Source organism: Flavobacterium sp. UBA5153, assembly GCA_002413745.1.
Taxonomy (GTDB): Bacteria; Bacteroidota; Bacteroidia; order Flavobacteriales; family Flavobacteriaceae; genus Flavobacterium.
In genome coordinates, this window is sequence record DHXP01000009.1 from 66,613 (window position 1) to 115,088 (window position 48,476).

Annotated in this window: 48 protein-coding genes; 9 read left to right on the forward strand and 39 right to left on the reverse strand. The window is 36.8% G+C overall.

Annotated elements, in window-relative coordinates:
- A partial coding sequence (locus B2145_RS01890) for an AraC family transcriptional regulator (protein WP_291097546.1) occupies positions 1–926 on the reverse strand: 926 nt, incomplete at its 3' end.
- 292 nt (positions 927–1,218) lie between these two features.
- Between B2145_RS01890 and B2145_RS01895 the strand changes: the two genes are divergently transcribed.
- The 3 genes from B2145_RS01895 (at position 1,219) to B2145_RS01905 (ending at position 5,110) form a co-directional block, all read left to right on the forward strand.
- Complete coding sequence (locus tag B2145_RS01895) at positions 1,219–2,649, forward strand: hypothetical protein (RefSeq protein ID WP_291097548.1); 1,431 nt, start codon at positions 1,219–1,221, stop codon at positions 2,647–2,649.
- A gap of 179 nt (positions 2,650–2,828) precedes the next feature.
- Complete coding sequence (locus tag B2145_RS01900; protein WP_291097550.1) at positions 2,829–4,025, forward strand: DUF4861 family protein; 1,197 nt, start codon at positions 2,829–2,831, stop codon at positions 4,023–4,025.
- A gap of 272 nt (positions 4,026–4,297) precedes the next feature.
- Positions 4,298–5,110 carry a purine-nucleoside phosphorylase gene (locus tag B2145_RS01905; protein ID WP_291097552.1) on the forward strand — a complete coding sequence of 271 codons (813 nt, stop codon included), beginning with the start codon at positions 4,298–4,300 and terminating at the stop codon, positions 5,108–5,110.
- Positions 5,111–5,116: 6 nt separating this feature from the next.
- Here the strand turns inward: B2145_RS01905 and B2145_RS01910 are convergent, their stop codons facing one another.
- The 12 genes from B2145_RS01910 to recF all read right to left on the reverse strand — a co-directional run bounded on the left by B2145_RS01910 (position 5,117) and on the right by recF (position 18,866).
- Complete coding sequence (locus B2145_RS01910) at positions 5,117–7,291, reverse strand: tetratricopeptide repeat-containing hybrid sensor histidine kinase/response regulator (protein ID WP_291097554.1); 2,175 nt, start codon at positions 7,289–7,291, stop codon at positions 5,117–5,119.
- 47 nt (positions 7,292–7,338) lie between these two features.
- Complete coding sequence (gene gap / locus B2145_RS01915; RefSeq protein ID WP_291097556.1) at positions 7,339–8,340, reverse strand: type I glyceraldehyde-3-phosphate dehydrogenase; 1,002 nt, start codon at positions 8,338–8,340, stop codon at positions 7,339–7,341.
- Positions 8,341–8,370: 30 nt separating this feature from the next.
- Positions 8,371–9,240 (reverse strand): lipoyl synthase, encoded by an 870-nt coding sequence (lipA, locus tag B2145_RS01920; protein WP_291097558.1) that lies wholly within the window; start codon positions 9,238–9,240, stop codon positions 8,371–8,373.
- 100 nt (positions 9,241–9,340) lie between these two features.
- Positions 9,341–9,892, reverse strand: coding sequence for an RNA polymerase sigma factor (locus B2145_RS01925; RefSeq protein WP_291097561.1), 552 nt, complete (start codon positions 9,890–9,892; stop codon positions 9,341–9,343).
- Entirely contained in the window at positions 9,883–10,989 is a 1,107-nt protein-coding gene (locus B2145_RS01930; protein ID WP_291097563.1) for a glycosyltransferase, read from the reverse strand. Before B2145_RS01930 ends, B2145_RS01925 begins: the two co-directional genes overlap by 10 nt.
- Positions 10,990–11,117: 128 nt before the next feature.
- Positions 11,118–12,131 carry a UDP-N-acetylmuramate dehydrogenase gene (gene murB / locus B2145_RS01935; RefSeq protein WP_291097565.1) on the reverse strand — a complete coding sequence of 338 codons (1,014 nt, stop codon included), beginning with the start codon at positions 12,129–12,131 and terminating at the stop codon, positions 11,118–11,120.
- Positions 12,132–12,172: 41 nt separating this feature from the next.
- Complete coding sequence (gene asnB, locus B2145_RS01940; protein ID WP_291097567.1) at positions 12,173–14,020, reverse strand: asparagine synthase (glutamine-hydrolyzing); 1,848 nt, start codon at positions 14,018–14,020, stop codon at positions 12,173–12,175.
- A 2-nt stretch (positions 14,021–14,022) separates the two neighbouring features.
- The gene (locus tag B2145_RS01945) at positions 14,023–15,090 is read right to left on the reverse strand and encodes a glycosyltransferase family 4 protein (protein WP_291097569.1); all 1,068 of its coding nucleotides are present in this window, start codon (positions 15,088–15,090) and stop codon (positions 14,023–14,025) included.
- A gap of 8 nt (positions 15,091–15,098) precedes the next feature.
- Positions 15,099–15,773, reverse strand: coding sequence for a DUF2461 domain-containing protein (locus B2145_RS01950; protein ID WP_291097571.1), 675 nt, complete (start codon positions 15,771–15,773; stop codon positions 15,099–15,101).
- Between the two features lie 10 nt (positions 15,774–15,783).
- Positions 15,784–16,482 (reverse strand): thioredoxin domain-containing protein, encoded by a 699-nt coding sequence (locus B2145_RS01955; protein ID WP_291097573.1) that lies wholly within the window; start codon positions 16,480–16,482, stop codon positions 15,784–15,786.
- A gap of 182 nt (positions 16,483–16,664) precedes the next feature.
- On the reverse strand, positions 16,665–17,741 hold the full coding sequence (locus B2145_RS01960) for a DUF3089 domain-containing protein (RefSeq protein WP_291097575.1): 1,077 nt from the start codon (positions 17,739–17,741) through the stop codon (positions 16,665–16,667).
- Positions 17,742–17,786: 45 nt separating this feature from the next.
- Complete coding sequence (gene recF, locus B2145_RS01965; protein ID WP_291097577.1) at positions 17,787–18,866, reverse strand: DNA replication/repair protein RecF; 1,080 nt, start codon at positions 18,864–18,866, stop codon at positions 17,787–17,789.
- 241 nt (positions 18,867–19,107) lie between these two features.
- Between recF and B2145_RS01970 the strand changes: the two genes are divergently transcribed.
- The 6 genes from B2145_RS01970 (at position 19,108) to B2145_RS01995 (ending at position 25,389) form a co-directional block, all read left to right on the forward strand.
- Complete coding sequence (locus B2145_RS01970) at positions 19,108–19,881, forward strand: tetratricopeptide repeat protein (protein ID WP_291097579.1); 774 nt, start codon at positions 19,108–19,110, stop codon at positions 19,879–19,881.
- A 51-nt stretch (positions 19,882–19,932) separates the two neighbouring features.
- Positions 19,933–20,502, forward strand: a complete 570-nt coding sequence (ribH, locus tag B2145_RS01975) for a 6,7-dimethyl-8-ribityllumazine synthase (protein ID WP_291097581.1) — start codon at positions 19,933–19,935, stop codon at positions 20,500–20,502.
- Between the two features lie 189 nt (positions 20,503–20,691).
- Positions 20,692–22,536, forward strand: a complete 1,845-nt coding sequence (gene mutL, locus B2145_RS01980; RefSeq protein ID WP_291097583.1) for a DNA mismatch repair endonuclease MutL — start codon at positions 20,692–20,694, stop codon at positions 22,534–22,536.
- Entirely contained in the window at positions 22,533–23,279 is a 747-nt protein-coding gene (locus B2145_RS01985) for a rhomboid family intramembrane serine protease (protein WP_291097585.1), read from the forward strand. Before mutL ends, B2145_RS01985 begins: the two co-directional genes overlap by 4 nt.
- A 121-nt stretch (positions 23,280–23,400) precedes the next feature.
- Positions 23,401–24,267, forward strand: a complete 867-nt coding sequence (locus B2145_RS01990; RefSeq protein ID WP_291097587.1) for a rhomboid family intramembrane serine protease — start codon at positions 23,401–23,403, stop codon at positions 24,265–24,267.
- A 75-nt stretch (positions 24,268–24,342) separates the two neighbouring features.
- Positions 24,343–25,389: an endonuclease/exonuclease/phosphatase family protein gene (locus B2145_RS01995; RefSeq protein ID WP_291097589.1), complete on the forward strand. Its 1,047-nt coding sequence runs from the start codon at positions 24,343–24,345 to the stop codon at positions 25,387–25,389.
- Positions 25,390–25,403: 14 nt separating this feature from the next.
- On the opposite strand, the gene B2145_RS02000 is transcribed toward B2145_RS01995, so the two are convergent.
- The 26 genes from B2145_RS02000 to B2145_RS02125 all read right to left on the reverse strand — a co-directional run bounded on the left by B2145_RS02000 (position 25,404) and on the right by B2145_RS02125 (position 48,470).
- Positions 25,404–26,030 carry a WbqC family protein gene (locus tag B2145_RS02000; RefSeq protein ID WP_291097591.1) on the reverse strand — a complete coding sequence of 209 codons (627 nt, stop codon included), beginning with the start codon at positions 26,028–26,030 and terminating at the stop codon, positions 25,404–25,406.
- Positions 26,031–26,120: 90 nt separating this feature from the next.
- Positions 26,121–27,671 carry a signal peptidase I gene (gene lepB, locus B2145_RS02005; protein ID WP_291097593.1) on the reverse strand — a complete coding sequence of 517 codons (1,551 nt, stop codon included), beginning with the start codon at positions 27,669–27,671 and terminating at the stop codon, positions 26,121–26,123.
- 71 nt (positions 27,672–27,742) lie between these two features.
- Entirely contained in the window at positions 27,743–28,444 is a 702-nt protein-coding gene (dapB, locus tag B2145_RS02010) for a 4-hydroxy-tetrahydrodipicolinate reductase (protein ID WP_291097595.1), read from the reverse strand.
- A gap of 91 nt (positions 28,445–28,535) precedes the next feature.
- Positions 28,536–29,096, reverse strand: coding sequence for a DUF5683 domain-containing protein (locus B2145_RS02015; RefSeq protein WP_291097597.1), 561 nt, complete (start codon positions 29,094–29,096; stop codon positions 28,536–28,538).
- The gene (locus B2145_RS02020) at positions 29,096–29,995 is read right to left on the reverse strand and encodes a ParB/RepB/Spo0J family partition protein (protein WP_291097599.1); all 900 of its coding nucleotides are present in this window, start codon (positions 29,993–29,995) and stop codon (positions 29,096–29,098) included. The genes B2145_RS02015 and B2145_RS02020 overlap by 1 nt, the downstream gene beginning before the upstream one ends.
- A gap of 4 nt (positions 29,996–29,999) precedes the next feature.
- Positions 30,000–30,767 carry a ParA family protein gene (locus tag B2145_RS02025; protein ID WP_291097601.1) on the reverse strand — a complete coding sequence of 256 codons (768 nt, stop codon included), beginning with the start codon at positions 30,765–30,767 and terminating at the stop codon, positions 30,000–30,002.
- A gap of 364 nt (positions 30,768–31,131) precedes the next feature.
- The gene (locus B2145_RS02030) at positions 31,132–32,013 is read right to left on the reverse strand and encodes an SDR family oxidoreductase (RefSeq protein ID WP_291097603.1); all 882 of its coding nucleotides are present in this window, start codon (positions 32,011–32,013) and stop codon (positions 31,132–31,134) included.
- Positions 32,014–32,240: 227 nt separating this feature from the next.
- A complete protein-coding gene (locus tag B2145_RS02035) occupies positions 32,241–32,504 on the reverse strand; it encodes a hypothetical protein (RefSeq protein WP_291097605.1) in 264 nt (87 codons plus the stop codon).
- A 450-nt stretch (positions 32,505–32,954) separates the two neighbouring features.
- Positions 32,955–33,272 carry a GIY-YIG nuclease family protein gene (locus B2145_RS02040; protein WP_291097607.1) on the reverse strand — a complete coding sequence of 106 codons (318 nt, stop codon included), beginning with the start codon at positions 33,270–33,272 and terminating at the stop codon, positions 32,955–32,957.
- A gap of 126 nt (positions 33,273–33,398) precedes the next feature.
- On the reverse strand, positions 33,399–34,541 hold the full coding sequence (locus B2145_RS02045) for a methionine aminotransferase (RefSeq protein ID WP_291097609.1): 1,143 nt from the start codon (positions 34,539–34,541) through the stop codon (positions 33,399–33,401).
- A 90-nt stretch (positions 34,542–34,631) separates the two neighbouring features.
- Positions 34,632–35,213: a transposase gene (locus tag B2145_RS02050; RefSeq protein WP_291097611.1), complete on the reverse strand. Its 582-nt coding sequence runs from the start codon at positions 35,211–35,213 to the stop codon at positions 34,632–34,634.
- A gap of 57 nt (positions 35,214–35,270) precedes the next feature.
- Complete coding sequence (gene scpA / locus B2145_RS02055) at positions 35,271–37,397, reverse strand: methylmalonyl-CoA mutase (protein ID WP_291097613.1); 2,127 nt, start codon at positions 37,395–37,397, stop codon at positions 35,271–35,273.
- Positions 37,398–37,410: 13 nt separating this feature from the next.
- Complete coding sequence (locus B2145_RS02060; protein WP_291097615.1) at positions 37,411–37,701, reverse strand: type II toxin-antitoxin system RelE/ParE family toxin; 291 nt, start codon at positions 37,699–37,701, stop codon at positions 37,411–37,413.
- On the reverse strand, positions 37,691–37,924 hold the full coding sequence (locus B2145_RS02065) for a hypothetical protein (RefSeq protein ID WP_291097617.1): 234 nt from the start codon (positions 37,922–37,924) through the stop codon (positions 37,691–37,693). The genes B2145_RS02060 and B2145_RS02065 overlap by 11 nt, the downstream gene beginning before the upstream one ends.
- Positions 37,925–38,030: 106 nt before the next feature.
- Positions 38,031–38,486 carry a hypothetical protein gene (locus B2145_RS02070; protein WP_291097619.1) on the reverse strand — a complete coding sequence of 152 codons (456 nt, stop codon included), beginning with the start codon at positions 38,484–38,486 and terminating at the stop codon, positions 38,031–38,033.
- A gap of 14 nt (positions 38,487–38,500) precedes the next feature.
- Positions 38,501–39,880: a methylmalonyl-CoA mutase subunit beta gene (locus B2145_RS02075; protein WP_291097621.1), complete on the reverse strand. Its 1,380-nt coding sequence runs from the start codon at positions 39,878–39,880 to the stop codon at positions 38,501–38,503.
- Between the two features lie 57 nt (positions 39,881–39,937).
- Positions 39,938–40,270, reverse strand: coding sequence for an FtsB family cell division protein (locus B2145_RS02080; RefSeq protein ID WP_291097623.1), 333 nt, complete (start codon positions 40,268–40,270; stop codon positions 39,938–39,940).
- A gap of 119 nt (positions 40,271–40,389) precedes the next feature.
- The gene (gene udk, locus B2145_RS02085) at positions 40,390–40,998 is read right to left on the reverse strand and encodes a uridine kinase (protein ID WP_291097625.1); all 609 of its coding nucleotides are present in this window, start codon (positions 40,996–40,998) and stop codon (positions 40,390–40,392) included.
- Positions 40,999–41,231: 233 nt separating this feature from the next.
- The gene (locus tag B2145_RS02090) at positions 41,232–41,666 is read right to left on the reverse strand and encodes a hypothetical protein (protein WP_349677738.1); all 435 of its coding nucleotides are present in this window, start codon (positions 41,664–41,666) and stop codon (positions 41,232–41,234) included.
- A gap of 243 nt (positions 41,667–41,909) precedes the next feature.
- Complete coding sequence (locus B2145_RS02095) at positions 41,910–42,083, reverse strand: hypothetical protein (protein WP_291097629.1); 174 nt, start codon at positions 42,081–42,083, stop codon at positions 41,910–41,912.
- Between the two features lie 276 nt (positions 42,084–42,359).
- The gene (locus B2145_RS02100; RefSeq protein WP_291097631.1) at positions 42,360–44,384 is read right to left on the reverse strand and encodes an outer membrane beta-barrel protein; all 2,025 of its coding nucleotides are present in this window, start codon (positions 44,382–44,384) and stop codon (positions 42,360–42,362) included.
- Positions 44,385–44,477: 93 nt separating this feature from the next.
- On the reverse strand, positions 44,478–46,805 hold the full coding sequence (locus tag B2145_RS02105) for an Ig-like domain-containing protein (RefSeq protein WP_291097633.1): 2,328 nt from the start codon (positions 46,803–46,805) through the stop codon (positions 44,478–44,480).
- 371 nt (positions 46,806–47,176) lie between these two features.
- Entirely contained in the window at positions 47,177–47,725 is a 549-nt protein-coding gene (locus tag B2145_RS02110) for a histidine kinase dimerization/phospho-acceptor domain-containing protein (protein ID WP_291097635.1), read from the reverse strand.
- A 44-nt stretch (positions 47,726–47,769) separates the two neighbouring features.
- Positions 47,770–48,012, reverse strand: a complete 243-nt coding sequence (locus B2145_RS02115) for a hypothetical protein (RefSeq protein WP_291097637.1) — start codon at positions 48,010–48,012, stop codon at positions 47,770–47,772.
- Positions 48,013–48,061: 49 nt separating this feature from the next.
- Positions 48,062–48,340, reverse strand: a complete 279-nt coding sequence (locus tag B2145_RS02120) for a YtxH domain-containing protein (protein ID WP_291097639.1) — start codon at positions 48,338–48,340, stop codon at positions 48,062–48,064.
- A 28-nt stretch (positions 48,341–48,368) separates the two neighbouring features.
- Positions 48,369–48,470 (reverse strand): lmo0937 family membrane protein, encoded by a 102-nt coding sequence (locus B2145_RS02125; RefSeq protein WP_414654988.1) that lies wholly within the window; start codon positions 48,468–48,470, stop codon positions 48,369–48,371.
- Positions 48,471–48,476 lie beyond the last annotated feature (6 nt).

Below are 48,476 nucleotides of genomic sequence, written 5' to 3' on the forward strand. Positions count from 1 at the left end.
TATTGGACTAATTTGAAATAACTAGCAGTATAACGCGGTAATTCTGCCTTCATTCTGATGATACGATACATTACTGGCGTACTGCCGGTTTTCTGTTTGAATTGTTTGGAAAAAAAACTGGCGGATTCAAAATTGAGATCGAAAGCAATTTCCTTAATCGGTTTTGAGTTGTCAGACAACATAATTTTTGCCTTTTCAATCCGGAGCTGGAGCAAATACTGTTTGGGTGAAATACCGGTGTAATTTTTAAAAGCTTTCCGAAACCACGCATAACTGACATTCAGTTCTTCTGCAACATTTTCCATCCTGACATTTTGATCCACAATTTTGCGCAGCATAACCTGCGACTTGGTAATGATATTTTCGGTGTTGTCACTCGGTTTCTGACTCATCTGTTTTACTTTGTACTGAATTAAGCCCAGCAGATGCAGCACCATACCGGAAGTATAAAATTGGTAACCCGTTTTTTCAGCCTTTGTTTTTTCAATGATTTCAGAAAATAGGTATACAATTCTTTCGCTTATACCTACCTGCAATACCGGCACAAGTCGGTCAATAAATTTCTTGTTTTCCAAATTTTCAATGATTGTACCTTTACATCCAACCCAGAATTCATCCCATCCGATGTGGGGTTCAGGCTTAAAGCGGTGCCATTCGCCCGGAAAAAGCAAAATGATATTTCCTTCGCTGACCTGCGTTTTTTTACATGAACCCGATTCGAAATAGCCGCTTCCCCTTGAAATATAAATAAGTTGGTACTCCTCGAGGACACGCCCGTTATTCCAGTTGAAATAATGGTGCAACGGGTGATTGCCAGACGGATAAGGTTCGTCTTTTTTGACACTGCTTCTTCCGGCATTCAGTACAGAAAGTCCCCAGCTAAGATCATCGGGGCTCAGCGGTAAATACTTTTGATAATTTTCCATAGGTAAATATAAACAAATATCAAAAAATACAACTAAAATATCAAATTGCCTTATAAATAGGGGTTTTATAATAGATATATTTGGTACAATTAATCAAACATTCATTGTAAAATGAATAAAAAACACCAACGATATTTGAATTACCACAGAAATATGTTCAAGGGAGAGATGATGGACGAAACGGTACAATAGCTTCCGGGCAGCAGCTGGTAAATGCAAACCCAGCCAAAAACAACGCGTTGGTTATGGTAATCTCAAACTGCTTTCTTATTAATTTAAAAAAAATAAAATCATGAAAAAAAACGAAATGAAAATAGGCCTTTTCGGAATTGGCCTCGATACTTACTGGCCGCAATTTCCGGGTTTGGAAGAAAGACTGAACGGTTATCTCGAAACAATAGAAAATAAAATAAGCGCCATCCATCCTCATGTGATCAATGCGGGTCTGGTGGATAATACGGATAAAGCCTTTGCTGCCGGAAAGCTGTTCAGCACCGAAGATGTAGATGTTATCTTTTTGTATGTTTCCACGTATGCCTTGTCGTCAACAGTTTTGCCGGTGGTGCAAAGAGCGAAAGTTCCGGTGATTATCCTCAATCTTTCTCCCGAAGCGGCTATTGATTACAAAAATTTTAATGCCCTTGGAGACCGTACCAAAATGACCGGTGAGTGGCTGGCCCATTGTTCCGCATGTCCGGTGCCTGAGATTGCCAATGTGTTTAACCGTACCGGAATAGCCTTTTACCAGATTACAGGAATGCTCGAAAACGACCCAGAAGCCTGGCAAGAAATTCAGGAATGGACGGAGGCTGTGCGTGTTGCCCATACCATGTTTTACAACCGAATGGGTTGTATGGGGCATTATTACAGTGGCATGCTCGATATTTATACTGATTTAACAATGCAGTCCAAATATTTTGGTGGCCATTTTGAACTGATAGAAGTGGACGAACTGAGTGCCATTAGAAATGAAGTCAGCCAGTCAGAAATTGAGGATCGTGTGCAATTATTTCATGAGACCTTTGAAGTGATGGACGATTGTTCTGAATCCGAATTGCTGCGTGCCGCGCGGACTTCCGTCGCCATGGACACCTTAGTGGAAAAATACAAACTGGGTTCGATGGCTTATTATTATATGGGAACCGGAAATCCGCCAAATGAAGATGCAATCAGTTCCATCATTCTCGGCAATTCGCTGCTTACGGCAAAAGGAATTCCAGTGGCCGGTGAATATGAAATTAAAAACGCGCAAGCAATGAAAATTATGGATTCTTTTGGTGTTGGCGGTTCTTTTACCGAATATTACGCGATGGATTTTGAAGAGGATGTCGTGCTGATGGGACATGACGGTCCCGGTCATATTGCCATCGCCGAAGGCAAAACCAAAGTGAAGCCCTTACAGGTTTTTCACGGAAAAGTAGGCAGAGGACTATCTGTTGAAATGAGTGTCAAACATGGCCCCGTGACTTTGTTGTCTGTCGTGGAGCAAAAAGGCGGCGGACTGATGTTGCTTTGCGCAGAAGCCGAAAGCGTTCCCGGCCCGATTCTGGAAATTGGAAATACCAATAGCCGTTACAGGTTTTCAATTGGTGCCCGGCGGTTTGTAAACGACTGGAACAGCTATGGTCCTGCACATCACTGCGCTATCGGGGTATCCCACATGGCATCCAAAATAAAGAAACTGGGAAAACTGTTAAATATGGAAGTGGTTCAGGTTTGTTAAGTAAAAAAGAGGTCAAACTTTTGCTTACTACTGTCTAAAAATTGTACTTTTATTTTTTTATTAATCCCGTATCATTTTTTCAGGATTAGACATTGATTCTTTGTTAATTCAATTCATTAATTGTATCAATGTTTATCACGCCAAATAACAACAATAATATTAACAATAAAACACTTCGCATGAAATTAAATTTAAAAAACATGATTTATGTTTTTGGAGCCATTGTACTATTATCCGGTTTTGGAAGCCAAAAAATAGTAAGTAAAGAAATTGTAATAAAAAACACACTTAATATTGACAGAATTGATGAAGTTGTCGCTATCAATTTGAATGAATTAAAAAGTATTACGGAAAAATATGCTTACGGAGATTTATTGGTAAAAGATCAAAAGGGTAATTTACTAGTAACCCAAATAATCGATAATAATCTTGATGGGAATCCAGATGAATTATTATTTCAAGCCAATGTTCCCGCTTTATCCCAAGTAACCTATACTGTTTTTGTTGATGAAAAAGCTAACAATCAGCGACCTGTAAGTAAATATACGACCTATGCCCGTTTTGTTCCTGAAAGAATAGATGATTTTGCATGGGAAAATGATCAAGTGGCTTTTCGAGCCTATGGCCCGAAAGCCCAGAAATTAACGGAAGAAGGTCGGTCGGACGGCACCCTTTCAAGCGGTATAGACCTTTGGTTAAAAAAGGTAAAGTATCCAGTAATTGACAGTTGGTATAGTAAAAACGTTGTGTCTCCGGGCTATTATCATATTGATCGCGGTGAAGGATATGATCCTTATCATGTAGGAATAAGTAGAGGTTCAGGCGGTACCGGAATTTGGTTAAATGATACTTTGCAAACTTCAAAAAACTTTGTGAAATATCGAATAATAGCAACAGGACCTTTGCGCACCATTTTTGAGTTGGATTATGATGCTTGGAGTAAATTTGGAGTTAAAGAAACTAAAAGAATTTCTCTTGATCTCGGATCTAATTTTACAAAATTCGAAAATGTTATAAATGCAACAAATAAAATTCCTAATTACACACTTGGAATTACATTGCATGAGGAAAAAGGAACAGTTAGTATCAATGCCAAAAAAGGTATTTTTCGTCATTGGGAACCCATAGACGATTCTTTCGTGGGAGAAGGGATCGTTATTGACCCTAATGTAGTAAAATCAGCATTTAATCACCATTCGGGGACTCCTGACCAAAGCCAAATTTTAATAGTAACGGAACCTGTAGATTCCAAAATGATTTATTATGTAGGTTTTGCTTGGTTGAAAAGTGGTCAGATAAATTCTCTTGAAGATTGGGACGCAATGCTAGAAAAACAATCAAAGCTAATCCAAAATCCTCTCATAATTAAAATTTAGTTATGAATGAAAACATTCAATAAAAGAGTGATATTCTTGCTTCAGAAGCCATGGTTATTGGAGGTTTTTGCGGTTAGTCTGACCGTTTTTCCGAACTAAAATACCACAAGAATCTTTTTCGCTTTTTGGATAAATATTTTATTTGGATGAGATAGACAAAAAAGGCAAGGGTGAACTCGGCGTGAAGTTTTTAGTGGAATTTAATAAAAATAATCCCTAGTTTTAAAAATTTAAAATCAACAACATATTACTAAAATGGTAATACATAAATTATGTGGGAACAAGTACAGGAAACCGTTAGTTTTATAAAAGAAAAAACCAATTTTACTCCTGAATATGGAGTGATTCTAGGATCGGGATTGGGTAGTTTTACCGATGATATCCAAATTCAATTTATGTTGCCTTACCATGAGATTCCAAATTTTCCGGTTTCGACCGTTCAGGGTCATAAAGGAGCTTTGGTTTTCGGAACCATTGGTGATAAAAAAGTCGTTGCCATGCAAGGTCGTTTTCATTTTTATGAAGGATATTCTATGCAGGAAGTTACTTTTCCGGTGCGGGTAATGAAATTTTTAGGTGTTGAAAAATTGATTGTTTCGAATGCTTCCGGCGGGGTAAATCCTAATTACAATGTAGGAGATATCGTGATTATAAAAGACCATGTCAATATGATGCCAGAGCATCCTTTGCGTGGAAAAAATGACACGCGTTTTGGTCCCCGATTTGTGAATATGAGTCAGCCCTATTCGAAAAACATGATTGTTAAAGCCAGAGAATTAGCCGAAAATTTAAACATTGAAGTCAAGGACGGCGTTTATTTGGGGTTGCAAGGCCCAACATTTGAAACTCTTTCCGAATATAGAATGGTAAAAAATGTAGGAGCTGATTGCGTTGGAATGTCAACCGTTCCCGAGGTAATAGTGGCACGTCATATGGAAATGGAAACGTTTGGATTATCGGTAATTACTGATATGGGTGATGAAGAAAATATCGAAACTGTTTCTCATGATGAGGTATTGGAAGCCGCAAAAAAAGCGGAACCCAAAGTGAGAAGTCTAATTAAGGAATTGATTTTAAATTATTAGAATTGCTCAAATATATTTGGCAATAGTCGTGTAAAATTCTTCAGGGACAAATGGTTTTGTGATGACATCATTCATCCCAAAAGAGAGAAGCATTTCCCTGTTTTCATTCAATGAAATTGCAGTGAGTGCAATAATTGGAGTTGTTGTGTCAAATTCCCTGATTTTTTTTGTGGCGATTGTTCCGTTTATGCCCGGTAAATGAACGTCCATTAAAACCATGTCAAATTTATTGTTTTTTACAATTTTTATGGCATCCTCTCCATTGTCAATTATTTCGCAATGAATTCCTTTGCTTTCCAGCATTTTTTTGGAAACCATTTGATTGATTTTATTGTCTTCAACAATCAATATTTTTTTGTTTTTTAAAGTAGCATCATCGTATTGTTTAGGTTTTTCTTTAACTTGTAACGGATGTTCATCTACTTTAAATTGTAATTCGAATGAAAAGGAGGAACCTTTTCCTTCAACGCTCTCCAGTTTAATTTCACCCCCCAGAATCGCAACTAATTTCTTTACGATGGTCAATCCCAAACCGGTCCCCCCATATTTTCGGTTTATTCCCACAGAACCTTGGGAAAAACTATCAAATACCGTTTCTAATTTGTCTTCGGGAATTCCAATTCCGGTATCTTTTACTTCAAAGTAAATCTTTGCCTTTTTACTTTCTGAAGAAATGAGTTTTATAATTATATTCACTTCTCCGTCATGTGTAAATTTCAGCGCATTATTGATTAAATTCAAAAATATCTGTGACAATTTTGTAGGATCACCAATCAAATTTTCGGGAATATTTGGATCAATTTCAAGGTTAAAAGTATTATTATTTGTCGATGCTAATTCTTTAAGGGAGTTTTGGATGTTCTCCAATAATTGTTTAAGATTAAAATTGATATTTTCGACTTCGACTTTGTTTGACTCGATTTTATTGATTTCCAGAATGTCATTAATAAAGGTTGTTAGGTAATTTCCCGAGAATTTTAATGATTCCAAATAATTCAATTGGGATTTCTTGGGGTTTTCTTCCAGCAGTAAATGGGCAATTCCGTTGATGGCATTCAACGGGGTTCGAAGTTCGTGGCTCACCGTTGACATAAATTCAGATCTGGCATTTGAAGCTTTTTCTGCTTTTTCTTTGGCAATAATCAATTCTTTGTTTTTTTCTTCCAATAATAGGTTTGATTGGGTTCTGATGATATTGTTTTTGTATAAAGACAAACTCAATAAGGATAAAATAGAAATTAAGGCAATGGCAAGTATACTGATAAGTTTTGAAAATTTACTGGCCTTTTCCCGCTGTTTGTTTTCTTTATTTATTTGGGCAACCTCTTTTAACCGCTCCGTTTCCTTGAATTTCTCATAGTCATCAACTCCAAGTTTTTCATTATCTGAAATCGAAATGCTCTCTTTTAAATTTGTGTGTTGTTTCAAATAGGAATAGGCATTGTTTTTGTCCAACATCTTTTCATAAACAGAACTTAAAGCGAACAAAATATCTGATTTTTGTTCCAAGTTTTTATTTTTGGCATTCAAATCTAATGCTTTATTGAAATAATTTAAGGCCAAATTATTTCTGTTTTGAGCCATTTCGATAGTTCCTATTTGGTACAATGCTTCTGCTTTGATATCTAAAGTGGCTTGACTATCCGGTTTTGCAATTATTGTGCTGAAAATTGTGGATGCTAAATCGTGATTCCCCTTCGATTTGTAAATAATTCCTCTCTGAAGGTTTAATAAATCGGCAGTATCGGTAATTTCTAGTGTGTCATACAATGATTGCGCTTGATTAAAACAAATTTCAGCATTATAAAAACTTCCTTTTTTCATATAACACATCCCAAGATAATAATAAGTGGCTGCATAAGTGGAAGAGGGCTGCAAGGTTTTGTAAATTGCGATACTTGTATTGAAGACCCTTATCGCATCATCATATTTTTTTACATCGAAATAAATTTTCCCCAAGCTAAAGGTTTGGTTTGCTTGAGTTTCGGTTTTATTGTTTTCCTTCGAATAATTGATGGCTTTTTGGGTATAAAGAAGCGCATCTTTGTATTTGTTGGCTTTGATATTGGAATTTCTCAAATTGCTGTAAAAGGCAACGCTATCCGTCTTCTCAATCGATATTTTCTTTTGAGAATACAAATGTGTGCTAAGTATAATAAAAAATAATATAAATACCCTCATTTGATATTTGGGATTGCCTTAGGAAGGACATAAAGATAACGAATTATTTAATTATTTGTTAAAATAATTAAATCAATAATTCGGGAGGAATAACCTGTTTCGTTGTCATACCAGCCCACCACTTTTACCATTTTATCGATTACCGAAGTGAGTTGTGCATCAAAAACGCAGGAATTTCTGTTTCCAATAATATCAACGGAAACAATAGGGTCTTCGGTGTAATCCAGGATGCCTTTTAAATTGGTTTGGGCGGCAATTTTGAATGCTGCATTAATTTCGTTTATGGTAACGACACGTTTTACATTGAAAGTAATATCGGTCAAGGAACCATCGGGAACGGGAACCCGAATGCCACAACCACCTATTTTGCCTTCGAATTCAGGAAAAATTTTTGTCAACGCTTTGGCAGCTCCAGTTGTTGTGGGAACAATGGATTGACTTGCACCACGAGCCCGACGCAAATCTTTGTGAGGCTGATCGTGTAAACTTTGATCCGTTGTAAAAGAGTGAATCGTTGTAATATAAGCCTGCTCAATCCCGCAAAGTTCGTTGATGACTTTCATCATTGGAGCCGCATTATTCGTGGTGCAACTCGCATTCGAAATAATAGTTTCGGTTCCGTCAAGAATATTTTCATTCACGCCAAGAACCACGGTTTTTATGGAATCTACTTCGGAAGGCGCAGAAAGAATTACTTTTCTGGCTCCAGCTAAAATGTGGGCATTGATTTCCTCGAAAGTTTTGTATTTCCCGGTTGATTCCACGACAACATCAATATTTATGGATTTCCAATCAAGATTTGAAATACTTTTCTCGTGAAAAAATAGAAAATGTTTTCCATCGACAATAATTCCTTCGTCGTCATTCGAAACTTCAAAAGGCAAAACGCCATGAATACTGTCATATTTCACCAAGTGCGCCATTGTTTTCGTGTCGGCGATATCATTGATAGCGACAACCTCAATTGTAGGATGGTTCAAAAGCAAACGAAATAAATTTCGCCCAATTCTTCCAAAACCATTTATGGCAATTCTTGTTTTTTTATTCATTTAAAATTTAGCATTCAAAATTTAAAATAATTACAAAATATGTTTTTGAGCTTTATAAGAAGATCGTACCAAAGGTCCACTTTCAACGTGGCGAAAGCCCAATTCCAGTCCGAATTTTTCGTATTTCGCGAATTGTTCCGGCGTTATAAACTCCTTTACCGGCAAGTGTTTTTTGCTGGGTTGTAAGTATTGGCCTATTGTTATGATGTCAACATTGGCTTCGTGCAAATCTTTCATGGTTTGAAAAACTTCTTCCTCGGTTTCGCCAAGACCAAGCATAATTCCGGATTTTGTTCTATTGATTCCTTTCGCTTTCAAGTATTTCAAAACTTCCAGACTTCGGTCATATTTGGCTTGAATGCGCACTTCACGCGTCAGTCTGCGAACGGTTTCCACGTTGTGTGAAACGACCTCGGGATTGGCTTCCACGATTCGGTCTATATTTCTTTCGATGCCTTGAAAATCAGGAATCAAAGTTTCTAAAGTTGTATTAGGGTTCATTCTACGAATGGCTTTTACGGTTTCTATCCAAATAATGGAACCGCCATCTTTTAAGTCATCTCTGTCCACGCTAGTGATTACGGCGTGTTTGATGTTCATAATTTTGATGGATCGCGCCACTTTTTCGGGTTCGTCCCAATCCACGGTTTCAGGTCTTCCGGTTTTAACGCCGCAAAAACCACAAGAACGCGTGCAGATATTTCCCAAAATCATAAAGGTGGCTGTTCCTTCGCCCCAGCATTCGCCCATATTCGGACAACTTCCTGATGTGCAAATCGTGTTCAGGTTATATTTGTCGACCAAGCCGCGTAATTCTGTATATTTTTGGCCAATTGGGAGTTTTACTCTCAACCATTTCGGTTTTCCAACAGGCAATGCATTCTCTAAAACAGTTTCCATAAATCAATTTTTGAAAGGGCAAAGATAATGAAAGTTGTTTTAAGATTGAGGATTTGAGAATTAGGATTTAAACGAATAACCAAATCACCGAATAATCAAATTATCGATTGTCCTGAATGATTTCTGCCAGTAATTTTTTGGCGCGAAGCAATTTAATTTTCACGTTACTCAGTGGTTCATCAATTTTGTTGGCAATTTCCTGATAGCTCATTTCCTGAAAATAACGCAACTGGATTACTTCCTGATAACGTGGTTTGAGTTGTTTGATGAATTGCAATAATTGCGAAAGGTTTTGCTCGGTGATCAATTCGTCTTCTGCCGATGGAGTCGTGTCGGCAATATTGTAGGCTTGCTGGTCTTCATCGTCGGTAATTTCGACAAAAAGAGATGATTTCTTTTTTCGCAATAAATCGATGTGAACATTTTTTGCAATGGCAATTAGCCAAGTGTTGAACTGGAATTCGGGATTGTAACTGGCGATTTTGTCAAAGGCTTTCGAGAAAGTTTCGATGGTAATATCTTCGGCATTGGTTTCGTTTTCGGTGCGTTTTAGCATAAAACCGTAGACGTCATTCCAATAATAATTCAATAGAAAAGTAAAGGCCGCTTGGTCGCCTTTTTTAGCTTTTTCTATTTGTAGATTTATTTCCAATATACCGGTTTTGAAAAAATATTCGTGATAAAGACATTCAACTGCGTGAAGATAAGCACAATTTCAATAATTGGAAACCAATACATCACATCTTTTTCTTTTAGCTTTCCTGCCGAGAAACCAAGGCTTATCCAAGTAAACAAATAACGGAATCCAATTAAGCCCAAAACGATGATCCATTGGTGTTGGAAAGCCAACAAAACAATGGCTAAAATCACAAACAATAACTGGGAAACATAAAAAAGTGCCAATTGAATTTTATCAAATGATTTGTAAAAATTTGCCGTGGAAACGTGTCTTCTTTTTTGGGTAAACCAACCTTTGAATGTTGTTTTTGGTTGTGAATAAGTAAAACTTTCTGGTGCGTAACAAATCGCCGTGTTTTTGCTTGTTGCCACTTGATTGATGAATAAATCGTCGTCTCCGGAGCGGATTTTCATATGGCTGATAAAACCTTTCACATTATAAAATTCTTCTTTTTTGTAGGCTAAATTCCGACCGATTCCCATATAAGGACGACCTGCTTTTGCCCAAGAAAAATACTGGATTGCCGTGAGCATCGTCTCAAAACGGATGATTTTATTCAGGAACGAATTGGCTACTTTTTCATAAGCGCCATAACCCAAAACAACGGTTTTGTGCAATGTAAATTGTGAACTCATTGCCGTAATCCAATCTTTTGAAGCGGGATAACAATCAGCATCGGTGAACAATAAATAGTCTTTTTTGGAGGCTTTTATTCCCAGGGTCAATGCGTATTTTTTGTTTCCCCAAAAGGCTTCGTTGTTTTGTACTTTTACCAACCTAATATTGGGATATTTTTTTTCGAATTCTTCAAAAATTTCCAATGTAGTGTCGCTTGAAGCATCATCAATCAGAATGATTTCGTAATCGGGATAATCTTGTTCGGCAAGTATAGGAATGAACCGAATAACGTTTTCAGCCTCGTTTTTGGCACAAACAACAACGGATATCGGAATTCTTTTCGGAGTTGTTTTTTGCGCTTTGGCGAAAGCAAATTTCCCAAAAACAAACAGGTAATACAAAGATTGTATTGCAACTATAACTATAAAAAGGTATAAAGTAAAGGTTAACATATAGGCTTGGCTTCTTTTTAAGATCTGCGCAAAGGTAATTATCAATTGTCAATTATCCATCGTTAAACGGCAATTACTTTCGGAATTATTGATTTGAAATCCAATATCCAATAGCTAAAATCGTAATTCTAAATCACGTTCACTTCGGCCTCAATATGAATGCCAAAAGTCTTGTAAATAGTTTCTTGAATTTCCTTCGAAACATCCAGAATCTCCTTTCCTGTCGCATTGCCGTAATTGACCAAAACCAAGGCTTGGTTTTTGTGAATTCCCGCATCGCCAAAGCGTTTTCCCTTGAAACCGGCTTGTTCTATGAGCCAGCCTGCCGGAACTTTGACTTCGGTTTCGGAAATTTCATAGAATTTCATTTCCGGAAATTGCTTGTGGATTTTCTCGAAATCGGTTTTCAAGAGGATTGGATTTTTGAAGAAGCTTCCGCTGTTTCCGAGTTCTTTTGGGTCGGGCAATTTACTTTGACGAATGGCAATCACGGCATTGCTTACGTCCTTTAAAGTAGGATTCGTGATGCCGTTTTTTGCCAATTCCGCAGTAATGTCACCATACGAAATATTGATTTTATGATTGCGTTTTGTTAATTTAAAAACCACCGAAGTGATGATATATTGGTCTTTTAACTCATTTTTGAAAACGCTTTCACGGTAGCCGAAATGACATTCCTCTTTGGTAAACGTTTTCATTTCCTGATTTTCAATTTTCATTGCTTCACAGGAATCGAAAGTGTCCTTGATTTCGGTGCCATAAGCACCAATGTTTTGCACCGGAGTTGTGCCCACATTTCCCGGAATCAGCGACATGTTTTCCAGTCCTCCAAAGTTTTGGTCAATAGTCCAAAGCACAAATTCGTGCCAGTTTTCACCAGCCTGACTTTCGACCCAGACAAAATCATCGTTTTCCTTGATGATTTTTCTCCCTTTCAAATCTACGTGAATGACCAATGCTTCAATGTCTTTTGTCAAAAGCATATTGCTTCCGCCACCAAGAATAAACTTTCGTTGCAATTTATTTTGTTCCAAAACGGTTCTCAATTCAGCCACATTATGGACTGCAACGAATTGCATTGCCTTGGCTTCGATACCGAAAGTATTGTAGTTTTTTAGAGAAAAATTATTGATGATTTCCATAAATGGGAGTGTATTTTGAATCCTGAATCCAAAAGTAAGTATTAAAATTTATTCGCGTATGTTTTTAGCCAAATATGCATCATAAACAAAGGCATAATATAAGGAATCATTTTGGTGTCGCCTTTTCGTAAATTCTGAACGAGTTTATTGGCATTGATGTGTTCGAAATAGTGCATTTTGAACAAATCACTTTTCGAAAAAGATTCTAATTCCTCGATGAATCCAGGACTTTTTATCAAGTAATCGCCCCAAGGAACGCTCAGTCCCACTTTTTTGAATTTCAGAATTTCTTCGGGAAGACGCTCCTTCATTGCCGATTTCAGGATGAATTTCCATTTTTTGCCAGCGAATAGCCATTTGTTTTCCAAAGAACCCAATCCGGTAACGAGTCTTTGGTCTAAAAAAGGTTCCCTGCATTCTATGGAAGCGCCCATCGTGTTACGGTCGTTTCGGTCGAGTAGCGAACACAAATACGTGTGTTGGTCAAAATAGAGTGCTTGACGTCTCAAATTATTTGGATACAAAGATTTTGCCTCTTCCAAAATTTGCTTTCTGTATTCGTTTTTTGGCGGAGTAGTAATTCCAAAAGTCTTGGCAATATCATTCGGATAAATATTGGAACCATTATACATCACTAAATCGTCCGGATTTTTTATTTGGGAATAACGGGCTAATTTCTCGTATCGCGGTTTTGTCGTAAAATAATCCATATGGCCAATTGTTGCAATCGAGTTGAGCAAACTTGGATATTTCAGCGCTTTGTATCTCACATAACCGCCCATCAATTCATCAGCACCTTCGCCAGAAAGCAACACTTTTACCGATGGTTTTGCCAATTGTGCAAGTGCCAAAATATGGGGTTCGCTCAAATGCATAATAGGTTCATCCTGGAAATAAGTGGAACTTACCATCTTGTCAAAAAGAGCATTATCTTCCAGTTGCATCGTGTGAAAACCATAATCGAATTTCTCTGCCATCATTTTGGCCAAATGCGATTCGTTGTGTTCTTTTTCTTTGAAACCAATATTAAATGTTTGGATGTCTTTGTAATTCTGTTGGTTTAGCGAGGCTAAAATTGATGCCGAATCGAGTCCGCCGCTTAGTAAAACACCAACGGGAACATCGCTTACCATTCTCAATTTTACGGAATCGTCGAAAGTTTCCCGAAACCATTCGACCGGGTTTTGAATTTTCGGCTGGTTTTGAATTTCTGCTTTCAAATCCCACCAGTTGTAGGTAGTTTTTTTTCCACTTTCGTGAACCGTCATAACGTGTCCGGGCAATACTTTTTTTACGTTTTCGTATAATGTATTTTCGCCGGCCACAAAGCGGTTAAAAACGTATTCTTCCAGTCCGTCTTGTGCCATTTTTAGGGGAACTCCGGCAGTGAAAAGTGCTTTTTGTTCCGAAGCGAAATAGAAAGTTTCGTTGTAAAACGAGTAATACAAAGGTTTAACACCCATTCTGTCGCGAACGGCCGTCAGTTTTCGTTCTTTTTTGTCCCAAATAACAAAGGCAAACATTCCGTTGAGGCGGTTGAGCATTTTTAAGCCGTGCAATTCGAACAATTTCATCAAAACTTCGGTGTCGGAACTTGTTTTTATATTAAAACCGTTGCTTCGTAGTTCGGGGTAAAAGTCCTTGAAGTTGTATATTTCGCCATTATAAACCATTACATAGCGACCGTCATCCGAAAGAAAGGGTTGGTGTCCAGCCGAAGAAACATCCAAAACAGAAAGTCTTCGATGTCCCAAACCAATGTTGTTTTCGATAAACAAGCCTTTGTCGTCAGGACCGCGATGTTCCAGCGAATCGCGCATTTTTGTTAAAGTGCGTTCATCCACTTTTTTCTGTGATTGCAAATGCAAGATTCCATTAATTCCACACATAATTAATTGGGGCGAGTTGTGTTAATTAATTCGTGATACTTGTCGGCAATGATTTTCATATTGGTATTGTAATCTGCGTATTCTTCGACAAATTTTCTGTTTTTTAAAAGGGCGGCATTTCGATGTTCGCCATTTTCGAATGCCCAAAGTAGTTCTTCGGCAAGCATTCTAGAATCGTCAATGGTTATTAATTGTCCGTTTTCTCTGTGTTTAATCCAACTTTTATTTCCTGCAATATTGGTTACAACTGGATAACAATTCGAAGCCATTGCCTCAAATAAAGAGGTCGAAACACCTTCGGTTATTGGTATACTGATGTAAAAATTGGATTGTTGTAACAGTTCCGGTAATTTTATATTTGCAATTCTTCCTGTGAAATTGACCTTGTTTTCGATTTCCAATTTTGTTGCCAATTTCTTCAACATCGGTAATTGTTTTCCGTCACCAACAATGGTAAGTTCGAAATCAATTCCTTCTTGGTTTATAATGGAAAAGGCTTTCAATATAACATCGTGTCGGTATTCCTGCGTTAATGAACGGCTAACAATAGCATTAATTTTTGAAGGATTTGCTGTGTTTTTATTTTCAAATTTCACCAAATCAATTCCCTTTGGCATAACCAAAACTTTATTCATATCAACATTAGTGGCTTTCATTGAAACCGTCATTACTGGACCCCAAGCGTGAATCAAATCGGCTTTTTGGAAAGCATAATGCTGCATTATTTTTTTCAAAGGCAATAAAAAGGAATTTTCGGGCCATAAATCGGTTCTGCCTTGTTGTGCAATTACCACCGGTTTCGTGCCAGATAATGCGGCAAGAAAGCCATAACTTGTGGTTCTCTCGGCAATAACCATATCAGGATGGTGCAATCTGATTATTTTTCTAACTTGGAAAAGTGCCGTGCTGAATTCGAAAATTCGCAAAACACGATTAAAAAAAGTGGTGTTGGGTTTTTTTAACTCCCAGGTGATAATTTCAAAGTCGCCAAATTCTTTCAGCCCATTCATCCAAGTGATGGCGTCAGCTCGGTAGGTTTCTCCAAGAAAAAGTATCTTTCTTTTTGGCATTTTATGAGTTATTCTTCGGAAGTTAATGCGCGATTGATGAAGTCGTTCAGAGGTTTCAAGATGATTAGTTTTTTGCTCATTTTTTTCACAAAATCTTCCTGTGTAACTTCGTCTATATCAAATTTATGGGAAGTTTCGAAGCTTTTTAATTTCAGGAATTCGATGGCAGGATGATCTTTTTCGTAGCCTCTTGGTGGATTTTTCAGTAAATTTGTTGCTGTTCGGTCAAAATCTCCAAATTCTTTCTTAAAGTTTTTGTCAGTCCTAATTTCTTCCAAATCCTCGTGGAAATAGGCAATTTCCTTGCGTACTTTTTTCAAATCCTCGGCTTCCGGACAATAAAATCCCCCTGCAATAAAACTGGCTCCCTTTTCGATGTGAACATAATAACCGGAACGATTTTGTCCTTTGACACCGCTTGACAACCAAACTCCCAAATGGGCTTTGTAGGGCGATTTGTCTTTTGAAAACCGAATGTCACGATTGATTCTGAACGTGCAATTTTTGACTTCGAGCATTTCCAGCGAAGGATCAAGCGGTTTCATCGCGTCAAGAAAATCTCCAACCAATCGATGGTAGTCTTTTTTGAAAACTTCGTACCGTTTTTTATTTTCCAAAAACCAATCCCGATTGTTGTTGGCTTTTAAGTCTTCCAGAAATTGCAAACTCTCTTTTGAAAGCATATTTTTTTGATTATTGCAATTGTTTATTCAAGTCTTCTTCACTGATAAAACCGGAATGCTTCCATATCACTTTCTTGTTTTGGTATAATATAAGAGTGGGAAGTTCGTCGATTTTCATTTCATTGATCAAGGTTTTGTTTTCGTCGGCATCTAAGCTAACGATAACCACTTTGTCAGCCATTTCTTTTTGCATTTTATCAAGATAAGGAGCCATTATTTTGCAAGGCGCACACCATTTGGCATTAAAATCTATCAATACTTTTTTGTCTGTATTCAATAATTCTCCATATTCCTGACTGGACATGCCAATGATTTTATCAGTTGGTTTTGACATTCCCGCAGCGTTCCATTTCAAAAGTCCGCCATCTAATTGATAAATGGTTTTGAAACCCAACTCCTGTAATTTTTCAGCGGCTTTCGCACTTCTTGCCCCACTTTTGCAATAAACAAAAACGGGTTTTGATTTATCGTATTTGGCGGCAGCTGCGGCAAAATCATCTCCAAGCCAATTGACATTTTCTGCATTGTCGATATGTTCCGATGCGAATTCTTCAGGTGTTCTTACATCCAAAATTTGTGCTTTTGGAGTTTCACTTATTTTTTTGGCGAAAATCTCAGGAGAAACAGATTCTATATTTTTTGATGGTTGGCCATTGCAGGATGAAATGGCAAAGGATATGAACAGGAAGAATAAGTGACGAAATTTCATAATAATTTGGGTTTAAGTTTTAAAAGGCTAAAATAAGTAATTTCTATTTGCAATTAGGAAACAAAGAGTTAAAGAAATCTAAATTTATTTAATGCCGTTTGTTATTTCAAAGTGGTCCAATAAAGATTGGGTCAAATGAAATGTACAGCGGCATTATGCCGAAACTATTGGACTATTTTATATTAAGGAATGGTATAATTTGCATTTCCTTCTTTTGCATAATAAAAACTTTTCTTCTTCGCAAGATAGGTTTGGACTCTTAAAAGGGAATTTTCCCGTATATCCTCCCAAAATAAATTAACGTCGCCGATATGGTAATTTCGCATGGTGAAGATTAAATAACGGTAGGGAAAATGTGGCGTGGATATCCAGATTACGCCATTTCCCACATGCGTAACAAAACTATTTTTATACATTTTGCCATTGGAAAATAAGAACCCTTTGTGGAGTTCCCTTTTTGCAATTGCCGTGGTGTCCCAAGTCACGGGATTAATCACAACTTTTCCTTTGTACCATTTGTATTTTTCTTTGTCAAACCTTTTTTTGAAGGTGTTCCAAGTTACAAATCCTCCTGTTTGATCAGGATGATCCATAAACGGAATCGTACAAAATTGGTTTTTATCGAAACCTATTCCGGGAATGTAAGCTGCCACCAATTGATTTTGCAAAGGTTTTTCATCAAAAAAATCGCGTAATAATGCGGCGACATGCGTGCTGCCTTGGCTATGTCCTACCAGAATGATTCCTCGACCGTGATTATAATGTTCCAAATAATATTCGAATGCCGCTTTTAAATCCGAATAAGCCAGCAATAATGCAGTCGTTCCACCGCTTTCAAGGTTGGAATAGGAACGAAGATGTGCTTGTCGGTAATAGGGAATATACAAACTACCGGAACTTCCCCAGGCCGATGCCTGAAGACGAACGGCAGTATTGAGGACTTTTTTTCTTTGAATACTGTCATCTATCGGCACGTTCCATCTTTCGTCTTTGTCCGAAACAATTAATGTTGGGTAAACATAAAATACATCAATTGAATCCTGTGGATTTTGCACGGGATAATCTTTCAAATTTGCAGGATAATTTCCGGGTAAAACTGCCCAGTTTTTGGCGGATGAATAATCTACAACGCCCAATGAGTCATTTGGAATTATGCTACTTTTTTCTGTAAAAGTTGTCGGGAAGTTTTTAGTGTTTTGCGCCTTGCAACCAGTAAAAAGGAAACCAACAAAAATCAGTGATAGGATTTGATGTTTCATTTTTAAGGTATTTTAGATAAAGTAAATATACGAATTATTAAAAAATTACAGATTAAATATTTTATAAGTTTGATGAGTCGATTTTACGATTTTTTCGGTACGTTCCGGATGTGTATCCGAAATAAAAAGCTGCCCAAAGGTGTCACTGTTGACCATTTCGATTATTTTGGCTACCCGGCTTTCATCTAATTTATCAAAGATGTCATCAAACAGCAATATTGGTTTTGTGCCGCTTTGATTCTTTAAAAATTCAAACTGAGCCAGTTTTAGGGCAATCAGAAAAGATTTTTGTTGGCCTTGGGATCCAAATTTCTTTATTGGATAATGGTCAATTTCAAACGATAAATCGTCTTTGTGGATTCCCATGCTCGTGTAATGCAAAGCTCTGTCTTTATTGATATTTTCTTGTAAAAGCGTCAACAAATCATTCTCGATTAAATGGCTTTCGTAAACCAATTGAACCGTTTCCTGTGAACCTGTTATGGCTTGATGGTGCGTGTTGAAAATGGGAATAAATTGTTCGATGAATTGTTTGCGCTTTTCGAAAATGTATTTTCCAAAACTGTCGAGTTGTTCATTATAAATAGAAAGGGTGTCGTTTTCGAAAACAAAGTTTAAGGCGAAATATTTCAACAGCGCATTGCGCTGACTCATCACTTTTTGGTATTGGATGAGTTGTTTTAGATATTGGGAATCCAATTGCGAAATGACGCTGTCCATAAATTTCCTTCTGGTTTCGCTGCCTTCAACAATCAAATCCCTGTCGGCGGGCGAAATAATGACCAAAGGGATGAAACCTACGTGTTCGGAAAACTTATCGTAGATTTTCCCGTTACGCTTCAATATTTTTTTTTGTCCTTTTTTGAGGCTGCAAATTATTTGTTCGTTTCTTTCGTTGATTTCAAATTCGCCATCAATCACAAAAAATTCTTCTCCGTGTTTGATATTCTGGACCGCCAGCGGGTTGAAATAACTTTTTCCGTAGGATAAATGGTAGATTGCATCAAGTACATTGGTTTTTCCAATTCCGTTTTTACCTACAAAACAATTTATTTTGCCCACAAATTCGAAATTGGCTTCGGAAAAATTCTTATAATTGAATAATGAAATATTTTTTAGATACATTGGTAAAGCTTGCTGGTGTTGAGAATTTTGCTTTTTCTCATTGTTTTTTAAAGTGGGTGCAAATTATCGAAAAATATCGATAAAAATGGCTTTTAGACGTTTTCAAGAGTAAATATTTTGCCGATAGAAGGAAAGAACCCCTTAAATAAAAGAAATATTTTTTTATTTAAATATAAAGGCAATTTTTTTATGAAGGTTAGAATAAAAATTTTATTTTTGCGACTCACTAAATTAAAAATAAATGGCTACTTATAATAAAAGAGGATATAAAGCACCAAAAGAAAAAGAAGTAAAAGAGGTTACGGAAGACATAAAAGTTATTGAGAAAAACAGTGCAACTGCAGGTGTATTTTCAACATTAGATGCAACAGCCTCAAAAACTGAGGATTTTGTGGCTAGAAATCAAAAAATTATTATTGGATTTGTCACAGTTGTCGCTTTATTTACCATTGGTTATTTGGCTTACGAAAAATTTGTTGCTGCGCCAAAAGAAGATGAAGCTGCAAGCGAAATGTTTGTTGCACAACAGAACTTTCAAAAAGCCACAGGCGGAGTTGCAAGCGATTCTTTATATAAGTTATCTTTGAATGGTTCTGAGGGGAAATTTGGTTTTGTAAAAATTGCCGATGAATATTCTGGAACTGATGCCGGAAATATTGCCAATTATTATGCAGGTATTGCTTATTTGAATACTGGTAAATATACTGAAGCGATTGAGTATTTAGGCAAATTCAAATCAGATGATATTGTTTTAAGTGCTTTGGCAAAAGGAGCAATAGGGGATGCCTATTCTGAAAATAACCAACCAAAAGAAGCTTTGGATAATTACCTGAAAGCCGTTAGCGCCAATAAAAATGATTTTACAACGCCGCGTTTCTTGTTGAAAGCAGGAAAAACAGCCTTGGCATTAGGAAATAAAACAGATGCGCTTAAATATTTCACGGATATTAAAGATAATTTTGATGCGTCTCCAGAAGCTGCTTCTATAGATGTTTTGATAGGATTGGCTCAATAGTTAAATTTTAGATTTTTAAATCTAAAATCCTAATCTTAATTCTAAAATAAAATGGCAACCGGAGATAAAAATTTATCAGAGTACGATAAAAACGCTGTTCCAGACGCGAAAAATTTTCGTTTTGGAATTGTTGTTTCAGAATGGAATGATACCATAACCGAAGGACTTTGTTATGGCGCGGTCAAAGGTCTTTTAGACAATGAAGTGCCCTCGGAACACATTGTTCGATGGAATGTTCCTGGAAGCTTCGAACTTGTTTATGGAGCCAAAAAAATGTTGCAAACCCAAAACGTGGATGCCGTGATAGCCATTGGTTGTGTGATTCAAGGACAAACCAAACACTTTGATTATGTATGTGAAGCGGTTTCGCAAGGGATAAAAGATTTGAATGTAGAAACGGATATTCCTGTTATTTTTTGTGTTTTGACCGATAATAACATACAACAGTCTATTGACAGAAGTGGTGGAAAACACGGTAACAAGGGAACGGAAGCTGCCATTGCTGCCATAAAAATGGCGTATTTAAGACATCAGGCTTCGTTTAGTCACCAATTTAAAAATCAGCAATTATTGTCAACTGGACCATTGCAAATCGAAGGTTTGCCACTGTTGGAAGAGTAGAAAATAAATCATAAAACTATAAAACCTATACTGTTCTACTGATGGTATAGGTTTTTTTTTAAGAGAAAGTTAGCTATAATACCTAATGGAAATTCATTAAATTTGTACGCCGTTGGTTTTAAAAAACAAACTAAAAACTATTGTCACCCTGAGCGCAGTCGAAGGGTTAAACTTTAAACCATTTTTTTAATGTCGAGTATTATTCAATTACTTCCTGATCATGTTGCCAATCAAATTGCTGCCGGAGAAGTCGTTCAAAGACCCGCTTCTGTTGTTAAGGAATTGTTGGAAAATGCCGTTGATGCAGGTGCAACCGATGTCAAATTAATCCTGAAAGATGCCGGAAAATCATTGGTTCAAGTTATTGATAATGGAATGGGAATGAGTGTTACCGATGCCCGTTTGTGTTTTGAGCGTCACGCCACTTCAAAAATTCGTCAGGCCGAAGACTTGTTTTCGTTGCATACTAAAGGTTTCCGTGGAGAAGCATTGGCATCGATTGCCGCCATTGCCCACGTGGAAATGAAAACCAAACAAGACCAAGAAGAACTGGGAACGCATATCGTAATTGAAGGCAGCAAGTTTGTGTCGCAGGATGTGGCGGTTTTGCCAAAAGGAACTTCTTTTGGAGTCAAAAATTTATTTTTTAATATTCCCGCACGTCGCAATTTCCTGAAATCGGATACGGTGGAATACCGTCATATTATTGATGAATTTCATCGAGTGGCTTTGGCACACCCCAAAATATATTTTACGTTTTACCACAACGGAAGCGAGATGTTCAATTTGCATCCTTCGACTTTGAGACAACGAATCGTGAATGTTTTTTCGGGCAAAACCAATGAAAAATTGGTTCCCGTTAACGAAGAAACCGAAATCGTGAGCATTCAGGGTTTTGTTTGCAAACCCGAATTTGCCAAGAAAAATCGAGGCGAACAGTTTTTCTTCGTCAATGATCGCTTTATAAAAAGTGGTTATTTGCATCACGCCGTGATGGCGGCTTATGACGGAATCTTGAAAGACGGCGCGCAACCGAGTTATTTTTTATATTTGACCGTACCGCCAAACACCATTGACATCAATATTCATCCTACAAAAACGGAAATCAAGTTTGATGATGAATCTGCCTTGTACGCCATTTTACGCTCTTCGATAAAACACAGTTTGGGACAATTTAATGTGGCACCCGTTTTGGATTTTGAGCGTGATGCCAATTTGGATACGCCCTACCATTATAAAGATTTGGAAGGAGCCACACCAACAATTCAAGTCGACGGGAGTTTCAATCCTTTTTCTGAAGAAGATAGACCGAATAAACATTTTATTAATTACAGAAAACCGGAAGTTACCGCCAACTGGGAAAGTTTATACGTAGGATTAAAACAGGATTCGGAGGAAGTTGGAACGATGACCTTCGAAAATGATGAAGTTACTTCGTCTTTATTCACTAATGAGGAAGTGGAGCAAGCCGTTCATAAAACGCATCAAATCCATAAAAAATATATTGTAAACCCGATAAAGTCTGGTATGATAATCGTGGATCAAAATCGGGCGCACCAACGCATTTTGTACGAACAATTTCTTACCAATATCACGGTCAATTTAGCGTCAAGCCAGCAATTGTTGTTTCCGCTACATTTGTATTTTTCCAATGGAGAAATGCAATTGATAACCGAATTAAAGCCTTCGTTGACCAATACGGGTTTTGTTTTCGAGGAAACAAATGAAGATAGCATCGTTATTTCCGGACTGCCGGTCAATGTTTCAGAAAGTGAGGCTTCGCTGGTATTGGAACAATTGTTGAGCGATTTGCAGGACGGAATTCCGGAAAGTAGTTTCAGCCAGAACGATACGATTGCCAAATCTATGGCGCGGAGTTTGGCGGTAAAAACAGGAACCTATTTAACACAAAAAGAACAGGAAAATGTGGTGAATGGGCTTTTCGCCTGTAAAGACCCCAATGTTTCCCCTTTTCAAAAACCCACTTTCATCACGATGCGTGTGGAAGATTTAGACAAAAAATTTGCACTATGAGAAACGTAACCGAAACGGTAAAGCAATTAATTATTATCAATGTCCTTTTTTTTATTGGAACCCTGATTTCGGGAGATGTAGCCTATAAATTTTTGGCGCTTTATTTCCCGGAAAATCCAGATTTCCACGCTTGGCAACCCATCACGCACATGTTTATGCATGGCGGCTATATGCATATTTTCTTCAATATGTTTGCCTTGTATTCGTTTGGGTCTGCTTTGGAACATTTTTGGGGTGCTAAAAAGTTTTTATTTTTTTATATTTCCTGCGGATTGGGAGCGGCATTGATGAATACTGCCATAAACTATTATTATTTTCAAGACGGACTAAATACTCTTATGGCCAATGGATTTCCTAAGGCGGAAATTTTACAAGTTTTAAACGAAGGAAAAATCAATACCAAATGGCAGGAACTTTTATCGGTTTCTGATTTGCAAAATTTCACTTCGGCTTATTTTGGCTCCGTCGTTGGTGCCTCGGGAGCAATTTATGGAACCATAGTGGCTTTTGCCTTTATGTTTCCCAATGCAGAATTGGCTTTGATGTTTATTCCGGTTCCAATAAAAGCGAAATATTTTGTTCCGGGATTGGTTTTGGTCGATTTGTATTTGGGTATTTCCGGACAATCTATTTTCGGTGGCGGAGGAATAGCCCATTTTGCCCACGTAGGAGGTGCGGTGTTTGGCTTTGCCATTATGTGGTATTGGAAAAAAAACCAGTTTAACAGTAATCGTTGGAATTAAAAATTAGTATTCAATGTTATTTTTGTCATTTCGACGAAGGAGAAATCACATAACGAGAGTAAAAAATGAGATTTCTCCTTCGTCGAAATGACAAGATGGAGAACAATTATATTTAAAAGAAATGAGTAGTATTCTTGATGATTTGAAAATGCAGTATAAATTAGGTGGAATAACCCAAAGGTTGATCTATTGGAATGTGGCTTGCTTTTTAGTTTCATTACTATTTTTTTACCAATATAGGGTTGGCGCTTTTGATTTTCCTAATTGGATTGCATTATCTTCTGAGCCTTCGGTTTTTATCACAAAACCATGGACGCTCTTGACGTATGCTTTTTTTCACGATGGATTTGGGCACATCTTTTTCAATATGATAGTCTTGAATTTTTCAAGTACCTTGTTTCTCACTTTTTTCACCCAAAAACAATTGCTGGGTTTGTATGTTTTGAGTTCAATATTTGCCGGTATTGCTTTTGTTTTGGGCTATTATTTCTTGAATTTGGGTGCTTCCATTGTTGGCGCATCGGCAGCGATTATGGCTATTTTAGTCGCTACAACAACCTATCAGCCATTGATGAATGTACGGTTGTTGCTCATCGGGAACGTGAAACTTTGGCATATCACCCTCGTGATTATTGTTATTGACTTGATGCAAATTCGTATTGAAAATACTGGCGGACATATTGCCCATTTGGCAGGTGCTTTTTTTGGTTATATTTTTATTGTATTACTTCGAAACGGAACCGATTTGAGTAAAATAGTTTCAAGCATAATGGATTTTTTTGTTAATTTGTTAGGTAAATCTACATCGACACCTTTCAAAAAGGTGCATAAAAATTACAAAAGACCAATGGAGAAACCCGTTTCTAAAATTATGACAAAGGACAAAACGCAACAACAAATCGATGAAATATTGGATAAAATCAGTCGTTCCGGATATGATTGTTTGACAAAAGAAGAAAAAGAATTTTTGTTTAGAGCAGGGAAATAAGTATTCAGTTGTCATCTCGAGCGCAGTTGAGAGACAGTGTTCAGTCGCAGTTTACAGCAATGAAATTATAATTATATGAAAAACCTTTCGTGGTTTAATAAAGTAATGTTTCTTTTGAATATAGTGTTGACTGTATCAACGTTCATTGCGTATATTTTACCATTTTTGGCACCAAAACTTTTCCCGCTTTTATCGGTATTTACCTTGTTTATGCCCTTGTTTTTTATATTAAATGGGTTGTTTTTCCTCTATTGGGCCATCCAATTCAAGAAACGAATGATTTTGTCTGGTTTGGTGCTTTTGATGGGGATTACGTTTATCAATAAATTCTATAAATTTTCATCTAAAGATTTCCCAAATGCCGAAAAAGATTTCGTTGTTATGAGTTATAACGTGCGTTTATTTAATGTTTTCAGATGGCTTGACAGAGAGGATGTCCCAGAGAATATTCTTGTTTTTATCAATGATAAAAATCCTGATATTTTGTGCATTCAGGAATTTTCTAATTCCGCACATATTGATTTGAAAGTATATCCTCATCGGTATGTTTTTATGGAAGGAGTTAAAATTAAAACGGGTCAGGCAATTTTTTCCAAATTTCCCATTATTGGCCAAGGACATATAGAGTTTCCAGACTCCAACAACAATGTTATTTTTGCTGATATTAAAAAAGGGAAAGACATAATTAGGGTTTATAATATGCATCTTCAATCCATAAAAATTTCGCCGGATGTCACCGAAATAGACGAAAATATCGATGGAATCAATCAGGAGAAATCACAAAGGCTCTTCCATAGAATAAGCAAAGCTTTCAAAAAACAACAGCAACAGGCCGAGATAATAAAAGAGCATAAAAAAGAATGTAAATATCCCATTATCATTTGCGGCGATATGAATAATGGCCCGTTTTCCTATGTTTACCGGAATATAAAAGGAAAATTAAAAGATAGTTTTGAAGAAGCAGGAACAGGTTTTGGAGCCACTTATAAATTCAGGTATTATCCAGCCAGAATTGATTATATTTTTGTCGATGACAAGATGACGGTCAAGAAATTTGAAAGTTTTTCTGAATTCGAGAATTCCGACCATTATCCTATTATGGCAAAATTGTCAATGGAATAGGGGATTTTGAAACTTTATTTGATTATTAATTTCTGATTTTTCAAATAATCCAAAGCATATTTTCCTTCGTTAAACAACAAATCCAAAATGCTCAAATTATTCAAGAACCCGTATTTTTCTCCAAAAACCTGAGTATAGGATTCAAATTTGGAATTGTCTTTTTTTCCGTCCACCAAATATCTAAAATCCGTTACAGTATTGGCATCCACTTCACGAAAGTATTCGGTGGTGGTGTCATAATCGAGTTTCATCCGCAAACATTTAGAAACAAAGTCCATAGTTTCAAAATTCAAATCCAATAAAAAAGTGTATTTTTTTTCAAAAAGGGGGCGAATGTCGTCTTCAAAATATTCAAAAAAAGGGGAGCTTCTATAAGCCGCTTCCAATGATTTGAAATGTTGTTTTTGCCAATCAAAATCGGACTCGATTTTGACATCTTTTGTTTTTTGGTGGCTTTCGCCAGAATGTTTTACGGGAATGTTCAATAGTTGAATCCCGTTTGGGCTGTAAATATAAGTTCTATTACGATTGGTTTGCTTCTGGAAATTGTCTTCTGTTTCGAACGTTATAGTATCAGCCTGCTCCATCGCCACAAAATGGCTGATCGAAGGAAAATAAGTGGGATGGATTAGAAGGTTCATATTTGTCTAAAGTTTTTAAAGTCATAAAGGCGAAGGTCATAAAGTTGGATTAAAAATAGACTTTACGACTTTCGACTTTTAAACTTTTGACTAATTTTTTTTCTCTTTTCTCTTTTTCCAAAAATATTCGCCAACAAAAAAGGCAGCCAAAGCAAGTAAGAATAATTTAAAATAGGATTGTGGTTGTCCATCGCCGCCAACGGTTGTAAACAATCGTTCCCAGCGAATTTTCCCTAATCCTTTGCCATTGGTATCCCAACTCATCCAGATGAATACTGGTTTCCCAACAATATGATTTTCGGGCACGTAGCCCCAATAGCGACTGTCTTCAGAGTTGTGACGATTGTCGCCCATCATCCAATAATAGTTTTGTTTGAAGGTATACTCTTTTGCAACTTGACCATTTATTCTAATTTCGTCGCCATTTACTTTCAAGTCATTTCCCTCATATTCCGTGATTATCATTTTATAAAAAGGCAGTGTTTCTGTTGTTAACGCTACCGTTTTTCCTGCCTGTGGAATGTAAATTGGGCCAAAGTTATCGCGATTCCATTTATTGATATGAGGAAATATCCCATTTTCGACACCTTTAGAAATTTCTCTCTTTACAGAAGTGATTCCGGGAACGTTTTTTAATCTTTCAGCTCCGGCCGATGTCAATGCGCTAATGAATAAGGTATCTCTTTTGTCACTTGTAAAACCCGCACCATCCGTTACATTCATATCTTTAAACAGATACTCAAAATCTATGGGTGTTTTTCCATCTAATGCAACTTTGTATGAATATTGCGGTTTCGCTCTTTCTGGCAAAGCCAATAGTTGCCCGTTAATATAGACAATTCCATCTTTAATGGATAAACTATCGCCTGGAATTCCAACGCAGCGTTTTACATAATTCGATTTTTTGTCTATTGGCTTATCCGCTCTTCTGCCCGAATTATCCCTGAACTTGTAAACAGTATCCGCAGGCCAGTTGAAAACTACAATGTCACAATTGTGTATTTTTTGGAAGGCTGGCAATCTAAAATACGGTAATTGTGGCCAGTTGAGATAGGATTTTCTTTTTGTCAAAGGAATAGAATCATGAACCATTGGCAATGCTATGGTAGTCATTGGAACTCTAGCTCCATAATTCATTTTACTCACAAACAAAAAGTCGCCAACCAATAATGATTTCTCCAATGACGATGTAGGAATAGTGTAAGGTTGTAGGAAATAGGTATGCACCAATGTGGCAACAATAATTGCAAAAAGGAGCGAACTTACCGTGTCGGCCGTTTTGTTGTCAGGATTCAAACTTCTGTCGGTTACGTAATTTAGCTTCTGGGTATAATTGACATAAAAAATATACAGACCACAAGTGGCTATTCCCAAGAAAGTGTCCAAACTTGATCGTTTTCCAAAACTTCTCAGGGTTTCGACCCAAATAACCGGAAACATAATCAGGTTGATGATAGGGATGAAAAGTAATAGCGTCCACCACGTAGGGCGGCCTATTATTTTCATCAAAACGATGGCATTATATACGGGAATTGCTGCTTCCCAACGTTTTCTGCCAGCAGCTTCATATAATTTCCAAGTTCCTAAAAAGTGAATAACTTGTACAATCAGGAAAAACACAAACCATTGATATAGTGTCATAATTTTTTGTTTAAAGTTTGAAGTTTAAGGTTGTTCAAGTTAGAACTTTATACCTTAAACGTGAAATAAGTTTATTTTAAATCTAATACATCTTTCATTGTAAAAACACCCTGTTTTCCAACAATCCATTCTGCGGCAATCACGGCGCCAAGGGCAAACCCATCACGATTATGGGCCGTGTGTTTTATTTCGATGACATCCACCGCCGAATTATAGGTTACCGTATGCGTGCCTGGAACATTTTCGATTCTGACAGCCTCGATGTGAATTTGCTTTGGCTCTGGTTTTTCCAATGTCCAATTGGTGTAACTGCTATTTTTTATAATCCCTTTAGCTAATGAAATTGCCGTTCCACTAGGAGCATCCAATTTTTGGGTATGATGAATTTCTTCCATTTCTACCTTATAGGCGTCAAATTTTGACATCATTTTTGCCAAATATTCATTGAGTTCGAAGAAAATATTCACGCCTAGGCTAAAGTTGGAACTCGATAAAAAAGCACCCTTTTTTGCTGTGCAAAGCGAAACCATTTCATCATAGCGATCTAGCCAACCGGTTGTTCCGGAAACCACAGGCACATTGGCATAAAAGCAACTCGAAATATTATCGACGGCAACGGCAGGAATGCTGAAATCAATGGCGACATCGGCATTCGAAAGCCCTTCGTAAGTATTGAACTCATCTTTTCTCAAAACGATTTCGTGACCTCTTTCCAGAGCAATTCTTTCGATTACCTGTCCCATTTTTCCGTATCCTAAAAGTGCAATTTTCATTTGTTTATTTTTTATATATTGGAAGGATTCAAAATCCATCTTTTTTTATTTTTTGCAATTTCCTAATATTTCCCCCTTGGGAGTTAGGAGCTTAAAAATTATAATTAAATGTTAGTCCCATATTTGTCCTCAATGTTACATCATTCGGATAAATAACGGGTTTTACAGATAAGTTTTCGTTCACGTTAAATTGTATCAAAGCAGCATCAACATTGGCGTCAATAATATTTAAAACATAAAAAGCGACAACAAATAAGGCAGATAAATCCCGGTTTCGTTGATAAAACTTTTGCCCGGCAATTAACCTGTTTTTATCCAAATAGGAAAATTGATCGTCAGTGTAACCTTCTAATCTTCGTTTGTACGCATCTCTATATTGGTTGTATTTTTTGTTGCTGTCAGAATAAAAATAAAGACTGGTTCCAATAACTCCGTAAACAAGCGGGATTTTCCAATATTTTTTGTTGTAAGCTTGTCCTAGTCCAGGTAAAATAGCCGAATAAAAGGCTGCTTTTGCGGGTGTCAACGGGTCAATATCATTCGATTTCAAGGTGTCTTTTGCAACCAGCACAGCATCAGTTTTCACTTGTGAAAAAACGGAGGTGTTTCCCAATACAAAAATGAGGAGACCTATGAAAATGATTTTATTCACTACCCTTTTATTAGTTTAATAATCCTGTTGAAGTCTTCCTCGGAATGAAATGGAATGGTTATTTTTCCTTTTCCATTTCCGGCAATTTTCACATCTACTTTAGTTCCAAAATAATTGTTGAAAGTGTTTTTCTCTGAATCAGGAATTTCGAATGCCGTAGATTTTGGTTTGCCGGCAGGTTTAGGTTTTAAACTTTCCTGGTAATTTTTTACCAAAGCTTCGGTTTCACGAACCGAAAGATTCTGGCTCACGATTTTTTGATAGATATCGGTTTGAATATCTTGGTCTTCAATATTGATTATCGCCCGACCGTGACCCATACTGATGAAACCGTCCCGAATTCCGGTTTGGATAATTGGGTCCAGTTTTAAAAGTCTCAAATAGTTGGCAATTGTGGAGCGTTTTTTTCCTACACGTTCACTCATTTGCTCTTGAGTCAGTTGAATTTCATCAATCAATCTTTGGTAAGAAAGCGCAATTTCAATAGGATCTAAATCATGGCGTTGAATATTTTCAACCAATGCCATAATCAACGATTCATTGTCATTCGCAATCCGGATGTAAGCAGGAACGGTGGTTAAACCCACTAATGTTGAAGCACGAAGACGTCGTTCCCCCGAAATTAATTGGTATTTATTGAAGGCTAATTTCCGAACGGTAATTGGTTGGATAACGCCCAATTCCTTGATGGAAGAACCCAGTTCACGTAATGAATCTTCGTTGAAATTACTTCTTGGCTGAAACGGATTTATTTCGATGGCATCAATTTCAAGCTCAATAATATTCCCAACAACTTTGTCGGCATTTTTATCGTTTACGGATTTTATATCGTTTTCCGGATCTTTTAATAATGCCGATAATCCTCTTCCCAATGCTTGTTTTTTTATTGCTTTTGCCATAAAACTATTTGCTGTTTTTCTTTATGATTTCCTGGGCTAAATGCAGGTAATTGGTAGCTCCTTTGCTCGTGGCATCGTAGTTTATAATGCTTTCGCCAAAACTGGGTGCTTCACTCAATTTTACGTTTCTTTGAATTATGGTATCAAAAACCATATCATTGAAATGTTTTTGAACCTCTTCGACCACTTGATTGGATAAACGCAATCTCGAGTCAAACATAGTCAACAATAAACCTTCGATATCTAAATCGGGGTTATGAATTTTTTGAATGCTTTTTATCGTATTCAATAATTTACCTAAACCTTCCAATGCAAAATATTCGCATTGAATAGGGATAATCACCGAATCGGCAGCTGTCAAAGCATTCAAGGTAAGCAATCCGAGAGAAGGTGCGCAATCTATGATAATATAATCGTAATCGTCTTTGATGCTTTCCAATGCTTTTTTAAGCATATATTCCCTGTTTTCCTTATCGACCAATTCGATTTCGATGGCAACAAGATCTATATGAGATGGGATTATGTCCACATTTGGAGCCGAACATTTCACTATTGCCTCTTTGGGCGTATTACTGTGCTCCAGAATTTGATAGGTTCCAATTTCTACATTATTTACATCAATGCCCAATCCAGAACTCGCATTTGCCTGCGGATCGGCATCTATCAATAACACTTTTTTTTCTAAAACACCTAGCGATGCAGCAAGATTTACAGAAGTTGTAGTCTTTCCAACACCACCTTTTTGATTAGCAATCGCAATGATTTTGCCCATTTATTTTTCTAAATTTTGAACGGTAAAAATACAATTAATTATCGTTTCTGAAAATCTATTTTGTTAACATTTGTTAAGGTTTGATTATTGTCGGTCTTTGGTTGTCAGAGGATGTTTTTTTTAGAATTTTCAGGAGTTGTTTCCAGCTGTGCACTTCAATCTTTTATAAAGAAATATTTTTTTCCAAGACATTGCAGCAGCTTCCGTTGGTCGCTCTACAATCTCAGGAAAAAATAGATTTTTTTATAAAAGGATTTCCGTTTCCATCTGGGCTAAAAAAAAAGAGAACCCAATGAACTCTCCGTTTTTTCAATTATATATTTGAATCTATTCAATTTTTCTGCAATCTGAAAACTGCAACCTGCTAACTGTTTTTCTTTGCCTTAATCATCATTTCCAACTGATCCCAAAGTTCTTCCGGAATAGCTTCCAGAATATTAAATTCCCCTGCTCCTTTCAACCATTCGCCGCCATCAATAACGATAACTTCACCGTTGATGTATCCCGAAAAATCAGAAACCAAGTAGGCCGCCAAATTTGCCAATTCCTGATGATTTCCTACCCTTCCCAAAGGCACTTTTTTTGCCATATCAAATTTTTCTGCCAAGTCGCCAGGTAATAATCTGTCCCAAGCTCCTTTTGTCGGGAATGGTCCCGGAGCAATCGCATTGGATCGAATTCCGTATTTTGCCCATTCCACGGCAAGACTTCGAGTCATTGCTAAAACTCCCGCTTTTGCGGCAGCACTTGGTACCACATAAGCCGAACCGGTAAAGGCATAAGTTGTTACGATATTCAATATAGTAGAAGTGGTTTGTTTGGTGTCAATCCAATGTTTCCCAAAAGCGAGGGTGCAGTTTTTGGAACCTTTCAAAACGATATCAATAACAGTATCAAAAGCATTGGCCGATAATCTCTCAGTTGGTGAAATGAAATTTCCTGCGGCATTGTTCAACAAAACATCCACTTTTCCGTAAACTTTCAGGACTTCTTGCAACATTGCTTCCACTTGGTCATAATGGCGAACGTCACATTGTACCGCCAAACAGGTTCCGCCAGTTTCGGTTTCCAGTTCCTTTGCCGTGTTTTGTAGTTTTTCCAAATCACGCGAACTGATGGCCACTTTCGCGCCCAATTCCATAAAATATTTGGTCATTGCTTTGCCCAATCCGCTTCCGCCGCCGGTTACCACAATCACTTTGCCTTCAAGGGCATTATCACGAAGCATTTTTGCCGAGAAATCCATAGTTTATTTTTTTTGAATTGTAAATATAAAGAAAATAGTTAGTAGGCGCGCATAGTAAATTGAGAAAATTTCTATGGTGAGTTTTGTCATTTCAACGAAGGAGAAATCACATTAGTTGCTCATTATATCCTCTCATTGCTAGCGCGAGGGTCACTCTCGTGCCTATTACAATTTTACAGCTATTTACTTTTGTTAGTGTTCACGAGCGGAACGCTCGCGCTAGCTGTTCATTCTATTAATTTCGCTTCCCAAAACTTGCCCGATTTATCTAGAACAACTTTGAAATGACTCGCATTTAAAATTTTTAAAATGTCTTTCGCCCTTTCTCTAGTTTTTTTCCATTCATCTGATTCAAGATTGTCATCCAAGTTTAGATTATAATCTATGTCAAATTGGAATTCTTCTAATGCAGCTCTTTGTATGTCATTAATAACTTTTTGATTGGCGAGTTGAGCTAAGTTTTGATTTGAAAGGCCAAAATTTATTAGCATTTCAGTTCCAACATTTCCGTTTCCATTAAGTTTATTTGGTCTTCTTTTTCAGATGACAAGATTAGCAAATCCCTGATTAAATATTCAAATTTTGATTCCATTATATCTTTGAAGTTATTTCTGAATTGTTGTAATCCACCGAGTTCGCTTTGAATAACTCATAACCCTTTTATATGTATGACAAACGGCATACTTTATTTTAATTCAAAAATATAAATAATTATTTACAAATCATCAAACAGCGCACAATCTTTTCGCGGCTTCTTCCAGCGTTTTATTATCTTTTGCAAAACAAAACCGAATCAACTTCAATAATTTCAGCGTTTTTCAATGCTTTATTTGTCATTTCGACCAGCGGGAGAAATCTCATTAGTTGCTCACTTTCATTGCTTTCGTTATGTGATTTCTCCTATCGTCGAAATGACAGAGAGTCTTCTAATTGAATAACTATTACTCAAAATGATGATTTAAGAATTCAAATTTTGGATTAAAACCCCGAATCAATGCCAGTTTTTTATCTCTTCTCCATTTTTTTAATTCTTTTTCTCTCGCAATAGCTTCTTGAACCCAAGTAAATTTTTCGTAAAACACTAAAAATTCTATAGTGTATTTTGAAGCAAAAGTTTTGTTTTCTGTTTCAAGGTTATTTTTATGTTGTTGTAATCGCATTTTTAAATTATTGGTCATACCAATATAATACGTAGAACGGTATTTATTTGTGATGATGTAAACGTAATAAGAATGAAAACCTAATTGTGGATTTAGCATAATTTATGATTTTATAATTATCTATTTTGTCATTTCGACCAGCGGGAGAAATCGCATCTGTTGCGCTTTTTATTTATGTTTATAGTTCTCGCTATGTGATTTCTCCTTTCGTCGAAATGACAAATTTTAAACTGCACACAATCTTTTAGCCGCTTCTTCCAGCGTTTTATCATCTTTCGCAAAGCAAAACCGAATCAGTTTTAAGTCTTTTCCATCGGCATAAAAAGTAGAAATAGGAATAGCAGCCACACCATATTCTACAGCTAAACGCTTGCAAAAATCGACATCGTTTTCATCAGTCCCGATAGCTATCGGGATGGCAGCATAAGAAACCACCTGAAAATAAGTTCCCTCGCAAGGCATCAATTCGAATCTACTGTTTTGGAGCAATTTCCTGAAATAGTCTCGTTTTTCCTGATAGAATTTCCCAAGTTCCTCCACGGAAACCAAGTCCAAATACTCGCTAATGGCGACTTGTGAAATGCTGTTGACGCTGAAAACCAAAAACTGGTGGGCTTTTTTGATTTCCTTCATCAAGTATTCCGGAGTCACGAGATAACCCACTTTCCAGCCCGTGATATGGAATGATTTTCCAAAAGAGGAAACCACAATGCTCCGATTTTGCAATTTTTCTCGTGTATGAACTGAAATATGTCTGTGTTCAAAAGTGATGTATTCATAGACTTCATCCGAAAGCAAAATAACTTCTGGGTATTTTTCCAATATTTTTTCCAAAGCCTCTAAATCCGATTCGGTCAAGATTTTCCCAGTCGGATTATGCGGATTGTTGATGACAATCATTTTTGTTTTTGGAGAAAAGGCTTTTTCGATTCGTTCCCAATTTGGCGTGTAATCGTCATTCAAATCTATTCGAACGGGTTTTGCGCTGCACAACAAAACGGGAGCTTCGTAGCTGTCATAACTCGGGTCGAGAATAATCACTTCGTCATCCGTTTTTACCAAAGCCAGAATCGTGGTAAAAATGGCTTGAGTCGCTCCGGCAGTTACCAGTATTTCCGTTTCAGGCTGGACGATTCTGTGATACGATTGCTGGACAAGCTTCGCAATTTTCAACAATAGCGGAGGATAACCCGCCATTGGGAGATATTGGTGTACGTCCTTTTTGGCAAGTTTGACGACAATATCAGTCAATTTTTCATCAACGGGAAAGTTGGGGAAACCTTGCGAAAGATTGATGGCATTATGTTCGGCCGCCATTTTGGACATTATTGTAAATATGCTCGTGGTTATGTTGGGGAGTTTGGACATAAAAAATAGGCTTTAAATTTATAAATGAAGTAGGATTGTTTTAATTAAAACCTGACAGGTTTTGGAAACCTGTCAGGTTTATAACTCCTACTATATCCCTAAAAACGTTTCTATCGTAAAGTCATTACTTTTTAATTGATGAACGTGTTTAAAGTTTTCAATATCATCAAATATTTCAATTACTTCTTTACGTTTTAATTTCGTTGGTTTGTCAGAAAGGCAAGTTATGTAAGAACTCCAAGGATAATTTATTGGATGCTCACAAATAAGGTGATGAACGGGATTGTTATGAATATATGCTATAATATTTTGAAAATAATTTTCATTTTCAATTGATTTTCTTTTAAAAGGTCTTTCAAAAAGAGCACCGTGCCGATTGTATTTTTTGTTAAATGCTTTGGTGTAGGCATTAAATAGATTTGAAAATGATTGAGAAGGTTGAATTTTATTTTCAGTTTTTATTTCTTCAACATCCTTGATTCTTATCAAAAAGTGAAAGTGGTTTTTCATTAAGCACCAAGCATATGTTTCTGCCATTGGCTCAATATGCAAATCATGTAATTTTAGAAAATGTTCGTAATTACTGTTTTCTTTGAAAAGTATATCACTATTTATACCGCGATTGTATACATGGTAATATTTTCCGTTTTCAAGTGGTTCAATAGATTGCATATAATTTTGTTATTGCAAACCTGACCCGTTTTTAAAACCTGTCAGGTTTGGTGTATATCAATTTAATAATATCTCCAAAATACTTATCGCAGCCTCACTAATCTTCGTTCCGGGACCAAAAACAGCAACTGCTCCGGCATCGAACAAAAACTGGTAATCTTGCGCGGGAATCACGCCGCCAACAATGACCATAATGTCTTCGCGACCGTATTTTTTGAGTTCTTCAATGACTTGCGGTACTAATGTTTTGTGTCCTGCGGCGAGTGAGGAAACGCCAAGAATATGCACGTCGTTTTCCACGGCTTGTTTGGCGGCTTCGGCTGGCGTTTGAAAAAGCGGACCAATATCCACATCAAAACCCAAATCGGCATAACCCGTGGCAACGACTTTCGCCCCGCGATCGTGTCCGTCTTGCCCCATTTTGGCAATCATAATTCTAGGGCGACGGCCTTCTTTTTTGGAGAATTCGTCGGCTAGTTGTTTTGCTTTCTCGAAGCTTTCGTCGTCTTTTATTTCTTTGCTATACACGCCGCTAAAGGATTTAATTTGTGCTTTGTATCTTCCGAAAACCGTTTCAAGCGCAGTGCTGATTTCGCCAAGAGTTGCTCGATTTCTTGCAGCATCAACGGCTAATTCCAGTAAATTTCCTTCACCGGTTTGGGCACAAAAGGTTAGTTTTTTGAGTGAAAGTTGTACTTTTTTTGTGTCACGAGTTGCTTTGATTTTTTCTAATTGTTCCAGTTGTTGCCTGCGCACCATCTGGTTATCGACATCCAAGATTTGCAATGGATCTTCTTTTTCCAATCTGTATTTGTTGACGCCCACGATGATATCCTGGTTGCTATCGATACGCGCTTGTTTTCTGGCGGCTGCTTCTTCGATGCGCAGTTTCGGAATTCCTGACTCGATTGCTTTGGTCATTCCGCCCAATTCTTCGACTTCTTCGATGAGTTTCCAAGCTTTTTGGGCAATTTCATTGGTCAAACTTTCCACATAAAAACTGCCTGCCCAAGGGTCTACGGTTTTGGTGATTTTGGTTTCTTCCTGCAAAAATATTTGGGTATTTCTGGCAATTCTTGCCGAGAAATCTGTTGGCAATGCAATCGCTTCGTCCAAGGCATTGGTGTGTAACGATTGCGTTCCGCCCAATGCTGCAGCCAAACCTTCTATAGTTGTTCGCGCCACGTTGTTAAAAGGATCCTGCATTGTCAGACTCCAACCCGAAGTTTGGCAATGGGTTCGTAAAGCCAATGATTTATCGTCTTTGGGGTTGAATTGCTTTACCAATTTTGCCCAAATCATTCGTCCGGCACGCAACTTGGCAATTTCCATAAAATGGTTCATCCCGATTCCCCAGAAAAAAGATAGGCGAGGAGCGAAGTCGTCGATTTTCATTCCTGTTGCCAGTCCGGTTCTGATGTATTCCAAACCATCCGCTAAAGTGTAAGCCAACTCGATATCGGCCGTGCCTCCGGCTTCTTGTATGTGATAACCCGAAATGGAAATAGAGTTGAATTTCGGCATTTTCTTGCTGGTGAATTCGAAAATATCGGCAACAATTTTCATTGATTGCGCTGGAGGATAGATATAGGTATTCCGAACCATAAATTCTTTCAGAATGTCATTTTGTATCGTGCCGGAAAGTTGTTCTGGTTTTACTCCTTGTTCTTCGGCAGCGATGATATAAAATGCCATAATGGGTAAAACCGCTCCATTCATCGTCATTGAAACCGACATTTCGCCCAATGGAATCTGGTCAAACAGCACTTTCATATCTTCGACAGAATCTATGGCAACTCCCGCTTTTCCTACATCGCCAACCACGCGTTCGTGATCCGAATCGTAGCCGCGATGCGTGGGCAAATCAAAAGCTATGGAAAGCCCTTTTTGTCCTGCGGCAAGATTTCTTCTGTAAAAAGCGTTGCTTTCTTCGGCGGTCGAAAAACCTGCATATTGACGAATTGTCCAAGGCCGGCGGACATACATTGTTGCGTAAGGGCCGCGTAAATTTGGCGCAAAGCCGGCTCCAAAATCAAGATGTTCGAGGTTTTCGATGTCTTGTTCGGAATAGGTTTTTTTTAGTTCAATGCCTTCGGCGGTGAGGAAGGTTTGTTCCAAATTATTGAAATTTCCTTTTTGTTTTTTGGAACTTTCTAATTTTATATGTTGGAGATTTTTTCTCAAAGCTTAACTATATTTATAAGATATTTAATCTGCTATCTCTTGATGAATGATAAATTGCCTTGATAACAATGACATTTTTGTTGATGGTATAGTGTATTAAATAAGGAAATGTGGTTAACATTATTATTCTAACTTCATCATATCGATTTTGAAAATGAAACGGATTCTTTTTTATAATCGCTAGACTTTCTTTAAATGAAAGATGAAATCTTTTAGCCAATTTTGGATCTACACTTTTGTACCAAAAGAGCGATTCTCTAAAATCAACTTTAGCCTCGTCAATAATGACAATTTTATAATTCATTTTCTATTTCTTTTAAAAAATCATCAATGTCTGTTGCACTTTCTGGATTTTTTAAATACTTTTCAGTACGTTCCCTAACTTGATCGATTTGCCATTGCGGTATTTCATATTTTGCTGAAGAGGGTAAAATAATGACATCGACTTCATCTGCATTAAAATCATCAGGAAGCGTAATCTTTATTTTATGATTTTTTACTTTGACTGTTTGTCTTATTGCTTCCATAATTTTCTATTTTGAGATGTAAATATAATCGTTTTATTTTGAAAAATTGTCTTCTAAATTTGAACGTCCGCCTCCTTTAATTTTATATTTTAAAAATTTTCCTGCGTCACTTTTCTATAATTTTAAAAGTCCATTTATTATCCGAATAATTTGTATTGATACCTTCAAGAAGACCGGCACTCATTGTCACGCCGGAACCAATGGTGAAAAGCAAAAATGCCCAATTACTTCCGCCAGAAGCAACAACCAAGGAACTTCCAACAACCGTTAGCCCTGCAATCAAGACGACTGTTTTGACTGTTGCCAAGACTTTTGGTTGTTTTTTTATACTTTTTAGGCTGTCGATTTTTATGGATTGATAGTCGACAACAATCGTTAAACTATCCGAAAATTTTAGATTTCCAACATATTTTTTCCCGTCCAATGTTCTTATTTTAATGCGTTGGTTTTCTTCTAAAATTTTTACTTTTCCAGTGTAAATGTTAGTGACTTCAACAGCTTTTTGTTGTGGAAAAACGACGTATGAAATAAAAAACACCAATAGATATAGTATGCTTTTCATCCTAATAATTTTAATTATTTCTCTTCTTTAATTCTATCGTATTCCATTTGTTCCGCCAAACGTTTTTCGATTATGGGCGTAATCAAAGTTTTTCTTGGTTTTATTTTCACAAAAGGGAACAGTTCCAAATTGGCTGCCATTCTATCATTTTTGTTGGGATATTTGTTGGTTCCCAGAAGGATTTCTTTCCCTGAATCGAATAATTCCTGTTCTTTGTCGGCACTTTCCTGGATTTTTCTTTTGATGATTCCTTCGTTGAGTTGTTTCAAGAAACCGCCATTGGCTTCTATATCCTTGAACAAAGCCAAGGCTTTTTCGGCTAATTGATTTGTCAGGCTTTCTATGTAATAACTTCCGTCAGCAGGATTGTTGACTTTGTCGAAATAGCTTTCGTGTTTGAGGATCAACAACTGGTTTCTGGCAATTCGGTCGCCAAATTCATTGTCTTTATGGTACAACGCATCGTAAGGTAAATTAGCAATGGCATCGGCTCCGCCAAGAATGGCACTCATACATTCGGTTGTGGTGCGCAGCATATTCACATTATAATCATAGATTGTTTTATTTCGTTTTGTAGGCGAAACCAGCAAATGGCAATCGAAGTTGTGGTTGTATTCCTTGGCAATTAGATTGAAAAGCAGTCGCAAGGCACGAAGTTTGGCGATTTCGAAAAAGTAATTGGTACCCACCGAAATTTCAAAAACAATTGGCTGGTTTATCGTTCCATTCCGATAGCTATCGGAACGGTTGAAATATTCGTTGGCGTGAGCCAAACTATATCCAATTTGTTGCACCATATTGGCACCGGCATTCTGGTATAAACCCGCATCAATGCTGATAAAAGAAATAGAGGATGTTGCTGCCGAAATCAAATTAAGCGTTTCGAAATTGTTTTTTTCTTTGGTCACAAACCAATTCCCTCCTTTAGCTAATTCCCCAATTGGATCAAGATTACAGAATATTTTTGCATTTTCCTGCTTGGCAATCGCATCTATTTTTTTGACGAAATCGACTGATAGAAATGCCAAATTGAAGTACGTCGTCACTTTTTCCAAAGGAAGATTTTCCAGTAGTTTTTTAACATCGGTATTTTCGTCTTGAATCGTAAAACGAATACTTTCGGCACCGCGATTGATGCTGTCAATGGCTCGAAGATTCGATTTTTCGAGATCGTGAACGAATATGTTTTGGCAAATTCTGAACTCGGTAGCTTTTGTATTTACATCTGATGTTCCTCGAAATTCGTCAATATGGTAAAAGGGTTTTACCTGAATATCTTCGGGTGAATTCCAAATCAAGGTTTCATTATAATCGGCACCGTTGAGTTCAAACTGAATTCGTTGTTTCCATTGTTTGGAGGAAATGGGATTAAAATCGTCGAATAGATTTTTCATTTACGGATTTCAGGATTAAAGTTTAAATGTAACTTTGTAATCTTCATTTGTATTGGACTATTTACTAACATCTTTCTCAATGGTGTCGCCTTCGAACTCGATGATATAGATGTCTTCGCTATCTTTTTTCATATAGTATTTTTCCCGGGCATATTTTTCTATTTGCTCCGGGTTTTTGAGCTGTTTAATGTTTTCCTGGTCTTTTTTGATTTCGTCCTGATAATATTTTCTGTTGTCTTGGAGTTCTTCGATTTGTTTGTCCAAAATGCGATGATCAAAATAGGAATAGTTGTCCAGGAAAATCATCCAAGTCGAAAAAAACAACAAAACCCATACGTATTTGTTGCTTAAAAATTTAAACCAAGGTTTGTCTTTATAGGATTTTGTCATTTGAAATTCTGTGTTTTTTAGCCCCGATTACAGTGGAAATCCCGCGCTTTTGGGCGTGGATTGCAACGAAAAGCGGGAAATAGCTCCTGAAAAAAATAGGCAATAAAAGTACAATAAATTTATAGAATTCGTTGATTTATTACGGCACGAACTACGTCGATGGCAACGGTATTGTATTTGTCGTTTGGTATGATGATGTCGGCAAACGCCTTTGTTGATTCGATAAATTGCTGGTGCATAGGTTTTAGTGTGGTTTGGTAGCGGTTTAGAACTTCTTCCATATCACGACCTCTTTCGGCAATATCGCGTTTTAGTCTGCGAATTAATCGCTCGTCTGAATCGGCGTGAACAAATATCTTAATGTCGAATAAATCTCGAAGTTCGGGATTGGATAGAATTAGAATCCCTTCGACAATCATTACTTTTCGAGGATGCGTCAAAATGGTGTCGTCTGTCCTGTTGTGTGTCGCAAAGGAATAAACGGGCTGGTTGATGGTGTTTCCTGCTTTGAGTTCTTTGAGGTGTTCGACCAATAAATCGAAATCGATGGCTCTGGGATGGTCAAAGTTTGTTTTTGACCGTTCTTCATAACTCTGGTTTGTAGATTCTTTGTAGTAGGAATCTTGGGCTATAATTCCAACTTCGGTACCAGGCAACTCATTCATTATTTGATGAACAACGGTTGTTTTTCCGCTTCCTGTCCCGCCCGCAATACCAATTATTAGCATAAAATAGTCCTGTTATGTTTTTATTGGAACAAAAATAGGGATTTAATTGGGAGTGGATTTTGTTTTTGGTGAAATGTTATAGGATGATTTGTTTTTTCTTTGTTGATTTGAATGGTTTTTTTTAAATAAAAGTATTGTCAACAGATTTCATAAAAAAACGAGACTGTCTTTTTTGAGACAGCCTCGTTTTGAATGCTTAAAGGAATAATACTTTTCTTCAGAAGAACTAGAAATTAATGTTTACCGTGTTCACGTCCATTGTTCCCTCTGTCTCCTCTATTACCGTTGTTACCATTGTTACCGTTGTTACCGCGGTTGTCATAATCTCTGTGATCCTCATTTCTATTCCCGATGGATCTCTGAGGTCTACCTTTATAGCCTCTATAATATTTTTCTCTATTACTTCTGAAATTTGAGTATGGTCTTGAACCGTGATAATCATTCAAGACAACTTTGTATCCACGATCCAAATCGTAATTTCTATACTGTCTAGGTAAGTATCTTGATCGTACCCAGTTTCCTCCACTTAAATAAATAAACTGAGAAGCACGAATGTCGTAATAAGACTCAATATCTGGTAAATAATAATAATCTACTGAAGCATAACCGGCTGGTCCCCATGATGGAGCTGTGCCTAAATGTACATTTATGGAAAGTTGCGCATGCATCGTACTTGATGCGAAAAACATCACTATTCCTAAGGCAATTAATTTTAAAGTTTTCATTTGTTTTTATTTTAATTAATATTTTTTTAATCGTATTCTTTGAATTCAACATTTTGTTAAAGCCAACTATCATGCCAATACTGAGGTATTAACTTTTAATTATGATTCATTATAAAAGAAGAATCAGTAAAAGGATGATAATGATAACGGCACCTACAGACAAATAAACGCCATGATGTGTTGATCTTAAAGTTGCATTAATGGCACGGACTTCTTTACGAAGTGCTTTTTTTCTGAATAATTCATTGACAATTTATCCATTGTTTTTATTTCCTCTAAACGTGTCAACATTACTTTAACTTCGGCGGGCATTTCTTTGGTATCGACTGCTTTTTCGGTTGGGGTTTTTTCGGAAGTCATAATTGTGGACGGAATGATACTTAACGCTAACACCATCATCATTAAATAAAGGGTTGTTTTTTTTATGTTATTTTAATTTTAATGGTTGAATTATTTATAGTGTAAAGTTGGAGAATATTCAAACCGCTTATGTTATATATTTATTGCTAGTAGTTGCAAAATTCACACATTAAAAAAGGTTTGAGATTTGGTCTAAATTGTTAAATAAAAAAGGACAGGATTTTAAATTCCTGTCCTTTTTGTAATCTTAAAGCGTATTGCTAGTTGTTAGCTCCTTTATATACCAGTGTTAAAAATGTCGATTATCACGGTACGGTTATAAGAACGTTCCTCTGGGAATTCGTTTTTAAAAGGGGAGAAATTTGGATCTTCACCATAACCGGTTACTTCGAATTTAACATCAGTTCTACCTGATTTCGCCAGAGCACTTCCGATAATTTTTTTCACATCGTTTGCACGTGCAATAGATAATTTTAAATTATAGGCATCATTTCCAATTATATCGGCATGACCATGAATAATTACCGTTCCGTTTGCGGGAATTTTTGGTACCACAACATCTGTTAGGTATTTTTGGTAAATCAAGATGGCTTTTGAATCATTGAATTCATAAATAACACTGTATCTAATTCCTTCATCGATTTTGGCTGGAGCCCAAAGCACAATATGTGCCGTAGTTTCTTTACGTACAACCTTGCCACTTTTGGTTTGACCTATCATTGTAATTTTGAAGTCACCTTCAGGTCGAGTTCCTAAAATGGACTGTCCAGATAAGCTTGCGCTTTCTTGAGTGTAAGGCCCAAATGATTGAACCATTCCTTTTTCATCAGCAATCTGGATAGACCATGACGTAAAAGCTTCGTTTGCACCTTTTGTGTTAAATGTTACATAACTTTCTAAAGGAGCTTCTTGTAAAGCCGCAGTTTCTGATGCATTAGATTTACCTGGACCGCTTTGGAATTCTGCTAATAAAACTGGTGAACTACTTTCGATAGAAACTCTTCTATCTCCTTCACGAAGAAGGTCTAATTCACGTACTCCTCCTGGTTGTTCAGACGGGATATTTGGTTTAAATTGACCCTTAGTTCTAATTCTTGTAGCCGTAATTCCAAATGTGTTTACCAAGTAGAATTTAACTGATTCTGCCATTTCTTTAGCTTCTTTTGGTCCTTTTTCTGAAGAACCTACCAAGACGATAGTTGTGGAAGGATTTTTAATCATACGGTCACCAAGGATGTTGATTACATTATAGTACACAATCATTTGTCTTTCTGAGCGGCCAGATTGGTTTATAGGTGTTACCATTTCGAGTTGGTCTTCCCTGAAATCTTTTACCTCTTCTTTTTTAAGCATTACATAACGATTTGGTATTTCGGTTGAACCAATGTTAAAATAGACATAGTTACGAAGTGGAAAAACTTCTCTAACACGACGTTGAACAGGAACATTTGCGGGAGCATTCACAGAAAACTGAACTTCAGGATCTGGCACTAATACTTCTTCAGGTTTCGCAATTAGATGACCTCGGCCAAATTTAAGTGCAACACCAGCTCTAACAGTTGTTATATTCAATGTTTCTATAGAACGTGGGTTCTGTCCAAAATAGGGATGAAACGACACAAATGGTGATAAGACAAATTGCGTATGGTTATTTTGTGAAGAAAGTGGAATATCAAATCCAGCTCCGATTTGCATTGAAAAAATCGTTGATTTTACATCACTTAAATCTCCTTTTACATCAGGAGTGGCAGCTTGATTAGGATAAGCCGGGTTGATTCCTAGTTTGTAAGTGAATGATTTGTCCATGTTGAAAGCTAAACGTGGCCCACCATATAAATAAAAATTAGATTTAAAAGGAGCGAAACGTATGCTAGGTTCAACAGAGATATAACTAATATTAGTTTTTAAGTCTGCAGGACAGTCACAGGCAGTTTTTACTTGGTCAAACTTAGCTTGACGATTGTCGTATCCTGCTTGTAGCATAAAACCCAATCTTGTATCCGGACGATGGTATTCTAAAAGCGGAGCAATAAAAAGTCCAATACCATCTCCATCATGAAATATAGCTGGAGGAGTGAAACCGGCATTCAACATATGAGTTGAACCGCGATAGAAATTAAAATTAGCACCACCAGCTACACCAAACCACCAAGATGGTTTTGTGTATTGTATTTCCTGCGCCTGAACTGGCGTTTGAATATTTAACCAAACCAAAGCCAATATTATAAGACTTTTAATGGGCAGGTTATTTAGGTACCACGTCATACATGATCCCATTTTAAAATTATTTATATTTTTCATTTTATATTTTTTAAAATTTTATTATTATGTTTGAATAAATCCCGCCCGAAGACGGGATATGATTTTTTGGTTTTAACCAATTACATTAATTGTTTAGTTAGTAGGTACGTTAATGACTGTATTTACCATGGTAACTGAAGCTACTAGTGAAATCGCTCTACCGTTTAATGTCGTTACACTGGCATTTGTGCTATTGGCAGGAGAAGACAAAGTCACCCCTGAATAAGCAATAATATTTCCAATCATAACTCCACCTCCGGCGTAGTTAATAACAGCTTGACTACCCACATACCAGTATACATTATTAGGATTACCTACACCGTTTAAAAATACAACACTACTTGGTGCTGCATCGCCTACTGTTAAAGCAGAAGGTACTTGAAAGTACCATTTTGCATTGGGATCACCTTGAGCATCTAATGTAAGATTTCCGTTAGTTATTTTAAAAGTGCTAGCGGCTGTATAAATACCAGGAGCTAATGTTAATCCACCTAGTTCGCCTGCTCCCGGATTAACAACACCGCCTGGCATTTGAGCTGGAGAAATGCTAAGATAAAGAGCTCTGGCTTCATTCAATCCAGCTAATGCAGTTGCTCCTTTGGTAGCACTTCCAGGTGCGGGTGCATCTGTGTATATTCCATCGGTAACAAGTCCGTTATTTAATGGGGTTACTGTATAAACATCACCATTTGTACCATCTGTAAAACCTGTTATTAAAGTTGCGGCGGCGGTAGTACCGATTGATCCATTCACTACAGTAAATAATCCTTGATTGGTTATTCCGGCATCACCACCGAAAACTCCAAAGAACAATCCACTTGTTGCTGGTGGTGTTACAATTACTGGAATCAATGTTGTAAAGTTCCAAACATAATCACTTGCCAACCCAATACCTACAGTGTTTTGAGCTCCCGTCGTAATGGTAGCAGTGTATACTGTATTTTGAGCTAATGGAGCAGAAGGTGTAAAAGAAACCGTTGATCCAGAATAGGTATAGGTACCCAATACTGGAATTGCACCTTGCTTAACTGTAAATGTTGTAGCGTTTAAAGTCAATGGATTCATTGGCATATTAAAGGTAGCACTAATAACTTTATTAAGTGCAACCCCTGTAGCATTAGGTAACGGGTCAGTTGAAACTACAATTGGCCTACCTGGAGTTGTAAAGTTCCAAACATAATCACTTGCCAACCCAGTACCTACAGTGTTTTGAGCTCCTGTCGTAATGGTAGCAGTGTATGTTGTATTTTCAGCTAATGGAGCAGAAGGTGTAAAAGAAACCGTTGATCCAGAATAGGCATATGTACCCAATACTGTAATTGCACCTTGCTTAACCGTAAATGTAGTAGCGTTTAAAGTCAATGGATTCATTGGCATATTAAAGGTAGCACTAATTACTTTATTAAGCGGAACCCCTGTAGCATTAGGTGCAGGGTCAGTTGAAACTACAATTGGCCTAATATCTGTAGTAAATGACCATACATAATCACTAGCCATCTCAGTACCTGCAACGTTTTTAGCTCCTTTCGTAATGGTAGCAGTATATACTGTATTTGCTGCTAATGGAGCAGAAGGTGTAAAGGAAGCCTTTGTATCTGTATAGGTAATTGTACCCAAAACTGGAGTTGTACCTTGCTTAACGGTAAATGTTGTAGCGTTTATAGTCAACGGATCCATTGGCACACTAAAGGTAGCACTAATAACTTTATTAAGCGCAACCCCTGTAGCATTAGGTAACGGGTCAGTTAAAATTACGGTTGGTCTAATACTAGTAGTAAATGTCCATACATAATCACTGGCCAACTCAGTACCGGCAAGGTTTGTAGCTCCCTTAGTAATGGTAGCAGTATATACTGTATTTTCAGCTAATGGAACAGAAGGTGTAAAGGATGCCATTGTTCCTGCATAGGTAATTGTACCCAAAACTGGAGTTGCACCTTGTTTAACAGTAAATGTTGTAGCATTTAAGGTCAATGGATTCATTGACATATTAAAGGTTGCCGTAATAATTTTATTAGGTGAAACGTTTACAGCCAGGTTTGCAGGATCCGTTGAAACTACAAGAGGATTAACATCGGTTGTAAATGTCCATACATAATCCGTTTGCAAAGCATTGCCTGGTACATCTTTTACCGATGTTGTAATTCTACCGGTATAAAGAGTCTTAATGGCAAGACGGCTAGTAGGCGTAAATGTAGCGGTTATCCCTGAATAGGTAACCGTTCCTGAAACAGGTACTCCTGCTGCCGTTATGATAAATGAGGATTGCGTAATGGTTGCTGGGTTCATGGCTTCGTTGAAGGTAGCTGAAATAATCTGGTTCAAGGGAACACCAGAAGCTCCGTCAGTTGGGATCGTTGATATTACAATTGGACATACACCGATGGTTTCTACGAACTCATCTTTTGCACATCCTGTCATTAAAGCAATAAATAGTATTGCAATGATCGATAGTAGTTTTTTAATTTTCATTTTTTTTATTTTTTATTTTTAGGGTTAAATAATTTTATGGTACAGAGGTTGCTCAGTTATTGTCTATAAGTATTACACAATTCAGGCAAAGAGTTACATTATTCACACATTCCGAAAATTTGACCTCACTAAATTACTAATATTTGTTTAATAATCAATACGTTATAAGTAATTTAACAATATATTTAACAATTTATATATCTTTAACGCCAGGGGAGTTGTAAATAAAACACAAAAAAAATCGAGGTTTTTAGGCCTCGATTTTCTAAAAAACTAAAACAGTTTCAAATGTTTAGTTAATATAAGTATATTTTTATTTTTTATTTTTTTACTTTTCCCAATTCGCACATAAATGTTGTCAATTCTCTTGTAAAAGTATCCAGTGTAAGGGCGGATTGCTTTATGCTATCAACAGATAGTTTTAATTCCTCTGGTGAACTTATCGACTCATCCAGCATATTCGAAAAACCTAAAATATTGGCAATGGGTTGTCTTACTTTATGCGAAGTCATAAACATCATTTCTTCAAGTCCTTTTATGTATTCTTTCTGTTTTTCTTCTGCTTTTTTAAGTTCTCTGTTTGCAATGTTTAGTTCTGCTGTCTTTATTTGTCTCTCTTGAGTTTTAAAAATTAATTTTTTGTTGGCAATAATTAATGCTGCCGCTTGTTTTTCTTTAACTTTATTTTGATATTCTAATTCTTTATTGGCAATAACTAGCTCTGTTGCTCGATTTTCTTTTTCGATGTTTTGGAAAGCTAATTCTTTGTTGGCAATTACTAGCTCTGCAGCCCTTTTTTCCTTCTCATTATTTTGATAGGCAAGTTCTTTGTTAACGATATTTAATTTTGCAGCAAATTCGTTTTCCATCAAAACTATTGATTGATTTAAAATATCAGCTTCATTTATTGGTTTCATAGCATCGTTTTTTTTGAATTATTATGATAGCAAAAACCCGAGAGACATTTTAATCCTTCGATTTTTATGAGCAAAGAGAATATAGTAACAACAATAGAAATCGTCAACTCTGACATAAAAGACGATAAGGCATCGGCTATTTTGTCTTTCAAACTTAGGATTCCTAATTTTGAATTTGACTCATTAGAATTTTTTCCTTTTTCGGAGAGAATTTCCATTGTTGTTACTTGATTGTACATGATTTTATGTTTAAAGTTTTGAAACTTTAGAAAAATAAATGGATTGAATTTAATGTTCGTTACTTTTGATTTCCTTTTTTATGGAATTTAATTTTGTTTTTTCTTCAGCAATTAGATTTTCGTTAGATTGCAAAAGAGTTTCATATTTGTCGGTTACATTTTCATATAATTCTTCAAATTTATCTTTCATATCATCGGCAAAACCTTTGCCTTTATTAAGGATTCTCTTTCTTGTTTTTTTACCTTTTGCAGGTGCAAACAAGATTCCTGCGATTGCTCCAGCAGCTACTCCCCCCAAAACTCCTAATAATACTTTACTTGAATTCATAATTTCTATTTTTAATTTTTAATTTATTTTATATATTTTTTCCTTGAATAAGCCTTAATAATATTGCGATAATCGCAATAACAAGAAGGATATGTATTATTGATCCTGCACTGTAGGCAAAGAACCCGATTGCCCA

Excerpts from the sequence above, each read along its gene's own strand:
- B2145_RS01895 (WP_291097548.1), top strand. The coding sequence starts at position 1,219 with ATGAAAAAAAACGAAATGAAAATAGGCCTTTTCGGAATTGGCCTCGAT.
- B2145_RS01900 (WP_291097550.1), top strand. The coding sequence starts at position 2,829 with ATGAAATTAAATTTAAAAAACATGATTTATGTTTTTGGAGCCATTGTA.
- B2145_RS01905 (WP_291097552.1), top strand. The coding sequence starts at position 4,298 with ATGTGGGAACAAGTACAGGAAACCGTTAGTTTTATAAAAGAAAAAACC.
- B2145_RS01910 (WP_291097554.1), bottom strand. The coding sequence starts at position 7,291 with ATGAGGGTATTTATATTATTTTTTATTATACTTAGCACACATTTGTAT.
- gap (WP_291097556.1), bottom strand. The coding sequence starts at position 8,340 with ATGAATAAAAAAACAAGAATTGCCATAAATGGTTTTGGAAGAATTGGG.
- lipA (WP_291097558.1), bottom strand. The coding sequence starts at position 9,240 with ATGGAAACTGTTTTAGAGAATGCATTGCCTGTTGGAAAACCGAAATGG.
- B2145_RS01930 (WP_291097563.1), bottom strand. The coding sequence starts at position 10,989 with ATGTTAACCTTTACTTTATACCTTTTTATAGTTATAGTTGCAATACAA.
- murB (WP_291097565.1), bottom strand. The coding sequence starts at position 12,131 with ATGGAAATCATCAATAATTTTTCTCTAAAAAACTACAATACTTTCGGT.
- asnB (WP_291097567.1), bottom strand. The coding sequence starts at position 14,020 with ATGTGTGGAATTAATGGAATCTTGCATTTGCAATCACAGAAAAAAGTG.
- B2145_RS01945 (WP_291097569.1), bottom strand. The coding sequence starts at position 15,090 with ATGCCAAAAAGAAAGATACTTTTTCTTGGAGAAACCTACCGAGCTGAC.
- B2145_RS01950 (WP_291097571.1), bottom strand. The coding sequence starts at position 15,773 with ATGCTTTCAAAAGAGAGTTTGCAATTTCTGGAAGACTTAAAAGCCAAC.
- B2145_RS01955 (WP_291097573.1), bottom strand. The coding sequence starts at position 16,482 with ATGAAATTTCGTCACTTATTCTTCCTGTTCATATCCTTTGCCATTTCA.
- B2145_RS01960 (WP_291097575.1), bottom strand. The coding sequence starts at position 17,741 with ATGAAACATCAAATCCTATCACTGATTTTTGTTGGTTTCCTTTTTACT.
- recF (WP_291097577.1), bottom strand. The coding sequence starts at position 18,866 with ATGTATCTAAAAAATATTTCATTATTCAATTATAAGAATTTTTCCGAA.
- B2145_RS01970 (WP_291097579.1), top strand. The coding sequence starts at position 19,108 with ATGGCTACTTATAATAAAAGAGGATATAAAGCACCAAAAGAAAAAGAA.
- ribH (WP_291097581.1), top strand. The coding sequence starts at position 19,933 with ATGGCAACCGGAGATAAAAATTTATCAGAGTACGATAAAAACGCTGTT.
- mutL (WP_291097583.1), top strand. The coding sequence starts at position 20,692 with ATGTCGAGTATTATTCAATTACTTCCTGATCATGTTGCCAATCAAATT.
- B2145_RS01985 (WP_291097585.1), top strand. The coding sequence starts at position 22,533 with ATGAGAAACGTAACCGAAACGGTAAAGCAATTAATTATTATCAATGTC.
- B2145_RS01990 (WP_291097587.1), top strand. The coding sequence starts at position 23,401 with ATGAGTAGTATTCTTGATGATTTGAAAATGCAGTATAAATTAGGTGGA.
- B2145_RS01995 (WP_291097589.1), top strand. The coding sequence starts at position 24,343 with ATGAAAAACCTTTCGTGGTTTAATAAAGTAATGTTTCTTTTGAATATA.
- B2145_RS02000 (WP_291097591.1), bottom strand. The coding sequence starts at position 26,030 with ATGAACCTTCTAATCCATCCCACTTATTTTCCTTCGATCAGCCATTTT.
- lepB (WP_291097593.1), bottom strand. The coding sequence starts at position 27,671 with ATGACACTATATCAATGGTTTGTGTTTTTCCTGATTGTACAAGTTATT.
- dapB (WP_291097595.1), bottom strand. The coding sequence starts at position 28,444 with ATGAAAATTGCACTTTTAGGATACGGAAAAATGGGACAGGTAATCGAA.
- B2145_RS02020 (WP_291097599.1), bottom strand. The coding sequence starts at position 29,995 with ATGGCAAAAGCAATAAAAAAACAAGCATTGGGAAGAGGATTATCGGCA.
- B2145_RS02025 (WP_291097601.1), bottom strand. The coding sequence starts at position 30,767 with ATGGGCAAAATCATTGCGATTGCTAATCAAAAAGGTGGTGTTGGAAAG.
- B2145_RS02030 (WP_291097603.1), bottom strand. The coding sequence starts at position 32,013 with ATGGATTTCTCGGCAAAAATGCTTCGTGATAATGCCCTTGAAGGCAAA.
- B2145_RS02035 (WP_291097605.1), bottom strand. The coding sequence starts at position 32,504 with ATGCTAATAAATTTTGGCCTTTCAAATCAAAACTTAGCTCAACTCGCC.
- B2145_RS02040 (WP_291097607.1), bottom strand. The coding sequence starts at position 33,272 with ATGCTAAATCCACAATTAGGTTTTCATTCTTATTACGTTTACATCATC.
- B2145_RS02045 (WP_291097609.1), bottom strand. The coding sequence starts at position 34,541 with ATGTCCAAACTCCCCAACATAACCACGAGCATATTTACAATAATGTCC.
- B2145_RS02050 (WP_291097611.1), bottom strand. The coding sequence starts at position 35,213 with ATGCAATCTATTGAACCACTTGAAAACGGAAAATATTACCATGTATAC.
- B2145_RS02060 (WP_291097615.1), bottom strand. The coding sequence starts at position 37,701 with ATGAATTATAAAATTGTCATTATTGACGAGGCTAAAGTTGATTTTAGA.
- B2145_RS02065 (WP_291097617.1), bottom strand. The coding sequence starts at position 37,924 with ATGGAAGCAATAAGACAAACAGTCAAAGTAAAAAATCATAAAATAAAG.
- B2145_RS02070 (WP_291097619.1), bottom strand. The coding sequence starts at position 38,486 with ATGAAAAGCATACTATATCTATTGGTGTTTTTTATTTCATACGTCGTT.
- B2145_RS02075 (WP_291097621.1), bottom strand. The coding sequence starts at position 39,880 with ATGAAAAATCTATTCGACGATTTTAATCCCATTTCCTCCAAACAATGG.
- B2145_RS02080 (WP_291097623.1), bottom strand. The coding sequence starts at position 40,270 with ATGACAAAATCCTATAAAGACAAACCTTGGTTTAAATTTTTAAGCAAC.
- udk (WP_291097625.1), bottom strand. The coding sequence starts at position 40,998 with ATGCTAATAATTGGTATTGCGGGCGGGACAGGAAGCGGAAAAACAACC.
- B2145_RS02090 (WP_349677738.1), bottom strand. The coding sequence starts at position 41,666 with ATGCATGCGCAACTTTCCATAAATGTACATTTAGGCACAGCTCCATCA.
- B2145_RS02095 (WP_291097629.1), bottom strand. The coding sequence starts at position 42,083 with ATGACTTCCGAAAAAACCCCAACCGAAAAAGCAGTCGATACCAAAGAA.
- B2145_RS02100 (WP_291097631.1), bottom strand. The coding sequence starts at position 44,384 with ATGAAAAATATAAATAATTTTAAAATGGGATCATGTATGACGTGGTAC.
- B2145_RS02105 (WP_291097633.1), bottom strand. The coding sequence starts at position 46,805 with ATGACAGGATGTGCAAAAGATGAGTTCGTAGAAACCATCGGTGTATGT.
- B2145_RS02110 (WP_291097635.1), bottom strand. The coding sequence starts at position 47,725 with ATGGAAAACGAATTTGCTGCAAAATTAAATATCGTTAACAAAGAACTT.
- B2145_RS02115 (WP_291097637.1), bottom strand. The coding sequence starts at position 48,012 with ATGTACAATCAAGTAACAACAATGGAAATTCTCTCCGAAAAAGGAAAA.
- B2145_RS02120 (WP_291097639.1), bottom strand. The coding sequence starts at position 48,340 with ATGAATTCAAGTAAAGTATTATTAGGAGTTTTGGGGGGAGTAGCTGCT.